Origin of the sequence: Noviherbaspirillum sp. ST9 (assembly GCF_048799745.1) — a bacterium.
Classification (GTDB): Bacteria; Pseudomonadota; Gammaproteobacteria; order Burkholderiales; family Burkholderiaceae_D; genus Noviherbaspirillum.
Genome location: NZ_JBLWFR010000011.1, coordinates 1 through 57671, shown reverse-complemented (window position 1 = coordinate 57671; position 57671 = coordinate 1). Strand labels below are relative to the sequence as shown.

At 62.5% G+C, this 57671-nt stretch carries 45 protein-coding genes (1 of these 45 running past the window's edge); 27 read left to right on the top strand and 18 right to left on the bottom strand.

What is annotated here, in order from left to right:
* The 6 genes from ACNOHI_RS22385 to ACNOHI_RS22360 form a co-directional block, all read right to left on the bottom strand.
* Positions 1 to 47, bottom strand: the start of a protein-coding gene (locus ACNOHI_RS22385) for a YciI family protein (protein WP_420476932.1). Its footprint begins 382 nt before the window's first position; the window shows 47 of its 429 coding nt (coding positions 1-47); the start codon lies at positions 45 to 47; its stop codon lies off the left edge, out of view.
* Positions 48 to 160: 113 nt separating this feature from the next.
* Entirely contained in the window at positions 161 to 517 is a 357-nt protein-coding gene (locus ACNOHI_RS22380; protein ID WP_420476931.1) for a YciI family protein, read from the bottom strand.
* A gap of 63 nt (positions 518 to 580) precedes the next feature.
* A complete protein-coding gene (locus ACNOHI_RS22375) occupies positions 581 to 889 on the bottom strand; it encodes a DUF2471 family protein (protein WP_420476930.1) in 309 nt (102 codons plus the stop codon).
* A 161-nt stretch (positions 890 to 1050) separates the two neighbouring features.
* Entirely contained in the window at positions 1051 to 4644 is a 3594-nt protein-coding gene (locus tag ACNOHI_RS22370) for an EAL domain-containing protein (protein ID WP_420476929.1), read from the bottom strand.
* A gap of 314 nt (positions 4645 to 4958) precedes the next feature.
* Positions 4959 to 6209, bottom strand: coding sequence for an Hsp70 family protein (locus tag ACNOHI_RS22365; protein ID WP_420476928.1), 1251 nt, complete (start codon positions 6207 to 6209; stop codon positions 4959 to 4961).
* A 9-nt stretch (positions 6210 to 6218) separates the two neighbouring features.
* Complete coding sequence (locus ACNOHI_RS22360) at positions 6219 to 7034, bottom strand: hypothetical protein (protein ID WP_420476927.1); 816 nt, start codon at positions 7032 to 7034, stop codon at positions 6219 to 6221.
* A 156-nt stretch (positions 7035 to 7190) separates the two neighbouring features.
* Here ACNOHI_RS22360 and ACNOHI_RS22355 point away from each other — a divergent pair, with 156 nt between their 5' ends.
* From ACNOHI_RS22355 to ACNOHI_RS22315, 9 genes are all read left to right on the top strand, one after another.
* Positions 7191 to 7568 carry an antitoxin Xre/MbcA/ParS toxin-binding domain-containing protein gene (locus ACNOHI_RS22355; RefSeq protein ID WP_420476926.1) on the top strand — a complete coding sequence of 126 codons (378 nt, stop codon included), beginning with the start codon at positions 7191 to 7193 and terminating at the stop codon, positions 7566 to 7568.
* On the top strand, positions 7546 to 8262 hold the full coding sequence (locus ACNOHI_RS22350; protein ID WP_420476925.1) for an RES family NAD+ phosphorylase: 717 nt from the start codon (positions 7546 to 7548) through the stop codon (positions 8260 to 8262). Before ACNOHI_RS22355 ends, ACNOHI_RS22350 begins: the two co-directional genes overlap by 23 nt.
* A gap of 200 nt (positions 8263 to 8462) precedes the next feature.
* Positions 8463 to 11255 carry an ATP-binding protein gene (locus tag ACNOHI_RS22345; protein ID WP_420476924.1) on the top strand — a complete coding sequence of 931 codons (2793 nt, stop codon included), beginning with the start codon at positions 8463 to 8465 and terminating at the stop codon, positions 11253 to 11255.
* Positions 11248 to 11700, top strand: a complete 453-nt coding sequence (locus ACNOHI_RS22340) for a response regulator (RefSeq protein WP_420476923.1) — start codon at positions 11248 to 11250, stop codon at positions 11698 to 11700. Before ACNOHI_RS22345 ends, ACNOHI_RS22340 begins: the two co-directional genes overlap by 8 nt.
* On the top strand, positions 11697 to 14600 hold the full coding sequence (locus tag ACNOHI_RS22335) for an EAL domain-containing protein (protein WP_420476922.1): 2904 nt from the start codon (positions 11697 to 11699) through the stop codon (positions 14598 to 14600). Before ACNOHI_RS22340 ends, ACNOHI_RS22335 begins: the two co-directional genes overlap by 4 nt.
* Before the next feature lie 479 nt (positions 14601 to 15079).
* Positions 15080 to 17611 carry a nitrite reductase large subunit NirB gene (gene nirB, locus ACNOHI_RS22330; RefSeq protein ID WP_420476921.1) on the top strand — a complete coding sequence of 844 codons (2532 nt, stop codon included), beginning with the start codon at positions 15080 to 15082 and terminating at the stop codon, positions 17609 to 17611.
* 10 nt (positions 17612 to 17621) lie between these two features.
* Positions 17622 to 17969 (top strand): nitrite reductase small subunit NirD, encoded by a 348-nt coding sequence (nirD, locus tag ACNOHI_RS22325; RefSeq protein WP_420476920.1) that lies wholly within the window; start codon positions 17622 to 17624, stop codon positions 17967 to 17969.
* A gap of 148 nt (positions 17970 to 18117) precedes the next feature.
* Positions 18118 to 18930 (top strand): formate/nitrite transporter family protein, encoded by an 813-nt coding sequence (locus ACNOHI_RS22320; protein WP_420476919.1) that lies wholly within the window; start codon positions 18118 to 18120, stop codon positions 18928 to 18930.
* 55 nt (positions 18931 to 18985) lie between these two features.
* Positions 18986 to 20728 (top strand): protein kinase domain-containing protein, encoded by a 1743-nt coding sequence (locus ACNOHI_RS22315; protein ID WP_420476918.1) that lies wholly within the window; start codon positions 18986 to 18988, stop codon positions 20726 to 20728.
* Between the two features lie 13 nt (positions 20729 to 20741).
* Here the strand turns inward: ACNOHI_RS22315 and ACNOHI_RS22310 are convergent, their stop codons facing one another.
* The 3 genes from ACNOHI_RS22310 to ACNOHI_RS22300 form a co-directional block, all read right to left on the bottom strand.
* Positions 20742 to 21176: a nuclear transport factor 2 family protein gene (locus tag ACNOHI_RS22310; RefSeq protein WP_420476917.1), complete on the bottom strand. Its 435-nt coding sequence runs from the start codon at positions 21174 to 21176 to the stop codon at positions 20742 to 20744.
* 97 nt (positions 21177 to 21273) lie between these two features.
* Positions 21274 to 21678 (bottom strand): anti-sigma regulatory factor, encoded by a 405-nt coding sequence (locus ACNOHI_RS22305; protein WP_420476916.1) that lies wholly within the window; start codon positions 21676 to 21678, stop codon positions 21274 to 21276.
* Between the two features lie 17 nt (positions 21679 to 21695).
* Positions 21696 to 21833, bottom strand: coding sequence for a hypothetical protein (locus tag ACNOHI_RS22300; protein WP_420476915.1), 138 nt, complete (start codon positions 21831 to 21833; stop codon positions 21696 to 21698).
* A gap of 111 nt (positions 21834 to 21944) precedes the next feature.
* Here ACNOHI_RS22300 and ACNOHI_RS22295 point away from each other — a divergent pair, with 111 nt between their 5' ends.
* The 5 genes from ACNOHI_RS22295 (at position 21945) to ACNOHI_RS22275 (ending at position 27908) form a co-directional block, all read left to right on the top strand.
* Complete coding sequence (locus ACNOHI_RS22295; protein WP_420476914.1) at positions 21945 to 22544, top strand: TetR/AcrR family transcriptional regulator; 600 nt, start codon at positions 21945 to 21947, stop codon at positions 22542 to 22544.
* A 91-nt stretch (positions 22545 to 22635) separates the two neighbouring features.
* Positions 22636 to 24060: an MFS transporter gene (locus ACNOHI_RS22290; RefSeq protein ID WP_420476913.1), complete on the top strand. Its 1425-nt coding sequence runs from the start codon at positions 22636 to 22638 to the stop codon at positions 24058 to 24060.
* A gap of 156 nt (positions 24061 to 24216) precedes the next feature.
* On the top strand, positions 24217 to 24924 hold the full coding sequence (locus ACNOHI_RS22285) for a hypothetical protein (protein WP_420476912.1): 708 nt from the start codon (positions 24217 to 24219) through the stop codon (positions 24922 to 24924).
* Positions 24925 to 24967: 43 nt separating this feature from the next.
* A complete protein-coding gene (locus ACNOHI_RS22280) occupies positions 24968 to 27535 on the top strand; it encodes a DNA translocase FtsK (RefSeq protein WP_420476911.1) in 2568 nt (855 codons plus the stop codon).
* 136 nt (positions 27536 to 27671) lie between these two features.
* Positions 27672 to 27908 carry a hypothetical protein gene (locus ACNOHI_RS22275; protein ID WP_420476910.1) on the top strand — a complete coding sequence of 79 codons (237 nt, stop codon included), beginning with the start codon at positions 27672 to 27674 and terminating at the stop codon, positions 27906 to 27908.
* A gap of 15 nt (positions 27909 to 27923) precedes the next feature.
* Here ACNOHI_RS22275 and ACNOHI_RS22270 read toward each other — a convergent pair whose 3' ends face one another.
* Positions 27924 to 29273: a tannase/feruloyl esterase family alpha/beta hydrolase gene (locus ACNOHI_RS22270; protein ID WP_420476909.1), complete on the bottom strand. Its 1350-nt coding sequence runs from the start codon at positions 29271 to 29273 to the stop codon at positions 27924 to 27926.
* A 189-nt stretch (positions 29274 to 29462) separates the two neighbouring features.
* Here ACNOHI_RS22270 and ACNOHI_RS22265 point away from each other — a divergent pair, with 189 nt between their 5' ends.
* Positions 29463 to 30005, top strand: coding sequence for a bacteriohemerythrin (locus ACNOHI_RS22265; RefSeq protein ID WP_420476908.1), 543 nt, complete (start codon positions 29463 to 29465; stop codon positions 30003 to 30005).
* On the opposite strand, the gene ACNOHI_RS22260 is transcribed toward ACNOHI_RS22265, so the two are convergent.
* Complete coding sequence (locus ACNOHI_RS22260) at positions 30002 to 31456, bottom strand: alpha/beta hydrolase (protein ID WP_420476907.1); 1455 nt, start codon at positions 31454 to 31456, stop codon at positions 30002 to 30004. The two genes, ACNOHI_RS22265 and ACNOHI_RS22260, sit on opposite strands and share 4 nt — an antisense overlap.
* A gap of 243 nt (positions 31457 to 31699) precedes the next feature.
* On the opposite strand from ACNOHI_RS22260, the gene ACNOHI_RS22255 reads away from it, so the two are divergent.
* Complete coding sequence (locus tag ACNOHI_RS22255; protein ID WP_420476976.1) at positions 31700 to 32728, top strand: isocitrate/isopropylmalate dehydrogenase family protein; 1029 nt, start codon at positions 31700 to 31702, stop codon at positions 32726 to 32728.
* Between the two features lie 55 nt (positions 32729 to 32783).
* On the opposite strand, the gene ACNOHI_RS22250 is transcribed toward ACNOHI_RS22255, so the two are convergent.
* On the bottom strand, positions 32784 to 32933 hold the full coding sequence (locus tag ACNOHI_RS22250) for a hypothetical protein (protein WP_420476906.1): 150 nt from the start codon (positions 32931 to 32933) through the stop codon (positions 32784 to 32786).
* Positions 32934 to 33117: 184 nt separating this feature from the next.
* Between ACNOHI_RS22250 and ACNOHI_RS22245 the strand changes: the two genes are divergently transcribed.
* The 5 genes from ACNOHI_RS22245 (at position 33118) to ACNOHI_RS22225 (ending at position 40918) form a co-directional block, all read left to right on the top strand.
* A complete protein-coding gene (locus ACNOHI_RS22245) occupies positions 33118 to 34161 on the top strand; it encodes an extracellular solute-binding protein (RefSeq protein ID WP_420476905.1) in 1044 nt (347 codons plus the stop codon).
* A 106-nt stretch (positions 34162 to 34267) separates the two neighbouring features.
* The gene (locus ACNOHI_RS22240; protein ID WP_420476904.1) at positions 34268 to 36529 is read left to right on the top strand and encodes a TonB-dependent receptor; all 2262 of its coding nucleotides are present in this window, start codon (positions 34268 to 34270) and stop codon (positions 36527 to 36529) included.
* A 22-nt stretch (positions 36530 to 36551) separates the two neighbouring features.
* On the top strand, positions 36552 to 37235 hold the full coding sequence (locus ACNOHI_RS22235; RefSeq protein ID WP_420476903.1) for a Fe2+-dependent dioxygenase: 684 nt from the start codon (positions 36552 to 36554) through the stop codon (positions 37233 to 37235).
* Complete coding sequence (locus ACNOHI_RS22230; RefSeq protein WP_420476902.1) at positions 37235 to 38344, top strand: alpha-hydroxy acid oxidase; 1110 nt, start codon at positions 37235 to 37237, stop codon at positions 38342 to 38344. Before ACNOHI_RS22235 ends, ACNOHI_RS22230 begins: the two co-directional genes overlap by 1 nt.
* A 201-nt stretch (positions 38345 to 38545) precedes the next feature.
* Positions 38546 to 40918, top strand: a complete 2373-nt coding sequence (locus ACNOHI_RS22225; RefSeq protein ID WP_420476901.1) for a response regulator — start codon at positions 38546 to 38548, stop codon at positions 40916 to 40918.
* A gap of 13 nt (positions 40919 to 40931) precedes the next feature.
* On the opposite strand, the gene ACNOHI_RS22220 is transcribed toward ACNOHI_RS22225, so the two are convergent.
* From ACNOHI_RS22220 to ACNOHI_RS22195, 6 genes are all read right to left on the bottom strand, one after another.
* Complete coding sequence (locus ACNOHI_RS22220) at positions 40932 to 42269, bottom strand: sigma-54-dependent transcriptional regulator (protein ID WP_420476900.1); 1338 nt, start codon at positions 42267 to 42269, stop codon at positions 40932 to 40934.
* On the bottom strand, positions 42266 to 44140 hold the full coding sequence (locus ACNOHI_RS22215) for a sensor histidine kinase (protein ID WP_420476899.1): 1875 nt from the start codon (positions 44138 to 44140) through the stop codon (positions 42266 to 42268). The genes ACNOHI_RS22220 and ACNOHI_RS22215 overlap by 4 nt, the downstream gene beginning before the upstream one ends.
* Positions 44141 to 44250: 110 nt before the next feature.
* The gene (locus ACNOHI_RS22210) at positions 44251 to 45555 is read right to left on the bottom strand and encodes a dicarboxylate/amino acid:cation symporter (protein ID WP_420476898.1); all 1305 of its coding nucleotides are present in this window, start codon (positions 45553 to 45555) and stop codon (positions 44251 to 44253) included.
* A 255-nt stretch (positions 45556 to 45810) separates the two neighbouring features.
* On the bottom strand, positions 45811 to 48285 hold the full coding sequence (locus ACNOHI_RS22205) for an EAL and GGDEF domain-containing protein (protein ID WP_420476897.1): 2475 nt from the start codon (positions 48283 to 48285) through the stop codon (positions 45811 to 45813).
* Between the two features lie 28 nt (positions 48286 to 48313).
* Entirely contained in the window at positions 48314 to 50590 is a 2277-nt protein-coding gene (locus ACNOHI_RS22200) for a putative bifunctional diguanylate cyclase/phosphodiesterase (protein WP_420476896.1), read from the bottom strand.
* A gap of 311 nt (positions 50591 to 50901) precedes the next feature.
* Positions 50902 to 51840, bottom strand: a complete 939-nt coding sequence (locus ACNOHI_RS22195; RefSeq protein WP_420476895.1) for a LysR family transcriptional regulator — start codon at positions 51838 to 51840, stop codon at positions 50902 to 50904.
* Positions 51841 to 51939: 99 nt separating this feature from the next.
* Between ACNOHI_RS22195 and ACNOHI_RS22190 the strand changes: the two genes are divergently transcribed.
* The 6 genes from ACNOHI_RS22190 to ACNOHI_RS22165 form a co-directional block, all read left to right on the top strand.
* On the top strand, positions 51940 to 52875 hold the full coding sequence (locus ACNOHI_RS22190; protein ID WP_420476894.1) for a 2-hydroxyacid dehydrogenase: 936 nt from the start codon (positions 51940 to 51942) through the stop codon (positions 52873 to 52875).
* 42 nt (positions 52876 to 52917) lie between these two features.
* Positions 52918 to 53901: a Bug family tripartite tricarboxylate transporter substrate binding protein gene (locus ACNOHI_RS22185; protein WP_420476893.1), complete on the top strand. Its 984-nt coding sequence runs from the start codon at positions 52918 to 52920 to the stop codon at positions 53899 to 53901.
* A 97-nt stretch (positions 53902 to 53998) separates the two neighbouring features.
* Positions 53999 to 54910, top strand: a complete 912-nt coding sequence (gene kdgD / locus ACNOHI_RS22180) for a 5-dehydro-4-deoxyglucarate dehydratase (protein ID WP_420476892.1) — start codon at positions 53999 to 54001, stop codon at positions 54908 to 54910.
* 32 nt (positions 54911 to 54942) lie between these two features.
* Complete coding sequence (locus ACNOHI_RS22175) at positions 54943 to 56520, top strand: aldehyde dehydrogenase (NADP(+)) (protein ID WP_420476891.1); 1578 nt, start codon at positions 54943 to 54945, stop codon at positions 56518 to 56520.
* Positions 56521 to 56603: 83 nt separating this feature from the next.
* Entirely contained in the window at positions 56604 to 57065 is a 462-nt protein-coding gene (locus ACNOHI_RS22170; protein ID WP_420476890.1) for a tripartite tricarboxylate transporter TctB family protein, read from the top strand.
* Between the two features lie 11 nt (positions 57066 to 57076).
* On the top strand, positions 57077 to 57671 hold a 595-nt coding region (locus ACNOHI_RS22165), incomplete at its 3' end, for a tripartite tricarboxylate transporter permease (protein ID WP_420476889.1).

Here is a 57671-nt window from a genome sequence, read left to right as displayed (position 1 = left end):
CCTGCTTCGGTATCCGCCGTTGCCTTGACGATGATCATGAATCGCATGTCGGGTATCTCCTGTTGAGAGAGCCAGCCGGAGTGCAATATGCACATTGTGCCGGCCCCTGACCAGACGACGATCGGGCGACGGCGGAATCGACAGATGTATCGAAAAAATCCTAGCTGACGTAACAGGGAGCGAGGCTGCGCACTTCGACCGTGCACCATTCGGCGGCGGGGCAGCGCGCGGCGATCGCCACCGCTTCCTCGCGCGTGGCGCAGTTGAGCAGGAAAAAGCCGCCGATCATTTCCTTGGCTTCGGCAAACGGACCGTCGAGGACAACCGCCTGGCCGCCGCGTACCTTTACGCGGGCTGCCGTCGACTGGGAGGCGAGCGATTCCACGCCCAGCAGCAGGCCTTGTTCCTTCAGTTCCCCCGCGAACCGCAGCATGCGGTCATACACGGCCCGGCCTTCAGCCTCGGTACGTTCCTGCCTCTGGCCGGTTGGCTCGACGATGAGAAGCATGTAGGTCATGGCGTTTTCCGGTTGTTAAGAAAACCTGATTGTAACCACGCTTCGGGTGGGACGAGGCCAGGATCAATGCAAGGTATGGTAGGCCTTGCGGATCAGGGTGAGGGTGACGGGGAGGGCATCGTGGCACCGCAAATCGGCCGGCTGGTTGACGCGCGGGACGTAACCCCAGCGCGACGACTTCAGCATCCGCACATACTTGCGGTCCAGATCGCCGGCCTGCTCCAGTGTCTTCAACGCTTCCTTTTCGATCTCGTGCACGAGCCGCCAGGTGAGCGGCCGGCCCTCTGTCCGGTGGCGTTCGACGATGGCATCGACAGCGAGTGCGAGTCGCGCTTCCGCGGCATGCAGTTTGTGTACTTCGAAGAATTTCATGGTGCTCACCTGCGACATTACTGTATAGGTGTACAGTATAAATCGGAAAAGCGAGCCGGATTATGAGGACGAGCAAAAAGTCCGTGCAGCGCGACAGGAACTTTGCCGAAGGGAAAGTATTTTTGTCCTTTTCGCCATCAATTACGGATGTTTTCGTTAACTCAATGCAAACTTGCAGAAGGGAAATGCTCCGGCGATGCCTGCCAGCGCCAATACCATTCTTCAAGTCCCTCGGCGGGCACGGGCGGACAGAGGAAGTAACCTTGCATCTGATGGCAGTCCTTGCTGCGCAGCGCTTCCAGCTCGTGCTCCGACTCGATGCCTTCGGCGATGACGTTCACGCCGAGCGCCTTGCCAATGGCGATGATTGCTTCGGTGATCGTCATGCTGGCGGTATCCGACACAAGGCTGCGGACAAAGGCCTGGTCGATCTTGATGGCATCGAGCGGCAACTGCAGGCAGTTGAGGTTGGAGTACCCTTTACCGAAGTCGTCGAGCGCGATTCGCACACCCAGCTCCTTGAGCGCGCGGGCGGAGGCCATTGCCTCATCCTTGTTCTTGAGCATCGCTGTTTCGGTGACTTCGAGCTGGAGTTGCGCCGGGTCGACTTCGTGCTGCGCAAGGGCGCGAACGGTCGTGTCGTAGAGGCCACCTTGCTTCAGCTGCAGGGGCGAGACGTTGATGGACAAAATCCAGGGCGGCAGCCCACGCTCCCGCCATTGGCGGATCTGGCGGCACGCCTCCTGCACGATCCATGCGCCCAGTTCGTCGATCATGCCTGCCGACTCCGCCACCGGGATGAAGCGGTTGGGGGCGAGGTCTTTCGCCGGCCAGCGCAGCAGTGCCTCGACGCCGGCAAGTGTACCGCTGGCAATGTCGATCACCGGCTGGTAGTGAAGCCGGAACTCGGATTGCGCAAGTCCCGCACGCAGCTCCGATTCGAGCAAGTGCATGCGCGCGGCCTGCTCGTTGAGCTCATTGGTGAAGTACTGGTAGTTGTTGCGGCCCTTCTCCTTCGCGTGGTACATCGCCACGTCGGCATTCAGGATCAGCTGTTCCATATCCGCGCCGTCGTCCTGGAACAGCGCGATGCCGATGCTGGGACTGGAATGCAGTTCCAGTCCGTCGACGAGGTAGGGGCGGCCCAGCGTCTCGATCACGTGACGCGCCGCCTGCGCGGCATCCTGGCTGTTATCGACGTGCGAAAGGACTGCCAGGAACTCGTCCCCGCCCAGCCTGCCGACGACGTCTTCCGCGCGCACGCAGGATTTCAGGCGCCGCGCGATCTCCTTGAGCACGGCATCGCCGACCTTGTGGCCGTAGGTGTCGTTGATGGGCTTGAACCGGTCCATGTCGATGAACAGCACGGCGACGCGCTTGCCGTGCCGCCGCGCAAAGGAAAACAGCCGATCGGCCAACTCCAGCGTGAGCTTTCGATTGGGTAAACCGGTCAGGGCATCCTGTTGGGCGGAGGTCACTGCCTCCTGCCGCAGACGGACGATGTCGAGATGGGTCTTGACCCGCGCCAGCAATTCACGCGGGCTGAATGGCTTGACAAGGTAGTCGTCGGCACCGGCACTCAGGCCCTCGATTCGCGATTCTTCACCCGCCCGGGCGGAAATCATGATCACCGGTGTCGCGTGGGTGCGCTCCTCCATCCGCAGCGCGCGCAGCAGGCCGAAGCCGTCGAGATTCGGCATCATGACGTCGGTCAGCACGAGGTCGGGCGGGTTGCGGCGTGCCGCCGCCAGTGCCTGCATACCATCCGCAGCCGCCTCGACGGTCCAATGCGGCGCAAGCAGACGACTGACATAGTCGCGCATGTCGGCATTGTCATCGGCCAGCAGGATGCGCGCGGGCAGGGCGGTGCCGGGCGGATGCCCGATCGCATCGACGCTCTCGGGAGCGTCCGTATTGGGGAGCCAACGGCGCGCTTCTTCAACGAAGGCGCGCACGTCGTTTGCCGTCGATGTTGCGGGCGGACGGGCATCGACCTGATCTGGCGGGAGGTGCGCCGTGCCGGCGGGAACAAAGATCGAGAAGGTCGTCCCTTGGTCGAGGACGCTGTCGACATCGATCTTCCCGCCGTGCAGCCTGACCAGTTCCAGGGTGAGCGCCAGGCCGATCCCGCTGCCTTCGAAGGTGCGGCTGCGGCTGTTTGGCACCCGATGGAAACGCTCGAACAGCCGGGGCAGGTGTTCCGACGGCACGCCCACGCCGGTATCCGACACCGTCAGCAGCGCGCCTTCATCCTGCCATCGCAGGCGAACCTCGATCCTGCCGGCGAAGGTGAACTTGAAGGCGTTGGAGATGAGGTTGAGGACGATTTTTTCCCACATGTCCGCATCGACATGGATAGGTTGCGGCAGCGTCTCGCAGTCCACGATGTATTCGAGACCGGCCTTTTCGACCACCGAACGAAACATGGAAGCGAGGTCGCCGGTGTACTGCGCAAGGTCGGTTGCGCGGAAGGCAGCCTGCGCGCGGCCGGCTTCTATCCGTGAAAAGTCGAGCATGGAATTGACCAGCTTCAGCAGGCGTAATGCATTGCGGTGCGCGATGTCGACGCGATGCCAGTCTGTCCTTGCCAGCACGCCGGACGGGGTATGGAGCAATTCGTCGAGCGGGGCGAGCATGAGCGTCAGGGGCGTGCGGAACTCGTGGCTGATGTTGGAGAAGAATGCCGTCTTGGCCCGGTCGATGGCGGCCAATGCCTCCGCGCGCTTGCGCTCTTCGTCGTAGGCGCGCGCATTGGCGAGCGCGGCCGAGATGGCGTCGGCAAGCATGTCGTAGAACGTGCGGTACTGTGTATCGAGCGCGCGCCGTGTGCTGATGCCGGCAACGGCAATCGCCAGCGGGATGTCGACGCCCGGAACCTTGAGGGGAAGCAGCATGGCTTCCCGGATGGGCTCGGGATAGGGGCCGCAGTAGAGCCTGCCAACGGCGGGATCTAGTGTTTCCACATGCAGGTTCTTGCTGAACCTGAGGGCTTCCGCCAGCGGCCAGGGCGCGCTGGCGTGCTCGTCGAGTGCAATGCGTTCCGGACTTGCTGCAGCCCCGCGCGGCAGTCCGATCGCTTCAGCAAGACTTGCCTCCTTGCCGTCTCCGTCAATCGTGTAGATCAGGAAAAATGGAAGATCGAGCGCATGGTTGGACAAGGCCGTGGCGAGACTTTCGATGGCCTGGTTGACGGAGTGCGCGTTCGCCGTCCTGTCGGCGACCGCGCGCAAGACGGTCAGCCGGCGTTCCGCCACGATCTGCTGCGTCAGTTCGGTCACCGGGTGGAACAGGCCGCCGACCTTGCCGCTTTCGTCTTGGATCGGGCTGAAGGAAAAAGTGAAATACGTTTCCTCGAGATAGCCGTTGCGATCGAGGAAGATGCACCAGTTTTCAACGAAGGCTGTTTGTCCGGCCGCGGCCTGGTCGAAGGCGCCGCCGATGGCAGGGCGGGACGTCGGCCAGCACTCCCAGAAATCCTGTCCCATCGACATCGGGTGCTTGCTCCCGGTGATCGGCCAGTACCCATCGTTATAGAGCTGGACACGATGCGGTCCCCAAACGATGGCAATGGGAAAATTGGATGAAAGGCAGAGGCTGACCGTGGTGCGCAGGCTTTGCGGCCAGGATTCGCGCGGGCCAAGCGGGGAGTCGGACCAGTCCATGGACCGGATCAGTTTTCCCATTTCTCCGCCGTCAACAAGCCACTCGTTATTCGTGTCCGGTTTGAAATGCGCGGGCTCGGAATGCTTGTTCATGTCTGTTCCGCTGCTCAGCTTTTGCCGGGTGAGGACGACAGTTGGAGTTGAATCCCGAGTGTTAGTTGCTTTTCAAGAGTGCTGGAAAGACAAATTGGTCGACGGCGGGCGCCGTCAATTTCCCGCGCACAAAATGGAAGCGCCCCATCCGTGATCCGGGTCCGCCGTTTGGCTGCCGACCTGATCCGCTCGATAGGGCGCTGGGCCTGCCGCCATGCCTATCAGGTGCATGTGCAGCAGATGGGAGAATCATAGCGAGCGCGTCGGCGCAAGTGGATGATCCAGATCAACCTTTTCGTTACGCATTTTTCAAGCTAGCTGAACTTGCGCGCCGCGTCGATTGCCAGACCGGCACCGATGCTGCCGAAGAGATCGCCCTCGACATGCGCTGCTGCCGGAAACATGGAGGCGATTTCCTGGCGTAACAAGGGCACGCCACTCGAGCCCCCCGTGAAGAACACGGTATCGACGCCATCGACGCCGACGCCGGCGTCCGCGAGCAGGCCGGAAACCGAGGTCCGGATGCTCTCGATGAGATGGGCGATGGCCGTGTTGAATGCGCCACGCCGCAAGGTGAACGCCAGGTCCGGCGCCAGCCGGTCGAGCAGCAGCGGCACGGCATCCGCATCGGACAAGGCAATCTTTCCTTCCTCGACCTTCTGCGCCAGCCAATGTCCGTCGCGCTGGTCGACCAGCTTGAGCAGGCGGGCGAGCTTCTCGCGCTCCTGCGCATCGCGGTAGACGTCCTGCAACTCGCGCCACACTTTCTGCGAATAGGCGAAGTTGATCGTGTGCCAGGTCGCCAGGTTGAAATAGTAGCTCGACGGCACTTCATTGTTGTTCGTCAGGCGGGTCCCGAGGCCGAGCATGGGCATGACGCCGGCCAGGCTCAGGTACTTGTCGAAATCCGTGCCGCCGATGTGCACGCCGCCGGTGGCAAGAATGTCGTCGTGCCGCTCTGCTTTGGTTGTGCCTTCGGGCGACAGCCTGACCAGCGTGAAATCGGAAGTGCCGCCGCCAATGTCGATGACGAGCACCAGTTCCTCGCGCTGGATGCCGGACTCATAGGTGAAGGCGGCCGCGATCGGCTCGAACTGGAACGCGACGTCGGCAAATCCGGCCTTGCGGGCGAGGTCGAGCAGGGTGTTTTCGGCAAGCTTGTCCGCGGTTGCGTCGTCATCGACGAAGTGGACTGGCCGGCCGAACACCGCGTGCGTGAACTGACGTTGCGCCGACTGCTCGGCGCGCAGGCGGAGTTCGCGCAGGAATTGCGCGAGCAGTTCGCGGAAAGGCACGGCCCGTCCCTGGACTTCGGTCTGCCCGTCCATCAGGCCGGTCCCAAGGAGGCTCTTCATCGAGCGCATCAGGCGTCCTTCGTAGCCGGACAGGTAATCGGCCAGCGCGGCGCGTCCGAACGTCGTGGTGTTGTCCTCGGCGTTGAAGAACACGACCGAGGGCAAGGTGGCTTTACCGTCTTCCAGCGGAAGAAGCAGGGATGCGCCCGGACGGATGCAACCGACCGTCGAGTTGGAGGTGCCGAAGTCGACGCCGCAGGAATGGGACACGTGATGCCTTTATTCGTTGTTGTTGCCGCGCCGGGCTTCGGCGAGGGCGATGGTCAATTGCTGGATCCTGGCTTTCAGGCTTGCGTTTTCCGCTTTCAGTTCCACGATACGCGCGTTGGCTTCGCCAACATCGTCGATCGTTTCGTGCGGTTCGGGAGCCGCTTCCACCTTTGGCGCCTTGGGCGGCGCTTTCGCCTCCCGCACCTGCTTGGCGACCTGCCGCAATTCCTTCTTTCCGCCGTTGACGGCGGCGACCTGTTCTTCGCTCGGCAGGGAGGCGACGGCAGCGGCTGCATTCAGCGAAATGGTGCCGGTGCGAACGGCTTCCACCAGCTCGGGCGTGGCCGTCTTCTGGATCTTTTCGATGCGGCTGACCGTGTTGCTGCTGATGCCGGCGACCTTCGCAATTTCTTCCCGGGTGGCGAGCGGCGCGCGCTCTGGCGCCGGTTCGTCCGCGGTTTCCGGTGTCGCTTCCGGCTCAGCCTCCTTTTGCGCCTTCAGGCGGTCGGCCAGGATCGCCTTCTTGCGCAGGGCCAGCATGCCGCGCTGGAAATCCGAGACGCTGCGGCGGGCAAGATGGTTGTCGATCATCCACAGCATCACATCCTCGATGCTGCCGAATTTGTCATTCTGGACCGTGTTGAAGGGAATGCTGTGTTTCTGGCAGATCGCGTAGCGGTTGTGCCCGTCGATCAGGATGTCTCCCCAGACGACCAGGGCGTCCCGGCAGCCTTCGGCAAGGATGCTGCGCTCCAGCGCTTCGTATTCATGGGAAGTCAGCGGGTCGACATAGGCCCGCAGTTCGTCGCTAATCCTGATATTCATGCTTTCCTGAAAGATTGAGAGTCGGCACCTTCGCAAGTGACGGCGCGATCGAGGGGGACGTATTCTAAGGGAAAGGGGCAGGAGGGCGCCACTCTCGCGCGAATATTGCTGTGGCATGAATTATGTTATATGCTTTCTGTAGAAAGGAGTGAGGCCATGACGACTGCCCTGTATGCCCCGCAAGCAGATGCTGCGGCCACCCTGACCAAGGCTGTAGTACGCGCGGCCGGCCTGGTCGGCGTCACGCAGCAATCCCTGTCCCGTATCCTCGGCGTCAGCGCCGCGACGGTGTCCCGCATGTTTTCCGGGCAGTACCGGCTTGCGCCCGAGCGCGGCAAGGAATGGGAACTGGCGGTGCTGTTCGTGCGGATGTACCGTTCGCTGGATGCCATCTTCGGTCATGCCGACGCGGCGCAGCAGTGGCTGAACGGCGACAACCTTGGCCTGATGGGCAAACCCATCGAACTGATCCAGAGCACCGAAGGCCTGGTTCGGGTCCTGCACTACCTGGATGCGCACCGTGGCCGTGTTTGAGCCGCGGGACACGGCACTCGACTTGTGGCGGGCGGTCGAGGCGCAGCACCGGGTTTCCACCATGGTGCTGGTCGACACGCTTGATGAACAGGCGCTGCTGGAAAGCATACTCGACGCTTCCAAGCCGCCGCTGGCGTCATCGCAGCGCAGCCTGCACTATCTGCTGTTTACTCCGTTCCGCTATCCGCCTCATCCCAATGGGTCCCGGTTTCGCGGACCGTTCGATCCCGGCGTGTTCTACGGCGCCGAGGCCATCCGCACTGCTTGCGCGGAACTGGGCTACTGGCGCTGGCGGCTCCTCAATGACAGTCCGCAACTGCAATCGATTCCCCCCGTCCCGCAGACCTTGTTCCGCACGGCAGTCGCTGGCCCGACAATCGACCTGCGCGAGCCGCCATGGTCCGAACGTCGCCGCCACTGGACCGATCCGCATGACTACGGTTCTTGCCAGCAGCTCGCGCGCGAAGCACGCGTGGAGGGCGTGCAGGTAATCCGCTACGAGTCCGTACGCGATCCGCAGCCGGGTGCTTGTGCCGCCGTACTCAGCCATGCGGCCTTCGTGAAGCCGGTTCCTGAAGAAAGCCAGACGTGGACGCTGGCGGTGTTCCGCCAGCGGGTGTTCTGGCGCCGCGATTCGATTTTTGACGAGGAAAGCTTCGACTTCGACGCAACCCGCTGGACCTTGCCGGACTAGCAGAGGCAGGGTTCATCGCTGCCTCTTTTCAGCGTTGTGCGCTCTCTTTCCGCACAGAAGATACCGCGAAGCGGAAATTTCATTCATAGTGGAGCGGCTGCAATCGCCGCTGCCATTGCGCGGAATGAACGGCAAGACAATGCGCTGACGCAGCAAGGTTCTGCAATCAATGCGTCCGGCAACGAACACGGAGACCGCTCATGGACGGTGCAATCAGATCGATCGAGGCGATCTTCGACGCCATGCCTCTCGCACTTCTGGAGGTATGGGGAAGATTCGGCTATCTGCTCGGCTTTTTCTTGATGGTCTGCGCTTTCGGCGGGTTCACCTTTCGACCGGGAAATCAATGGGGCCTTGGCCGCCAACGGCAGACATGGGACGCCAAGGCCCTGCGCAGCCTTGTGCTGACGTTCGTGCTTGTCCTTGGTTCAGGCTATCTCGGTTCGTTCATCGTCCTGGTCCCCGGCGCTCAGACCTTTGAATCGCTGAAAGACCTGTCGGTTTTCCTCTGCATTGTCCTGTTTGGTTATCCTGCGCTAATCATCGTCCCGTTCGCCTACGGCTTGTCGGACCTGATCGAAGGCGTTCCGCCGGCATTCCTGCTCGACTGGTTTTTCGGATACTTCATCAACCCCGCCTGCTTCTGGATTGCGTACCAACTGATCGGCAAGAATCCCGATTTCAGGCAGGTTCGGACCTGGGGCATGTACCTTCTCTTTGTTTTGGGTTTCATGGGCATCGAGCCGCAGCTCTGGGGGTACATCTGTTCCGGGAAATTCACGCCGGACATTTCGTATCGGACCATTACGCCGGCACTGTTTTTTACCACCGGAATTACCTGGATCATTGCGCCGTTCGCGATGCTGGTTGCATTGCCGCTGGCGCGCAGGGCCGGCATGTTCTGGGCGGAGATCCCCGGACATGTGCGCGAGCGGCTTCTGAGACGAAAAGAATGGCTTTGGGAATCCGGCAAAGCGGATACGTCGACTGTCGGTGACACGGTGCATCACGGGGTGCCGATCCGGATGTTTCTCGTCGCGCCCTTCATCGTGCTGGTGCTCGTCATGGTGGCATCCACGGCCTACTTTTCCTTGCGCAGTTCGGAACAGTCCGCGACCAAGCTGGCTGCTCGCATTCACGAGGACAACCTCTCCATTATCCGCCTCTACCTGAACGACCATATGGAAATGACGCAGGGAGCGGATGACCCGGCGCAGTTGGAGGCAATCAGCCAGTTTTTGCAGAGGCTGTCATTTGCCCAGCATGGCCGCATCTTCATTCTTGACCGCACCGGAAGGCAATTGGCCTCGTCGGTCAATTCCGTCCAGCCTGTGGGCTTGGAAAACGGGGGAGCGCTCGTGGAGCGGCAGGCTGCGGCCATGCTGACGCAGATATCCGGCTCGCTGGAGCAGTTGCAATCCGAAGTGCAGTTCAGGTTTGATGTCGTCACCGCCAAGCCCTTATCGCGCGAAACCTGGCTGTCGCATGCCGCGCCTTACCGGAGCGGCGCCGCAGACTGGATCATGGTGACTGCCATGCCGTCCGCTTACTACCTGGAAGGAGTGAGGACAGGAAACAGCCGGTCTGCAATGGTCTTCGCGGTGGCGCTGACGCTGTCGCTCTTGGTTGCGGCGTATCTCGCAACGGTCGTCACCGCACCGATTTGCCGTATCTCGCAGGCATCGGAGCAACTGATGAAAGGTGATCTGGCACAACGGGTTCCCCACAGCAGGCTGGGAGAATTGGGCATGCTTGCCCGCTCGTTCAACGGGATGGCCGAGGCGCTGCAGAAATCCTTCAGCGACCTCTTGAGCGAAGTGGAAATGCGGAAGCGCCGTGAACGGGAGTTGGAAGAAAGCCAGTTGCGTGTCCGGCTCAATGAAGACCGGCTTCAACTGGCCACGAGGGCTGCCGGCCTCGGTATCTGGGACTGGGATGTGGAGCGGAACGAGCTTGTTTGGGACGATGCGATGTATCAGCAATACGGCATCGACAAGACGGCGTTCAACGGCGCCTACGAAGCATGGTCGAAGTGTCTTGCCGCGGATGATTTCGAAAGAGCATCCGCCGATGTTGCCGCGGCCTTGCGGGGAGAGCGTGATTTTGACTCGGAATTCCGGGTCTGCTGGCCTGACGGCTCGATCCATACCATCAAAGGGATTGCACAGACGATCAGGAGCGAGGACGGACGTCCGGTACGCATGGTGGGCGTGAATTATGACATTACCCAGCAAAAGCACGCGGCGGAGGAAATCATGAAACTCAACGCGGATCTGGAAGCCCGGGTGATTGAGCGGACTGCGCAGCTGGAAGCCGCCAACAAGGAACTCGAGGCCTTTTCCTATTCGGTGTCGCATGACCTGAAGGCGCCACTGCGCGGGATCGACGGTTACAGCCAGCTGCTGGAAGAGAGCGTTTCGCCGCATCTCGACGAAGAGGCAAGGGAATTCCTGCGGAATATTCGCAAGGGCGCGGCACAGATGCATGCGCTCATTGAGGATCTCCTGGACTATGCACGCATGGAACGGCGGGCCCTCGGCGACGACGAGGTGAACCTGGCGGCCTGGGTCAACACCATCGTCCAGGAATTCCGCCATGACGTTACCGAGCGCAATTTTGAGCTCCGCTGCAATGTCCCTCCGCTTGCTGCGCGTGCGGATCGTGAAGGATTGGCGATTGTCCTGCGCAATCTGATCGACAATGCGCTCAAGTTCAGCCACAACGCGAAGCCGCCGATCATTGACATCGGCGCGCGCGATTCGGGCGGCAACGTCATCCTGTGGGTGCGCGACAACGGCATCGGCTTCGATATGAAGTTCCATGAACGCATTTTCGACATCTTCACTCGCCTGCACCGTACCGAGGAGTACGTCGGGACCGGGGTGGGCCTGGCCCTGGTGCGTAAGGCCATGCAGCGCATGGGCGGTCGGGTCTGGGCGGAAAGTGCATTGGGCCGGGGCGCTACCTTCTTTCTGGAGTTAAGGCATGGTTGACACTGCATCGCCTTCCCGGCCAGTCCTGCTGGTCGAAGACAATCCGGTCGATGTCGATCTGACAAAACGCGCCTTCGCCCGCCGCAAGATGGCCAACCCGATCGAGGTCGCGAGGGACGGGGAGGAGGCTGTTGCCTATATCGCGCGCTGGGAGGCCGGCGAACCGACGCCCTTGCTGATCCTGCTTGACCTCAAGCTGCCGCGGGTCGGTGGGCTGGAGGTGCTTGCGCAATGGCGGGCCCATGACGTCAGCCGGGCGATCCCTGTCGTCGTGCTCACGACCTCGAAGGAAGACAGTGATATCGAGGCCGCATACCGGCTCGGCGCCAATTCCTACATCGTCAAGCCGGTTGAGTTCAGCCGCTTCCTCGAAGTGGCGGCGCAGATCGAAGGGTATTGGTGCGCGCTGAACGAGCCGCCCCGGCCTGCGAGGAGTGGCGAATGAATACAGCCTTGCCTGACAGGGTTCTCTACCTGGAGGACAATCCCATGGATGCCGACCTGGTGCGCCGCGCGCTGGCCAGACAGGCACCGCACATGTCGCTGGATATCGCGCCTTCCCTGGTCGAGGCGATGCGTCTCGTGGCACCGGACATGCCTCCGTATGACTTGATCCTGTCCGATCTGCGGCTCCCGGATGGCAGCGGCATGGAATTGCTGGCCCATGTGCGGGAGCGGCGGCTGCCGATCGCAGTGGTGATCCTTACCGGCTCCGGGGACCAGGCGTCGGCCATTGCCGCGCTGAAGGCAGGGGCAGACGATTATGTCGTCAAGCGCGCCGAGTACCATGTCCGCCTGCTTCCCACCATGAAGGCCGCGCTCGCCCGATTCCGGTCCGAATTCAATCGCAAGGCGCGCATCCTGCGGGTTCTCTATGCGGAGCACAATACCTTCGACATCGACCTGACGCGGCGCCATCTGGCTCGGTACGCGCCCCACATCCGGCTCAATGTGGTCAAGAGCGGCGAGGATGTGCTGATGGCACTGCCGCGCGCCACTGCGCGGGCGCTACCGTTCGACGTGCTGCTCCTCGATTATCAGCTGCCCGAGGTCAATGCCCTCGAGGTGGTGAAAATCCTGCGCGATGAGCGCGGGCTCGATCTACCTGTCGTCATGGTCACCGGCCAGGGCAGCGAAGATGTGGTTGCCGAGGCGCTGCGTATCGGTGTGGCGGATTACCTGGTCAAGCACGCCGGATATCTCTCGGAAATGCCCGCAGTGCTGGAGCATGCGCACCGACAGGCCCAGCTGGAGCGCGAACAGGAAAAGCTTCGCACGACAGCGGACCGCCTTCGGCAAATGCTGGAAGCCAACCCGACCATCCTGTATGTGCTGCATCTGGATGGAGAGCGCATGGCGCCGCAATGGATCAGCGAAAACGTCACGCGGGTTTACGGCTATACGGTGGAAGAATCGCTGCAGCCCGGCTGGTGGTGGTCGGGAGTGCATGCGGACGACCGCGAGTGGGTCATGGCGGAACGCCAGCGCCTGTTTAACGAGCACCGACTGACCCAGGAGTACCGGTTCCACGACAAATCGGGCGCGGTATGCTGGGTGCGCGACGAGATGCGGCTGTTGTCCGACGCAACAGGCAAGCCGGTTTCCGTGGTCGGCAGCTGGAGCGACGTGACGGAGGACCATCGGGCCAGCGAGCGCCAGCAATTGCAGGCGGCGGCTCTGGCCAGTACCCGCGACGCGGTCATGATTACCGACCTCGAGTCACGCATCATTTATGTGAATCCGGCTTTCACGGAAATCACCGGCTACACGGAAGCTGAAATCGTCGGCCGCAATCCACGCATCTTGCATTCCGGACAACACGAGCCGGAATTTTACGAAGCGATGTGGGAGCGCCTGCGCGAACGCGGCCAATGGCAGGGGGAGGTGTGGAATCGCCGCAAGAACGCCGATGTCTATCCTGAATGGCTGACCATCAGCGCGGTACGCGATGCGAGTGGAAAACCCACGCATTTCGTGGCCGTCATGACCGATCTGACCGTGATCAAGCGCAGCGAGGAGCAACTCGATCACCTCGCGCATTACGATCCGCTCACCAACCTGCCCAACCGGGCGTTGCTGAGGTCGCTGCTGCAGCACGCGGTGGAAAAGGCGCAGCGGCGGAGAGAGCAGGTCGGCGTTCTTTTTCTGAATCTGGACAAGTTCAAAACCATCAATGACAGCCTCGGCCATGTCGCCGGCGACCAGTTGTTGATGAGTGTTACGGCCAGGCTCACCGAACGCCTCGCCGGGCGGCAATTGCTCGGCCGGCTGAGTGCCGACGAATTTGTCGTCGTTGTGGAGTCGCTGCTTGGCGCGGAGGATGCCGAGTCAATTGCCTTCGATCTGCGCAACGCCATCGAGGCGCCGTTCCTGGTGGACGGCAATCAGGAGGTTTACGTGCGGACCAGTATCGGCGTCAGCCTGTTTCCCCAGGACGGACTCAGTGCGCACGCCCTCCTGCAGCACGCCGACGCGGCGGTGCACCGGGCCAAGGAACGCGGCGGGAACCAGATCGCTTTCTATACCGCCGAACTGAGCATGCGCGCGCTTGCGCAACTCCAGATGGAGGCAGGCCTGCGACGGGCACTAAGGCACCACAAGTTCGTCCTTTATTTCCAGCCCAAGGTGGATCTGGCGAGCGGCCGGATCACTGGCGCCGAAGCCTTGCTGCGCTTGCCGCGTTCGAACCAGGAAATCGTGTATCCATCGGAGTTCATCCCGCTCGCCGAGAAAAGCGGGCAAATCGTGGCCATCGGCGCCTGGATCATCGATGAAGCCTGCCGCCACCTCCGCACGTGGAACGACGCCGGTTATACCGATATCACCGTGGCGGTTAACGTGTCGGCCCGCCAGTTCCGCAGTGAAGACCTCGAGGCGGTCGTCGAAAGTGCCCTGGCGCGGCACGGTGTCCCGGCTCATCAACTGACGCTGGAACTGACCGAAAGCATGCTGGTGGATTCGCCCGAGCAGACGATCGATCGCCTGCGCAGGATGAAGCGTAGCGGGCTGCAATTGGCGCTGGACGATTTTGGTACCGGCTACTCCAGCCTGGGGTATCTGAGCCGCCTGCCGATGGACCAGCTCAAGATCGACAAATCGTTCGTGGTGGATATCGTGAACGACCGCAATGCGGCCAATATCGCCAGCTCGGTCATCGACCTGGCCCATCGCATGCAGCTGCGAGTGGTCGCCGAGGGCGTCGAAACCGAAGAACAGCTGGCCTACCTCGACCAGAACCACTGCGATGAAATCCAGGGCTACTACTTCAGCCGGCCGGTGCCCGCCGAGGAGTTCACTCGCCAACTGCAAAACAATAAAACGCTCAAGACCATGCGCCGGCACTGAAGGTCTGCACCGTTGCGGTGCGTGCGCGCGATGCGATGCGCCTCCGTAACGCAAAACTTCCCACTTTGATGCGCGTCCTTGCGCAGATCGCCGGAAAAACGCCTTGAGCGGCTTGGCATGCCGATTGCTCAATAGGGTTCGCAGGGCAATGGTGCCTTGCGTTAAGAGTCCGCCGTTGGGCTCCCGTGCACTAAGACGATGACTGCCTCCGCAGCTCGCGTGCGCGCACCCGGATCGATACAACGATGCCAACGAATATCCGCAGCTTCGGCCTCCCGCGTGAGGAGACCCCATCAAACAGCAACAGCCGCTCCCGGCTGGCCGCGCTCCTGACTTTTTCCTCAGCCTGGTTGACAGGCACACCGTTCCGTACAGCGTATGCAATCGCGCGCCAGGCGCGCAGTGCGCAATCCGATTTTTGATTAAAGGACTGGGCGCACTACCAGGTGCGTCATCAACATAGCAAAGAAGGAAGACAAATGAAGATCCTTGTAATTGGCCACGGCATGGTAGGACACAAATTTCTCGAGAGCCTTGACGGGTCCGGACTGCGGGACGCCGAGGTAACGGTCCTGTGCGAGGAGCCGCGTCCCGCATACGACCGCGTCCATCTCTCGGAATTCTTCTCCGGCAAATCGGCGGACGACCTTTCGCTCGTATCGCCGGGCTTCTTCGACCGGAACAACCTGCTGCTGAAGCTGAACAGCCGCGCCGCATCGATCGACCGTGCAAACAAGACGGTCACGACCGCCGGCGGCGATGTACTTCAGTATGACAAGCTGGTCATGGCAACCGGTTCCTATCCCTTCGTTCCCGCCGTGCCCGGGAAGGATCGCAAGGACTGCTTCGTTTATCGCACCATCGAAGACCTGGAAGCGATGCTGGAATGCGGCAGCCGTTCCAGGAGCGGCGTGGTCATCGGCGGCGGCCTGCTCGGCCTCGAATGCGCCAAGGCCTTGCGGGACATGAAGCTGGAGACGCACGTTGTCGAATTTGCGCCGCGCCTGATGGCCGTGCAGGTCGATGACGGCGGCGGACGTGTCCTGCGCAGGAAGATCGAGGAGCTGGGCGTCAGCGTGCATACCCAGAAGAACACGGTCGAGATCGTCGACGGCGAGCAGGCGCGCCACCGCCTGGTGTTCGCCGATGGCACCCAACTCGAGACGGACATGATCGTGTTCTCCGCAGGCATCCGCCCGCGCGACGAACTGGCGCGCCAGAGCGCACTCGCACTTGGTCCGCGCGGCGGCATCGCCATCGACGGCAACTGCCTCAGCTCCGATCCGGACATCTATGCCATCGGCGAATGCGCCGCATGGAATGGACAGGTCTTCGGCCTGGTCGCGCCGGGTTACGACATGGCGCGCACCGCCGCGAAGCACATCGCGGGCGAGGCTGTCCTGTTCGCCGGCGCCGACATGAGCACCAAGCTCAAGCTGATGGGCGTCGATGTGGCCAGCATCGGCGACGCGCTCGGCACGACGGCCGGCAGCCGCGCCTATCAGTTCACCGATGAACGCAAGCAGGTCTACAAGAAGATAGTCGTCTCCGAAGACGGCAAGCATCTTCTTGGCGCCGTGCTGGTGGGGGACGCTGCCGAATACGGGAGCCTTTTGCAAATGATGCTCAACAAGATCGAGCTGCCGGAAGCGCCTGAATTCCTGATCCTGCCGCAAAGCGACGGCAAGGCGAAACCGGGCCTCGGCGTCGAGGCGCTTCCTGCGTCGGCGCAGATCTGCTCCTGCAACAACGTCTCGAAAGGCCAGTTGTGCGACGCGGTAGCTGGCGGTGCGACAAACGTTGTCGAGCTGAAGTCCTGCACCAAGGCCGGTACGGCTTGCGGCGGCTGCGTGCCGCTGGTGACGCAGGTGATGAAGGCCGAGATGAAGAAGCAGGGGCTCGCCGTCAACAATCACCTCTGTGAACACTTTGCGTATTCGCGCCAGGAACTGTTCCACCTGATCCGCGTCGGCAAGATCAAGACCTTCGACGCCTTGCTCGAAGCGCATGGCAAGGGCCTGGGCTGCGACATCTGCAAGCCGGTTGCCGCGAGCATTTTCGCCTCCTGCTGGAATGACTTCGTGCTGAACAAGGACCACGCCAGCCTCCAGGATTCGAACGATTATTTCCTTGGCAATATCCAGAAGGACGGTACGTACTCGGTCGTGCCGCGCATGCCGGGCGGCGAGGTGACGCCCGACGGATTGATGGCGGTGGCGCAGGTTGCCAAGAAGTACGGCCTGTACACCAAGATCACCGGCGGCCAGCGCGTCGACCTGTTCGGTGCCCGCGTCGAACAACTGCCCGCGATTTGGGAAGAGCTGATCGCTGCCGGATTCGAATCCGGCCACGCCTACGGCAAGTCCCTGCGGACCGTGAAATCCTGCGTCGGCTCGACTTGGTGCCGCTACGGCGTCGACGACAGCGTCGGCCTGGCGATCGAGCTGGAAAACCGTTACAAGGGCCTGCGCGCCCCGCACAAGATCAAGTTCGGCGTCTCGGGCTGCACCCGGGAGTGCGCCGAGGCGCAGGGCAAGGATGTGGGCGTGATCGCTACCGAGAAGGGCTGGAACCTGTATGTCTGCGGCAACGGCGGTATGAAGCCGCGCCACGCCGAGCTGCTGGCCTCCGACCTGTCGAAAGAGGAGCTGGTGCGCTACATCGACCGCTTCCTGATGTTCTACATCCGTACCGCTGACCGCTTGCAACGGACCAGCGTGTGGCGCGACAACCTTGAAGGCGGTCTCGACTACCTGAAGGATGTCGTCATCAAGGACAAGCTCGGGCTGGCGGCTGAACTGGAAGCCGACATGCAGCACGTGGTCGATACCTACGAATGCGAATGGAAGAATGCCGTTACCAATCCCGAGACGCGCAAACGCTTCCGCCAATTCGTCAACAGCGACGAGCAGGACCAGACCGTCGTCTTTGTCGAGGAGCGCGGGCAGATCCGTCCCGCCTCTCCGGAAGAACGCGGCGCCACCATTCCCATCATTGCTAAAGCAGCCTGAGGTCGAAACCATGAGCCACGAAAACAAAGCAACTACCTGGAGCGCGGTGTGTTCCGTCGATGACCTCGTTCCCAACACGGGTGTCTGTGCGCTGGTGCAGGATCGCCATGTCGCGGTCTTCCACGTCAAGGGCGGCGCGGACCAGCTTTTCGCCATCGACAATTACGATCCCAACGCACAAGCGAGCGTGCTGTCGCGCGGCCTGGTCGGCAACCTTGGCGAGCGTATTGTCGTCGCGTCGCCGATCTACAAGCACCATTTCGACCTGAAAAACGGTCAATGCCTCGAAGCCCCGGAGAACTCGGTCAACGCTTATCCGGTTCGCGTCGAGAAAAGGACGGTCTGGGTCGGCATCTGACCTGACGCAGGTGGCGCGATGAACGCCGTGCCACCGATCCCGCAATACAAGAGAAGTATCGGGCGCAGTCCCCGAGGGACGCGCGTTGCCCGTGCAACGGTTTCATTCATTGATTAACTCGGTTAATCGCACATTTTCAGGAGACATCATGGCCTATCTGGCACCTTCGGAGTTCGTCACCAAGATGGTGGACGCCGGCGAATCGAAAATCTACATGGCGACAAGGGATGCGCTCATCCGCGCCTACATGGCGGGTGCGATCCTGGCGCTGGCTGCCGTGTTTGCCGTGACCATCTCCGTGCAGACCGGACAGCCGCTCGTCGGCGCGATGCTGTTCCCGGTGGGTTTCTGCATCCTCTACCTGCTCGGATTCGACCTCCTGACCGGCGTGTTCGTGCTGACCCCGCTGGCCTATCTGGACAAGCGACCGGGTGTGACGATCAAGGCCATCCTGAAGAACTGGGGCATCGTTTTCCTCGGCAATTTCGCCGGCGCGTTCACGGTCGCCGTCCTGATGGCCATCGTCTTCACCTACGGTTTCTCGGTCGAGCCGAACAAGGTCGGACACGCCATCGGCGTGATCGGCGAATCCCGCACCCTCGGCTACAAGGAATACGGCGCGGCAGGGATGCTGACCCTGTTCATCCGCGGCATGCTGTGCAACTGGATGGTCTCCACGGGTGTCGTCGGCGCCATGATTTCCACCACGGTGAGCGGGAAGGTGATCGCGATGTGGATGCCGATCATGGTTTTCTTCTACATGACCTTCGAGCATTCCGTGGTCAACATGTTCCTGTTTCCGTCCGGCCTGCTGCTCGGCGCGAAGTTCTCGCTCATGGACTACCTGATCTGGAATGAAATTCCGACCGTGCTGGGCAACCTGATCGGCGGCCTGATGTTCACCGGCCTGACGCTGTACACGACGCACGTGAAAACCGCGCCGAAGCGTACGTTCAACTGATCCGTTGCATAATGGTAAAGCCCCGGCGCCCATCCGGCCCCGGGGCTTTTTGTCGATGAACAATCAACTCGTCCTCACCATCGGCCAGCATTCTGACAAGGGCTGCAAGCCTGCGAACCAGGATTTTCATGGCACTTATGTCCCGCGCGAACCGCAGCTCGGTTCCAAGGGCGTGGCCGTCGCCGTTGCAGATGGCATCAGCAGCAGCGATGTCAGCCATATCGCCAGCCAGACCGCGGTGACCAGCTTCCTCGAGGATTACTACTGCACCTCCGACGCATGGTCGGTGAAGACCTCCGGAGAACGGGTCCTCGTTGCCGCCAATGCGTGGCTCTACTCGCAGACCCAGGCAAGCCAGGGGCGCTACGACAAGGATCGCGGTTATGTCTGCACCCTGAGTGCGCTGGTCGTCAAATCGACGACGGCGCACCTTTTCCACGTTGGCGATACACGCATTTATCAGGTGCATGGCAACACCCTGGAGCAATTGACCACCGATCACCGCGTGCAGGTGGCGCCAGGCCAGAGCTACCTGGGCCGTGCGCTGGGTATCGACAGCCACCTGGAGATCGACTACCGGACGCTGCAGGTCGAGCAGGGCGATTGTTTCGTGCTCGCCACAGACGGTGTGTATGAGTTCGCCGATGCGGCATTCATCGTCACCGTCCTCCGGGAACATGCCGCTGATCTTGACCGTGCAGCCCGTCTCATCGTGGAAGAAGCGTTGCGCCGGGGCAGCCAGGACAATCTCACCGTCCAACTGGTGCGGGTCGATGCATTGCCGGCGCCCGACGCCAATGAGGTCTACCGGCAGATGGCTGGATTGCCGTTTCCACCTTTGCTGGAGTCGCGCGCGGCGTTTGACGGATACAAGATCATCCGCGAACTGCATGGAAGCAGCCGCAGCCACATTTACCTCGCAGTGGATTTCGCGTCGGAGGAAGTGGTCGTCATCAAGACACCCTCGGTGGACATGCAGGGCGACCCGGCCTATCTGGAACGATTCCTGATGGAGGAGTGGGTGGCGCGACGGATCAGTAATGCGCATGTCCTCCAGCCGTGTGCGCAGGTTCGCAAGCGGGGATACCTCTACGTCGTCATGGAGTACATCGAGGGCAGGACGCTGACGCAATGGATGATCGACAACCCGAAGCCGGATCTCGATACTGTGCGCGGCATCGTGGAGCAGCTGGCGAAGGGGCTGCGAGCCTTCCATCGGCTCGAAATGCTGCACCAGGACCTGCGGCCGGACAACATCATGATCGATGCGACGGGGACGGTGAAAATCATTGACTTCGGCTCCACCAAGGTCGCGGGCCTGATGGAGATCCGCACCGCGGTAGAGCGCCAGCACATGCTCGGCACGCCGCAATTCACCGCGCCGGAATATTTTCTGGGGGATGCGGGATCAGTGCGTTCCGACCTGTATTCGCTCGGGGTGATTGCCTACCGCATGTTGACGGGCAAACTGCCTTACGGGATCGAGATCGCGCGGGCGACATCGCGGGCGGCGCAACGCAAGTTGCACTATGATCCGGTGCGAACCACGGCACGGCAGATTCCACAGTGGGTGGACGATGCAATCGCGAAAGCGGTGCATCCTGATCCGGCCAAACGTTATGAGGACCTGTCGGAGTTCATCTATGACCTGCATCACCCGAACAAGGCGTTCCTGAACCGGACGCGCCTTCCGCTGATCGAGCGTGACCCTGTCCATTTCTGGAAGGTCGTGTCCCTGGTGCTCCTGGTACTGGTTGTTGTGCTGCTGGGGATGCTTACAAACGGGGCGGGAAGATAAGCCTTCCGCCTGTTCAGGCGGCGAGCCGGAACTGCTCCTGCCTGCGGTCCATGGCCATGCGCATCTCCGCCGACGCTCCCTTGAGATTCCGGCGGAATTCCGTGGGGTCGTAGATGATGGTCAGACGGCCGAATTTCTTCCGCGTCTCGTCGAGTTCGAATACGCTCATTCCTTCCACCGACACTTGACGGCCGCCGGGGAAAGTCCAGGTGTACACAAACTGGAGAGCAACCGAGCGTGCGTGGTGAAGACCATCAAAGACATTCGTGAGTTTCGTCACCGCATAACCGCAGGATTCGAAGACACGCTGATGAAACGTCATCACATCCAGTTCGCCCAGCAAGGGCGCTTTGACCGATGCGTCGTTGGTAAAGAGGTCGAGGATGGCTTCCTGATCCTTGCGGTTGAGGGCTTCCTGGTATTTGCGGCACAGTTCGTAGGCGTACATAGTGGAAGTAAATAACCTTGATTAACTAGAGGTTATTGTTTCCCAACGGGAAGCTGTCATATTGATCGGGCGCAAATGTATGGTTTGGCGGGGGCGTTCAATCCTTCCATTTCGCCATCGTTACGGTCGTTCCCCTTCCGATCTCGGTGTTCACCTCAAAGTCGTCCATCATTCGCCGCGCAGCGCCGAGGCCGATCCCGAGGCTGTTCCGTGTTGAAAAGCCGTCGCGCATTGCTTGTTCCAGATCCGCGATGCCGGGCCCCCTGTCGGCCACGGTAACCGATAAACCTCGTCGGTTTCCCGAGCAGAGCATGCGCAGGTTCACTGACCCCTCACGCGCGTGGAAAAGGGCGTTGGAGGCGATCTCCGATACGGCAGTAGCGACTTTTACTGAGTCGATGGCGGTCATGCCGAGTTCACGCGCCAGTCGCTGGCCTTCCTTCCTGGCACGCAGGACGTCGACCTCGGACTTGAGCAGCAGTGTGACATCGTCCTCATCCATGGGAACGGCGCGACACGCTACTTGAGGTAGTGCAACGGAAAGTAAAGCAGTGCGGCCATGCCGAGGGCGCCGAGACAGGTCACGACGGCCACGATGAATCGCGAGAGCCGGTCGGCCTTCGTTTCCTTGGGAGCAGGGGGAATACGGTCTTTCATTTGAGCCTCCATTCCCCACAGTTTAGCCAAATGCGCGGGGTACGAATCTCCTTGACCGATCGAGAAGCGGGGAATAATATGATGAGCATCATATGAAATTGGGCAGGTGCCATGACTTCGCCAACCCGGTCCGGCCGGAAACAGGACTCCTACGAACGCATCCTCGAGGCAGCGGCGCGCGCCGTGCGCCAGGACGGATTCTCGCGTGTCGGCGTCGCCGATGTCATGCGCGAGGCAGGTTTGACGCATGGCGGGTTTTACGCCCATTTCAAATCGCGGGACGCCATGCTGGCCAAGGCGCTGGAGCATGCGGGCCGAGCCAGCGCCGAGAAATTGTCGCGACGGATCGCGGCGCAGCGGGAACAGGGCGGTAGTGCGTTCCGCGCCCTCGTCGAACGCTATCTGTCCGAAGCGCATCTGTCGTCCCCGGAATCCGGTTGCCCGGTGGCCGCCCTCGGCTCCGAAATGCCGCGACAGCAGGATGAATTACGGGCCGCGTCCTGCGATCGCGTGCGGGGATTGGTGGATATCGTTCGATCGGCCTTGCCGCCGGGACTACCGGAGGACGCCGCCTTGGTTGCAGCCAGTACGATGGTCGGCGCACTTCAGCTTGCCCGCACCTTGGGCAACAACACCCAGGGCAAAGCCTTGCTTGCCGCCAACCGGAATAGCTTGCTCCGCATGTACGACGTGCAGCCCGAAACAAAATAGGTTTTCAACACGCCGCCGGGATCCGGCGGTTTTTATTTCGCCGGAAATATGACGGTCATCATATGACGGCGGTTTGATAGAAGGAGTGAGCATGGAAAAGCCAATTGCCGTCGCCCTCAACCCCGGGGCGGCCCTGCATGACGAGGAGGCGCGCAGCTCGCCATGGCCGACGTTCTGGATTGCCAGCATCGCGGTTTTCCTCGTATCGCTGGACACCACGGTGCTGTACGCCGCATTCAATGCGCTGCGCGCGGGATTCCCGGGCGCGACGGCGGCAGGACTGTCGTGGGTGCTGAATGCCTACACCGTCGTCTTCGCCGCACTCCTTGTCCCCGCCGGCGGCCTCGCCGATACGTACGGACGAAAACGAGTTTTCCTCACGGGCGTAGCGGTGTTCCTGCTGGCATCGGCGGCCTGCGGAGCGGCGACGAGCGTCGAATTCATGGTGGCGGCCCGCGTGGTCCAGGCGATTGGCGCCGCGCTGCTGACGCCGTCCTCGCTGTCGCTCGTTCTCGACGCCTTTCCAAAGGAAAAGCGCGCGGTGGTCGTCAGTATCTGGGGCGCGGTCGGCGGTGTTGCCGCCGCATTCGGCCCCGGCGCCGGGAGCTTCATCGTCGATGCTTTGGGCTGGCCGTGGGCGTTCTTCATCAACCTGCCGCTGGGCGCCGTTTCCCTGTTCGCCGGCATGCGTCGGCTTCCGGAAGTCAACGGTGAAGGCAAGGGAAGAAGGGCGGACTGGCCCGGCGTACTGCTGCTGATCGCTGGCGTTGGCGCGATCGCGCTGGCCATCACGCAGTCGGAATCTCCGCACTGGAGTGCCATGCAAGTGGCGGCAGCGGCATTGTCCGGATTTGCCATCCTCGCGGCATTCATTGCCTGGCAGCGAAAGGCGCCTTCGCCGGTGGTGGATCTTGCCCTGTTTCGCAACCGCACGTACAGCGCGGTGAATCTTGCCACGCTTGCGTTCGGCACCGCGTTCGCCATGATGTTCTTTGGCTACTTCGCCTTCATGACCGGGGTCTGGCATTACAGCCTGCCCGTCGCCGGGATTGCCGTGACGCCCGGTCCGTTGACGGTCGTACCCGTCGCCATCATGACCGGACGTCTCGCGGCGCGTTACGGCCACCGGCCCTTCCTGGTCACCGGCGCGGTCATCTATGCCATGGCCGGCCTCTGGCAACTCACGATTCCAGGGACCGAACCCGCCTACCTGACGCAATGGCTGCCCGGGCTGCTGCTGAGTGGAACCGGTGTCGGCATGGTGCTGCCCAGCCTGTCCGGCGCGGCGGTCGCCAACCTCCCGCCGATGCATTACGCCGTCGGAAGCGCGGTCAACCAGGCGGTGAGGCAGATCGGCACCGTTCTCGGTGTCGCATTCACTGTCGTGTTTGTCGGACACGCCGGCTTGAGCCGGTCCGACTTCGTGCCGTTGTTCGGTTTGCACGTTGCGCTTGCGCTGACGACCGCGCTGCTTTGCCTTGCGGTTAATACCCGCCCGGCTGCAAGGAGGGCATAAGGGGCAAGCCAGGCATCAGGTGTTGCACAAAATAGAGGTGCTGCACGGAAATCCTCAATATACTGTCGCCTTTGGGAGCCCCGCCGCCGGGGGGCTCAATTTCTTTCTGATGCAGATTCAAAAGTGACAACGTTCCGATTTCGGGCTGCAGCTTGCGTGCTGGCGGCCGCAATTTTCATTCTTTCGCCAGGCGTATCCGCAGCGGCTCCAACGGTCGAGCAGACACTCGATGTCTTGAAGGCCAATCCCGAGGCCATGAGTGCCGTGCGCCTGTTCGTCGGCAATGGGGCGCCGTTCTGCACGATCGGCGCCGAAGCCGACAAGACCACGTTCGCTGATAACGATCGCATTGCCGTCCTTTACTCGCCCGCATTCCGGGCCTGGCACGGCCGAGGCGCGGTGACGCGCTATACCGAGGTCAAGGCCAGTGTCCCGGCGCTGTTCCAGGCGATGAAAACCGTCCGGTGCCAGATCGTCGTCGAAAAAGCAAAAAACATCGTCGCACTCGTCAACTTGCTCGACCAGGACGAGATGCGCTACTCCATTCTGCCGGCACCCCTGGGCCCCGAGGAACTCGCGGAGGCCTTTGCCGCATCACTGGGTTTTGCGAGCCACGCAGACCTTGTTCTTGCAGGGCATATGATGGCCAGCAACGAGGAACTGCGCGTCTATGCCCGGTTCGGCATCAAGACCGCGGCCGCGTACGATGAGGCGCTCGCACGCATGCAGTCGCAGGGATACAGCCAGGACAAGTTGGACATGCTTGCCTTCCTGGCCGACGAAGCCGAAGGAAACCGGCGCAACCTCACTCCCGCGGCAATCAGGGAAGAGCGCCTGGCACGGACTGCGGCAACCGCGAAGTAGCGCGGATCTGCCGGTATCGATTGACATAGAGTAAAGAATTCACATGGCGGTTACGGAATGGTTCGGGTGGTCGGCGCTGTGGCTCTTGCCATTGCTCTGGCGGCTGTCGAAGGCGTTTCTGTTCAAGGGAACGCAGTTGCAGGGGCAGGGCAGCATCCGGTTGTGGCTGGGGAGTGCCGCGGTTTTCAGCGCGAGCAGTGCGCTGGAAGCCTTCGTGCGCAATAGTAGCGATGGCGCGGGCAGCAGCGTCCTGTTCGGGCAGGCAATAGGCACGGCGGTCGTGGATGTCTTTGGCATGGCATTCGGCATCGTGCTTCTCCTCGCGACCCTGGTCGTGACCTTGCCGTGGGTGTTCGGTGGCGGTGCATCCGGCATCATGCTGCGCTTCTTCCGGGCCCGTGGCGACTCGCCGGAGCGGGGCAGCCGGGTTCCCGCGCGATACGTGTCCGAAAAGCCGGCAGCTGCCGCGCCGATTCGCGTCAGTCCGCGGCCGGCGACTGCGCCGATCGCGCAGGGGAACGCCTCCTGGAAACTGCCGGCGACGTTCTTTGGCAGGGACGCGGTGGGCAAGCGGACTGAATCGGTATCTGCGCCCGTCGAGAAGGGGGCGCCGGCCGCGCGCTCGACCGAAGAATGGGCGCCCTTCGAAAGCATTCGTCCTACATCCGCCATGCTTGCGCGTGCCAAGGCTGTGGAATCGGCCAAGGTGCGACAGGCGCAGCGGGAAACGGTACGTATCGTCGTGAAGCCGCCCACGCCCATCCGGCCGGTTGCGCGACCGCCGGAACGCCTGCGTGAAGTGCGGGTGGAGAGGGCGCCGATACCGCAAGTGGAAGCTCAGTCTTCGGTGCCGGTCCACATTCCTGTTGAAGAAATCCTGCCAGCGGTCGTGCCGTTAGCAATGGAAACCGAGGTACGCCGGGAGCCTGCGATGGCGATAGTCGAAGCGCCGATTGTCGCCGAGGAGCAGGTGCCCGAAGTCCTCGAATACATGACCGCGCCGCAGGAAGCGATCCAGGATGCCCCCGCTGTCGTCATCCAGCCGCCCGTATCCATTGTGGCGCAACCCGCGGTTGTCGCGCCGCGCCCGCCCGCCGGCGAACCCTTCGCATTCCAGCCGCCTGCCGAAGTCGACGTCGACCTCCCCGGCCTCGATCTGCTGGACAAGCATCCCGACGACACGATCGAAATCTCGGCAACCGAACTCGCCGAGACCGGCCGCCTGATCGAACAGCGCCTCAAGGAATTCAAGGTGCCGGCAAACGTGCTGGGCGCATCCGCCGGACCGGTGATTACGCGCTTCGAAATCGAACCCGCTGTCGGCGTCCGCGGTGCGCAGATCGTCGGCCTGATGAAAGACCTCTCGCGTGCGCTCGGCCTGACCTCGATCCGCGTGGTCGAAACCATTCCCGGCAAGACCTGCATGGGTCTCGAACTGCCCAACACGCGGCGGCAAATGATCCAGCTGTCCGAAATACTTGCTTCCGATGCCTATCGCCACTCGCGTTCGCACCTGACGCTCGCGATGGGCAAGGACATCACCGGTACACCCGTGGTCACCGACCTGGCGCGTGCTCCACACATGCTGGTCGCGGGCACGACCGGTTCCGGCAAGTCGGTGGCAATCAACGCAATGATCCTGTCCTTGCTGTACAAGGCGACACCGGAAGATGTGCGCCTGATCATGATTGACCCGAAGATGCTGGAGCTGTCGGTGTACGACGGCATTCCGCACCTGCTGGCGCCGGTCGTGACCGACATGAAGCTCGCGGCCAATGCACTGACCTGGTGTGTTGCTGAAATGGAAAAGCGTTACCGCCTCATGTCGGCGCTCGGCGTGCGCAACCTCGCCGGATTCAACCAGAAGATCCGCGACGGCCGGGCACAGGAAAAGTTCGTGACGAATCCTTTCTCTCTGACGCCCGATGCGCCCGAGCCGCTGTCAACGCTGCCAATGATCGTCGTGGTCATTGACGAGTTGGCGGACTTGATGATGGTCGCCGGCAAGAAGATCGAGGAACTGATCGCACGCCTGGCCCAGAAGGCACGCGCCGCGGGCATCCACCTGATCCTGGCCACGCAGCGTCCGTCCGTGGACGTGATCACCGGCCTGATCAAGGCCAATATTCCGACGCGCGTCGCGTTCCAGGTGTCGTCGAAGATCGATTCGCGCACCGTGCTCGACCAGATGGGTGCGGAGACGCTGCTGGGGCATGGCGACATGCTGTTCCTGCCGCCCGGCAGCGGCTATCCGCAACGCGTGCACGGCGCCTTCGTGTCCGACGAGGAAGTGCATCGCGTCGTCGAATTCCTCAAGCAGTTCGGCGAGCCGGAGTACGAGGAGGCGATCCTCGCCGGGGCGCCGAGCGAAGAAGCCACCGGCGATCTTTTCGGGGACACGGGTGGCGCGGAGTCCGACCCGCTCTACGACGAAGCCGTGGCGTTTGTCGTCCGCAGCCGTCGCGCATCGATCTCCGCTGTGCAGCGGCAACTCCGAATCGGGTACAACCGCGCGGCGCGGCTCGTGGAGCAGATGGAGACGGCAGGCGTCGTATCCGCCATGTCCACCAACGGCAGCCGCGATGTCCTGGTTCCCCCATCCTCCAGTTGAATCGATGTGGTTTCCGGGCTGCGGCCTTGTCAGGCTTTTTTGACCCGCAGCAAGGAAATTCATAATAGTCAGCCCGGTCTGCGCCGTTTCATTTCTCCAACAGTAGACTGCTGACGGAATACCTAGGAATCCTCATATGAAAACAGTGCTCAACTGCTTCGTTCTGTCGTTGTGTGCCGTCGCGTCGACCGCCTTTGCGGCAGAGCCCCAGCCGGCCAAGCAAGTGGCGGAGGTGCAGAAGGACATCAACTCCATCGTCGCCAACTGCGAGAAGAAAAAACTGCCTGCCGAGCAGGAAATCGAATGCATCGAGCAGGGCTTCCTCGAATTCATGGAAGAGATGGCCGAGCAGCGCGCCGCGTCGCTGCGCTGATTTCTGCGCGATGCCTTACAGGCTGCATTCATTTGCCAGGTCCCCGGTTGTTGGCCGGGCGATCGTCTTGCTGGCGGGCGGCTTCGCATTCCCCTTGTTTTCCACCCAGTTTTCCAGGGCGATAAACGCTGCCCGGTAGCAGGGGGCGATTGGCCGCAGGCGGTCGGGGAAAACGTCGTACAGCTGGTCGACATGGTTGCCGTCTTCCACCACGTAGTAACGATGCAGATGGCCGCGTCCTGACGCCTTCACCAGCTCTGCGTACGGATCGGAGTTGGTGCGGATGGGAAGCAGCGAGTCCAGCATTCCATGCAGCGTGATCATCGGTTTGCCGATGCGTCCGGTCAGCGATACACGGGCGACGGCATCCTTGACCTGCTGCGGCCGCAAGGCGTAGTCGTAGTCGGCGTCGCAGTACAGGGTGCCCGACAGGCAGAAGGGTACGCCTGCTTCGAGTGGCCCGTCATAGCCGGGATCGATCTCTTCCCGATACGTGCGCTGCGTCAGGTCCCAGTACACCGCGTAGTGGTGCTCCCAGAGGAATTCGGATCCGGGCGCAAAGCCTGCGGCAATAATCCGGTCGTGGGCGTCCCGGCTCAGCGTGGCCCGATAGGCCGGGTAATACTTCAGCGCGGCCGGCAGGAAGGTGAACAGGTTCGGTCCTTGCGGGCGCCAGTGCGGTCCTTCCCAGTCGACGCCACCGTCGTAGAGGTCGGGACGGTTTTCAAGCGCGTACCGGGTCAGGTAGCCGCCGTTGGAAATGCCCGTCATGTAGGTATGTGTCGGAGAGCGGCCGTAGCGCTGGGCTGCGACCTGTTTCGCCGCGATTGTCAGTTCAGTGACGCGCCGGTGCCATTCAGCGATGGCTTCCCCCGGCGTCGCGCCATCCTTGTAGAAACTGGTTCCGCTATTCCCCTTGTCCGTTGCCGCAAAGGCGTAGCCGCGCGCGAGCACCCAGTCGCTGATCAGGTAATCCGTTGCGTATTGCCGGCGCACACCGGGTGCGCCGGTGATGACCAGCTTGCCGTTCCAGTTGTCAGGGAGGCGGATCACGAACTGCGCGTCGTGATTCCAGCCGTGATAGGTGTTGGCGGCGGACGTGTCCGGGAAATAGCCGTCAATCTGGATGCCGGGTACGGCACCGGGTGGATTCCGCGTGGCTTGCGAATGGAGGGGCAACCAGTCGCTTGCATCCGTTCGTCCGGCGGCGGTGAGGTAAGGCGTCGTCAGGTCGTCGAGGCACGTGGTTTCCTGCCGTTCCGCTCCGGGCACCTGCAGCGTATTCAGGGTTGAACAGTCGGCGGAATAGGCGGGAAGGGCGATGAGGGCGGTTGCTGCAAGGGCGCCGAGGCAGAGGAGTTTCATTGTTTGTGTCTCCGGATGAATGTCCTATGCACTCTGACAACATGCAAAAACGACAGTTCTCGTGAACACTTTGCTGCGCCTCACCTCCGAAAATCCCTCAATCTCATATGGGTATTTGACTCAGATCAATGTTGCCAAAAATCACCTAACCGTACACTGGCCGCATCGACATGCATCAGGAGAACGGACATGACGCAGGAAGATCCGCATAAACCATTCGTCATCGAGTGGCGCCAGGGATTCAAGGTGAATATCGAGCAGGTGGACGACGAGCATCAGCACCTCTTCACGCTGGTGAAGGCGCTGAACCTGGAGTCCGTGCAGCAGACGGTGGAAGAACTCCTGGATTACGTCGTCGTCCATTTTTCCAACGAGCAGGCGCTGATGGAGAAGAGCGGCTATCCGGCCTTCGAGCAGCACTTGAAACTGCACGAGGACTTCGCCAGCCATGTCGCGGACTTCCTTGGCAATGGCGACGCCTGGACAGAGGATCGCGTGCAGGAATTGCGCCGCTTCCTCAACAAATGGCTGGTCGGCCACATCATGACGCACGATCTGCGCTTCGGAAAATGGTACGCCGAGCACGTCGCGCCTGAGAAGGCGGCGGAGCAACGGCAGGTCTCACTCGCAGAAAAGGCCGCCGCCATCAGTGCACAGTTGCACCCGCAGGAGCGCAGCGCACCGGAAGCGAAGCATCGCGGATTCTTCGCGACGCTCTTCGGACTGCGCTAGGAGCAGGACGGCAACAGCCTTCGCACCGCATCCAGCGCGCCCGGATCATCTTCACCCGCGGCGTTCCGCGTGAACGCGCATCCGTAATTCGCGCTGCCGACCGCCGCCGGGTCCAGCACATCATCGCCGCCCGGTTTCGCGCCAGTCAGGTCCCAGTTCACCAGCGCCTGGAAGGCTTCGACCAGTTCCGCAATCGTAAAGTCGCAATGTCCGGGAGTGCGGATGGCGCGTTGCACCAGCCAGCGATCGCTGCCGTTTGCGATCGCGCGCCGCTTGTAGATCTGTTGCATGCTGAACGGGACGAACAGGTCCCCGAGTCCTGCCAGGGTGACGACCGGGACATCGAACTGTCCGTTGACCTTGGGCACCCAGCGCAATCCGACGCTGCGGCGCGGATTGGCATCGGGCGCCGCCGCCACGCGCAGGATAGTTGCATTCATCGTCTGCTCCTCCGCCGAGAGCGCGGGGTCACCATCAAGCTGATAAACCACGCCCGTGGTGTCGGCAATGTTCTTGTTCAGGACCCCGTCGATGGTCCCGTCGTCACCAAAGCGCCGCCAGACCGGGTCCTGCATCGGCTTGAGGCGGAAACTGTCCTCGGCAATCGGGCGCGGACCGCCAGTCAGGCTGACGAAGGCCGCCATCAGCTTGCGCCCCTGGTCCGTCGGGATGGCCGGGAAGATGCGCCACAGCTCGCGCTTGATGCGGTCCTCCTTGCTGGCGAAATCGGTAACCGGGAACGTTGTTGCAGGTACCCCCGCAAGATATTGCGCCGCGAGCTGATAAGCAGTGGCATAACCGAACAGGTCGGTATCGCCCACGTTGGCGCACATCGGCAGCGCGCCGTTGTATTTCACCTTGCTGATCGCCGTTTCCAGAGACTCTCGCTCGACCGCGGCGGCGGCGACATGGCCGCCCATCGAAGCGCCAACGATATAGAGCTTGGACGGCGCTGCCAGCGGCCGGTTGTTCTGCGCGGCGATGGACGTGAAGGCGAGTGCGAGCGCGTTTGTATCCTCAAGGCCCGCCTGGACGTCGTAGCCGTTCTTGCTGAACGTGGAAGCGGCCCAGGCGTAGCCGTTCTCCACCAGGTAGCGGCGGATCGGGATGTCCTGCACCTTCAGCACCGGGTCGATTCCGTCGTAACCATGGGCGTACAGGACCAGCCTGCCGTTCCAGTTCTTCGGCACCTCGACGCGATACCCGGCGCCGTTCAGGACCCCATGCCAGCGGTCGGTTTCCGCTGTCACGCCACCCATGGGACCGAATGGCAGGTGCGCGGGATCGAGGGTAAACGTCCGCGATTCCTGCAGCCTGACCGGCGGCGTCGCGCCCGCGGCCGGAGCGGCGGGCGCTGGCGCCGGCTCCGCGGCGGCAGGTTCATCGTCGTCTTTTCCGCCGCATCCCGCGAGCAGCAGGAGCGCCATGCACAAGGCCGTTGTTCTTTTCATTGTCCACCTCAGAAATTGTCCGGCGCGTCACGGCCGCTATTGAAAGGTATTGAGGGACGGAACCACGGATTTATCCGGCGAGTCGGACAAGGGATGACAATTGTCAAAGAGTTGCCCCGACAGCTGGCATAACGCTGTCGGAAAGCGAAGATGACTGTAAGCAAGATGACAGGAAAGCGGTGCTATTCTCGACATGATTTGCTTGTGGACAACGAAGAACAGGACAAGGACAAGGAGAAGGCGATGGCGAGCGCATCAGGAGAACGTATTCCGGCAACCCTGATTCCCGGTGACGGGATCGGGCCGGAGGTGACCAAGGCAACAGTGGACGTCCTCGACGCGCTGGGTTCGCCTTTTGTCTGGGAGACGCAAACGGCGGGCATGGCCGCGATTGATGCCGGCGGCGATCCCTTGCCTGCTGCCACGCTGGACAGCGTCCGCCGTACGAAGCTGGCGCTCAAGGGGCCCCTGACAACACCCGTGGGCGGGGGCTTCCGTTCAGTCAACGTACGTCTGCGCGAAGAGTTCAAGCTCTACGCCAACCTGCGTCCGGCCAAGACGATCATTCCCGGCCGGTACGAGGACATCGACATCGTCCTCGTGCGGGAAAACATCGAAGGTCTCTACGTAGCGCATGAATACTTCGTGCCGGTCGGCTCGGACCCGCGTGCCGTAGCGGTATCCACCGGCGTGAACACGCGCGAAGGCTGCCGCCGCATTGCACGTTTCGCCTTTGAGTACGCGGTGAAGAACGGCCGCAAGAAAATCACCATCGTGCACAAGGCCAATGTGCTGAAGGCGCTGACCGGCATTTTCCTCGAGGCGGCGCGTGATGTAGCGAAGGAATACGAGGGGCGCGTCGCCGTCGACGACCGCATTGTCGATGCCTGCGCCATGCAGCTTGTCCTCAACCCATGGCAGTTCGACATGCTGCTATGTACGAACCTGTTCGGTGACATTCTTTCCGACCAGCTCGCCGGTCTGATTGGTGGCCTCGGCATGGCCCCTGGCGCGAACATTGGCGAACAGGCGGCAATCTTCGAAGCGGTACACGGCTCGGCGCCAGACATTGCGGGCAAGGGCGTCGCCAACCCCGTGTCGCTGCTGCTGGCCGCCGCAATGATGCTGGATCACGTCAGCAAGCCGGATCTCGCCGGACGCATTCGCGACGGTATCCGGAAGACGCTGCTCGAGGACAACGTGAGGACGCGTGACCTTGGTGGTACGGCGTCAACATCAGAATTTACCGCGGCGCTGATCAAGCGCCTCTAAAGCTTATGCATGCAGCTCGGCGGCCGTCACCATGGCCGCACGAGTTGCATGCCCATCACGACGTTTTTCCTCCTTCCTGTCCCGTACTGCCGGTATTGCGCTCGGTGCGCGCCTTGCCGGGCGGTGTCCGTTTTGTGTTCCTGAACTCGCTGTACTTGGTCCCGGTCTTGTCGGCGGGATACTTGTTTTTCGTATTGATGGCCATGGAATTCCTCCTGTGAAAAGGCTATTGCACGAACATCATTAGGGCAGCGTTCGACGAGAAGGTTTCGTCATGCGTTGGCAATGAAAGACACATCCTTGCAACGCGAGTGGATGTAAACATAGAAAAACCTTTCAGTCTATAATGAGAATCGTTATCATTCGTATTCTCCAGATCAAGGATTTTCATGAAAATTGCGCTTCGTTCTGCCGTCGCAGCCGCTGTTGCCACCCTTGCTGCCGCCGTTCCCGCCCATGCGGAAGACAACGTGCTCAACCTCTATTCGGCACGGCATTACCAGACCGACCAAATGCTGTACGACCAGTTCACGAAGCAGACCGGCATCAAGATCAACCGCATCGAAGCCGACGACAACGCATTGCTGGAGCGGCTGCGTACCGAAGGCCGCAACAGTCCTGCCGACGTCATCCTGATGGTCGACGCCGCGCGACTATGGCGAGCCCAGGCTGAGGGCCTGTTCCAGGCGGTGCGTTCGAAAGTGCTTGACGAGCGCATTCCGCAGAACCTGCGCGGCGGCGATGAAGGGCAGGGCGCACAGTGGTACGGTTTCTCGACGCGCGCGCGCATGATCGTCTACAACAAGGTCAACGTGAAGAAGGACGACGTCCTGACCTACGAATCCCTTGCCGATCCCAAAAACAAGGGCAAGGTCTGCACGCGTTCCGGTTCGCATCCGTACATGCTTTCCCTGATCGGCGCGCTGATCGAGCGTAACGGCGAACAGGCGACGGAAAAATGGGCGCAGGGCATGGTCAGCAATTTCGCCCGTCCCCCGCGCGGCGGCGACACGGACCAGATCAACGGCGTGGCCACCGGCGAGTGCGGTGTTGCGCTGGTCAACTCCTACTACTACGCCCGCATGCTGCGTTCCACCAGGGCGGAAGACCGCGATGCCATCAACAAGGTGGGATTCGTCTGGCCAAACCAGGACACGTCCGGCACGCACATCAATGTCGCGGGCGGCGCTGTCGCGCGCAATGCGCCGCACCGCGAGGCGGCCGTCAAATTCCTTGAATACCTGACCACCGATGAGGCCCAGGCGTATTTCGCCAACGGCAATAACGAATGGCCTGCCGTCGCCACGACCGTGGTGAAAAATCCGGCGTTGCAGGGACTGGGCAAGTTCAAGGCGGAGAACGTCCCGGTCACTGCCATCGGCAAGAACCAGATCGCCGCGCAAAAAATTCTCGACCGCGCCGGCTACAAATAACCAGATTTCCAAATAGGGCACGCGTTGGCGCGCCCTTCATTATCAACTGTCGTCGCCAGCCATTCTTTCGATAGCCAGCCAGACGAATAAAAATCGAGGTATGGCAATGAAAGAAAAGTCCGGGAAACGCCCCGTTTCCGTAATTCCGCAACTCGCGGATCCATCGCATCGTCCTGCCGGCGAACGCCGTCTGGCCGGCCTCCCGCTCGGCGCGGTGATGCTGGCCGTTTCCGTTTCCAGCATGGCGCAGACCAACGCGCCGGAGCAGGTGATGTCCACGGTGAACGTCAAGGGCGTCAAGGAAACCCAAAGCAAGGAATCCGTGCGCACTACCACGACCAGCATCGGAAAGGGCCAGCAGGACATCAAGGACATTCCGCAGTCGGTGACCGTGATGACGGAAAAGCTGATGGACGACGCCAAGCTGTCGACGCTGCGCGAAGCGCTGCACTACACCGCCGGCATTACCTTTGCCGCAACCGAGAACGGCACCGACCAGGACATCCGCATGCGCGGCTTCCCGGTGGCGACGACCGGCGACCTGCTGATCGACGGCATGCGTGATCCGTCGCAGTACGACCGCGACACCTTTAACTACGACCGCGTCGAAGTGATGCGTGGATCGGCTTCCATGCTGTTCGGCCGCGGCTCTACCGGCGGCGTGATCAACCAGGTCACCAAGCGCCCCTTCCTCGCCGATCAGCATGAAGTGTCGACAACTGTCGGCACACACGGCAACAAGCGCGTGACCGGTGACTTCGACTTCAAGACCGGCGACGATGCGGCCGTGCGCCTGAACGTCATGCGTAACGTCGCCGACAACAAGGGGGCCGAAATCGACAAGTACGGCGTGGCGCCGAGCTTCAGCTGGGGTATCGGCACGCGGGACGAGTTCAATGTCGGCCTGTTCCATCTCAACACCGACAATATTCCGCCGGCGGGCATTGCCTATCTTGGCGGCGCGGTACCGGATATCGAGGCGGGCAATTTCTATGGGACGCGCAGCGATTACGCGCTGGGCAAGGCCACTTATGCGAACTTCGCGCATATCCACCGCTTCGGCGATGGTGCCGAGCTGCGCAGCCAGGTACGGAGCGGCAAGTTCGACCGCTCGCAATGGAGCTCACGTGCAGCGTTCGCCGCCGGCACGACCTCGGCCAACCTGAACGCGAATACGGTCCTGCAGCGCAATGGCCTCGCACCGCGCAAGGACGAGTACCGCGGCACCTATGCGCAGAGCGATTACAGCGACAAGTTCAACTGGTTCGGCGTGCAGCACGCACTCCTTGCCGGCGTCGACGCTGCCGTGGAAGAGGCTGACCGCTTCGGCGCTTTCGGCGCCGTCGTCACCGGCTTCAACAAGGGAACGACCCTGGTCGGTACGCCCAATGACGGCACCACCTTTGGCGTGACGCCGGCATACCGTTCGACCAGCGCCTACGAGGCGAAGTCCTTCGGTGCCTACGTGCAGGACGTGGTGCAGGTTGCCCCGGCGTGGAAGGTGCTGGGCGGTATCCGCTTCGACAAGTTCAGCGGTGATTTCGACCAGATCAGCTATTCCGCCGCCGGAGTGCCGACGCGCGTCACTTCCAGCCTGTCCGAATCGCCGGTCAGCTACCGGACCGGGGTGCTGTTCCAGCCGACGAATGCCGCGTCCTTCCACCTGTCCTACGGCACGTCGTTCAATACCGCAGCGGACACCTACCAGTACGTGACGCCGCAGAATGCGAACACGCCGCCGGAGAAGAGCCGCAACATCGAGCTCGGCGCCAAGCTGGACTGGCTCGACGGCAAGCTGTCCACGCGCGGCGCGCTGTTCCGTACGGAGAAGTACAACGAGCGCACGACGGATTCCGACTTTGCCGGCTCGGCCTACCTGTTGTCCGGACGCCGCCATTCAACGGGTGTGGAATTCGACGTGATCGGACGCCTGGCGCCGCAGTGGGAGGTGTACATGTCGTATTCGTACATCCACAAGGCAACCATTGATGCAGTCGGCAGCTCGACCGCCGTGCCCGCTGGCCTGACGTCGCTCGTTGGCGCACCGGTCGGCCTCACGCCAAAGCATACCGGCGCGTTGTGGTTGAGCTACCAGGCGACGCCGGAATTGCGCATTGCCGGCGGCATCCATGGCGCTTCCGTGAATCGTCCGTTGCTGGGGACGTCGGGCGCAGCCAGCCAGACTGCGAAAGCTCCGGGCTACGTGGTCGGCGACCTGATGGCAGAGTACGTCATCGACGACACCTGGACGGCACAGCTCAACATCAACAACGTCACCAACAAGACTTACGGCGACCAGCTCTATCCGGGCTTCTCCATCAGCGGTCCGGCACGCACGGCGCTGCTGACGCTCGTGGCGCGCTTCTAAGTCTTTCATTGAGTCACACAACATGCTTCTTCATCTGAAAAACGTCTTGTCGAAAGATGAAGTCCGCAGGGCGAGGGAAGTCCTCGCCCGCGCCTCCTGGGCAGACGGACGGACAACCTCGGGCCCGCAGGCGGTGCAGGCCAAGAACAACCTGCAGTTGCCCGAACAGTGCGAGGAAGCGCAAGTGGTGCGCGATCTGGTGCTGTATGCGCTGGACCGCCACCCGACATTCTTTCCGGCGGCCTTGCCGAAACGCATCGCGCCGCCGATGTTCAACCGGTATGGCGGCGAGGCCAATACCTATGGCAATCACGTGGACACCTCGGTGCGCTACCTGGCCGACGGCAGCAAGGTGCGGACCGACGTGTCGTGCACGGTGTTTCTCAGCGAACCCGATGAGTACGACGGCGGCGAACTCGTGATCGAAGACAATTATCTCGACCGTCGCATCAAATTCCCTGCCGGTGACATGGTCCTGTATCCCGCATCCACGGTGCATCGCGTCGAACCGGTGACCCGTGGCGAACGAATCGCCAGCTTCTTGTGGGTGGAGAGCATGGTGCGCTCCACCGAGCAGCGCGAACTGCTGTTCAACATGGATTCCGCGCTGATACGCCTGCGCACGATGGTCGGAGAGTCGGATCCCGCAGTCGTCGGCCTGACCAGCACGTACCACAACCTGCTCAGGATGTGGGGGGACACTTGATGCACGTTCCCGCCGTCGAACCGATTCCGCCCGAACTCGTGACGCTGGATGACCACGAGCGGCATGCGCGCGAAAAGCTCGATGACAATGCCTGGGCCTATTTCGCCGGCGGCGCGGGAGATGAAATCACGGCGCGCGCGAACCGCAGTGCGTGGGACGCCATGCCCTTGCAGACGCGCGTGCTGCGCGACCTGAGAGGCGGCCATACACGTGTGCGACTGCTGGGACGCACGCTCGCGCATCCCATCCTGCTTGCGCCGGTAGCCTTCCAGCGCATGGCCCATCGCGACGGTGAAATCGCTTCCGCAATTGCGGCAGGAATGCAGGGGGCCGGCATGGTCCTGAGCAGTCAGGCGAGCGTTTCGCTGGAACATGTTGCACAAGCCTACCTCGGCGAACCATCGCATGGACCGCTCTGGTTCCAGCTGTATTTCCAGCACGACCGCGCATTCACGCTTGAGCTCGTTCAGCGCGCAGAACAGGCCGGTTACGAAGCCCTGGTTATCACTGTGGACGCGCCATGCAGCGGCGCCCGTGACCGCGAACGGCGGGCGGCATTCACGCTGCCGCCGGGGATCTCCGCCGTCAACCTGTCCACAATGCCGCCGCCTGCGACCATTACGCTGGGCCCCGGCCAAAGCCGCATGTTCGACGGCCTGCTGCGCCATGCCCCGACCTGGGAGGATATCGAATGGCTGCGCGGCCAAACCCGCTTGCCCTTGCTGCTCAAAGGTGTTACCCATCCGCAAGACGCGCTCCTCGCCAAGGAATCGGGTGCGGCAGGGTTAATCGTCAGCAATCACGGCGGCCGCACGCTAGATACGATGCCCGCGACCGCGGCCCTTCTTCCGGCGATCCGCAATGCGGTCGGCGCCGGGTACCCGCTTCTTGTCGATGGCGGGATACGCCGCGGCACCGATGTGCTGAAGGCCGTTGCGCTTGGCGCAGACGCCGTCCTGATCGGCCGGCCCTATGTCTTCGGCCTCGCCAATGCGGGCGCGATGGGGGTGTCCCACGTACTGCGCCTGCTTCGCGACGAGCTTGAAATTGCCATGGCGCTATGCGGTTGCAGGACGCTCGATGGGGCCGGCGAGACCATCGCAACGTAGATGATCGGCTTCGGCAGCCTTCCTGTTGGCTCGCGGCATTCCTTGTTTCCAGCACGCGCATTAGCGTCTTCGCAAACCCTGCCTTCTTCGCGCAGGTAATATTTCCGACACAATGCATTCTTCCCTGCGCATGCAGGATCAACGCTCCAGTTGCTTTCCGGAATGGTATTGGGCTGGCGGAGCGTGAAGAACAGGATAACGATGGATACGAACGACGCGATCAACATCCTGCTGGTGGATGACGATCCGGCACAGCTTTTGGCGCTGAACGCGGTGCTCGAAACACTCGGGCAGACCTGCGTGCGGGCTAATTCGGGCAGCGAGGCGTTGAAACACGTGCTGCGGACCGATTTCGCCGTCATCCTGCTGGACGTGCGCATGCCCGACATCAGCGGATTCGACACGGCGCGCCTCATCCGCGACCATCCCCGGGCCAGTCACGTCCCGATCATTTTCGTGACGGCGGCGGACGACGACGCCTTTCCCGTGGAAAAGGCCTACTCGCTCGGCGCGGTCGACTATCTGACCAAACCCGTGATTCCTGCCGTGCTGCGGGCCAAGGTCGCGTTCTTTGTCGACTTGCACCGCAAGACACGCGAGCTGGCCCGCATCGAGCGCGAACGTCATGCCGCGGCCTTGAGCGCCAAGGACGAACGCATACGCCTCATCCTCGGCAATACCAAGGAGTACGCCTTCATCGTGACTGACGCGCACGGGCGGATCACGGAATGGGAAGGTGGCGCCGAGCGCATCACCGGCTGGTCGCCGGAGCAGGCCGTGGGCCGCTCGACTGAACTGATCTATACGGCCGACGACCGTGCAGTCGGCTGTCCGCAGGATGAGATGGAGCAGGCGATGCACGCCGGCCGCGCCGAAGGCAAGCGCTGGTATGTGCGCAAGGACGGCTCGCGGTTTTTCGCCGACGGCGTCACGATTGCCCTTAAGGATCCGGCCGGGGAATTGCGCGGTTACGCGATGATCTTCCACGATGCGACGAACGAGCGGCTGGCTGCCGACGCCTTGATGGCGAGCGAGCGACGCTTGCGCCTGTCGACGGAAGCTGCCGAACTGGGCTTGTGGGTCTGGGATTCGGCGTCGGACCGGGTGACGTGGGAGAACGCGCGGCTGATTGAAATCTTCGGATTTTCCAAAGAGGATGCGCCTGCGGACATGGCCGGTTTCATGTCGGGATTCCTCCATCCCGAGGACGCGCCGGCACTGCAACAGGCGATTGCGCACACGATGGATGGCGGCGACCGGCTGCGCTTCCAGGGACGCTTTTTCCGCAGGCCGGGGCACGAGCTGCGCTGGATCGACATGACGGGTTTGCTTCAGCTCTCGACGGACGGGGAGTCGCCTCGGATCCTGGGGACGGCCGCCGATATCACCGATCGCAAGCGCGCCGAAGAAGCGCTGAGACGCCTGGCTGAGGATCTTTCGACGGCCGATCGGCGCAAGACGGAATTCCTGGCGATCCTTGCGCACGAATTGCGCAATCCCCTGGCGCCCATCCGGTCCGGACTCGAACTGATCCGCCTCGCCGGAGACAATGCCGAAACCGTTTCCCGGGTACGCGAAATGATGGACCGCCAGCTCGGCCATCTTGTCCACCTGGTCGACGACTTGCTGGACATCGCTCGCATTGCCGGAAACAAGCTTGAGCTCAAGATACAGCGCGTCGAGCTCAAGAGCATGGTGAACAGCGCGGTGGAAACCAGCCAGCCGCTGATCGAGGGCGGCGGACATGCATTTTCGATCGACCTGCCGGATGAGGACCTGTATCTCGATGTCGACCCGATCCGCATCGCGCAGGTGATCGGCAATCTCTTGAACAACGCCGCCAAATATACGCCGCCCGGCGGTTCGATCGGCCTGGCGGCCACACGCGCAGGCGATGAAGCGGTCATTGATGTGTTCGACACGGGAATCGGCATTCCCGCGGACGCGATTGCGGAAGTGTTTGACATGTTTACGCAGGTCGAACGCTCGACACACGCTGTCCACGGCGGTCTAGGGATCGGCCTCAGCCTGGTTCGCCGCCTGGTGGAGCAGCACGGCGGCAGCGTATCGGCAGCCAGTCCGGGCCCGGGACGAGGCAGCACGTTTACGGTTCGCCTGCCCCTTGCCGTGGACGGTTCGGGACATGATGCCGCGCCCGCCGGCGACGCCCTGAGTGGCACGTCGCCGCAGTCAAGATCGCTCCGCGTGCTGGTCGCGGACGACAACTTGGACGCGGCTGACACGTTGGCGGCGTTGCTTGAACAGAGCGGCCATAGCGTTCGTCTCGCCGGAGATGGCGCCCAGGCGCTGGAGCTGGCCCGCGAATTCCACCCGGATATCGCATTCCTCGACATTGGCATGCCAGGCATGAGCGGATATGAAGTCGCGCGGGCCTTCCGTCACCTGCCGGGGGGCGCCGCCGTGGTACTGGTCGCGGTGACGGGTTGGGGGACGGAAGAGGACCGCGCGCGGTCAAGGGCGGCGGGTTTCAATCTTCATTTGACCAAGCCCGTTTCCATGACGGAGATCGATCGCTTGCTGGCGTCGACGATGACCGCGCTGGCAACCACGTAAGCGTTCGTCTTCTTCACGCTTGCTCGCCGAGCTGGTACTTCCGGATCTTGTCGTGGAGCGTGGTCTTGGCGACGCCCAGTGCTTCCGCCGTGCGGGCGAGGCTTCCGCCATTCCTTGCCAGGGCGTCCGAGATCAGCGCGCGTTCGAAGGCGGCAACCGATTCCGCCAGCGGCTGGGGACCGGACGGCACCTCTGTGCCGAAGGGCGGAAAGCCGGCTTCGATGCCAAGTACACACCGGTCCGCCACGTTGCGCAATTCCCTGACGTTACCGGGCCAGTCATAGGAAACAAGCCGGCGCAACCGCGCGGGATCGGCTTCGGGGACGGGACGCTCGTGACGAGCCGCGCCCTGGAGGACGAAATGCTCGAAGAGCAGCGGAATGTCTTCCCGACGCTCACGCAAAGGAGGAAGCGGCAGCGTGGCAACGTTCAGGCGGTAATAGAGATCAGCCCGGAAACGGCCCTGGTCCGACAATTCCTTGAGGTCGCACTTGGTCGCCGCAATGACCCGGCAGTTCACGGGGATCGGCGTGTTGGAGCCGAGTCGTTCCAGGCTGCGTTCCTGCAGCACGCGCAGCAGTTTCGTCTGCATCGCGAGCGGCATGGATTCGATCTCGTCCAGGAAAAGGGTGCCGCCGCTGGCGTGTTCGATCTTGCCGATGCGGCGTTTCCCAGCGCCCGTATAGGCGCCGGCCTCGTGGCCAAAGATTTCACTTTCAAACAGGGTTTCCGGTAGGCCGCCGCAGTTGATGGCGACGAAATTGCCGCCGGCGCGCGGTCCCGCATCGTGCAGGCAGCGCGCCACCAGTTCCTTGCCGGTGCCGGTTTCGCCTGCGATCAGGATGTCGGCGGCGCTGTTGCCGAGATCGGTCACCAGTTGCCGCACGCGAACCATGGCCGGGGCCCGGCCGATGAGGCGGCCTTCCAGTTTTTCGCGGCCTTCGAGGCGCGAGCGGAGGTGGCGCACTTCCAGCGTCAGGCGGCGTTTGTCCAGCGCGCGGCGCACCACTTCGACGAGGTAATCCGGGGAAAACGGCTTTTCGATGAAATCGTGCGCGCCGTCCTTCATCGCCTGCACGGCGAGCGACACGTCGCCGTGCCCGGTGATCAGCACTACCGGCAAGTCCGGATCGATGCTGCGTACTTCCTTGAGCAGGGCCATGCCATCCATCCCCGGCAGGCGGATATCGCTCACCACCACGCCGGCAAAGTCGCGCGTGATCTGGCGCCGCGCCTTTTCCGCGCTGTCGACGCCGCTCACGGGAATGTCTTCCAGCTGCAGCGCCTGCTCGCAACCGAGCCGGACGTCCGGGTCGTCTTCGACCACCAGTACTTGCAATGCTTGCGTCATGTTCCTTGCCCTCCCGGGGCGGCGGGGATATCGAGGGTGAAGACGGCGCCGCCATCCGGGTGATTGTTCCCCGTCAGGGTGCCGCCAAAGTCGGCGACGATGCCGGCGGAAATGGCGAGGCCGAGTCCGAGGCCGCTGCCGGTTTCCTTGGTCGTGAAAAACGGTTCGAACAGGTGCGCGAGTGCATTGTCGCTGAGTCCTGGCCCGCGATCCTTTACCTGCAGCAGGACGTGCGCACCGTCGCGGCGGGCCGAGATCGACAGCGCGCCGTCGTTCACGCCTTCCATCGCATCCAGTGCATTGCCGATGAGGTTGACCAGCACCTGTTCCAGCCGGTTGGCATCGCACCAGGCGTGGATGTCCTCCTCCGGCAAGTCGATGCAGGCGACAACCTGCGCCTGCCGGAAGCGCTGTTCGAGCAGGAAAAGGGCGTTATCGATTGCGCGGCGCAGGCTGACTGCCTGCGGCTGGCCCGAGGACTTGCGCGCGAAGGATTTCAGCTGCGCGGTGAGGCTGCCCATGCGGTCGACCAGTTCATCGATGCGCTCGAGGTTGCTGCTCGCCGTCTCCTGGTTGCCGCGCGCAAGGAATTTGCGCGCGTTGCCGGACAGCGTGCGCAACGCGGCGAGCGGCTGGTTCAACTCATGCGCGACGCCGGCGGCGAGCTGGCCGATGACCGCCAGCTTGCCGGCCTGCACCAGCTCGTCCTGGGCGGCACGCAGGGTACGTTCGGCCTGGGTCCGTTCCGCCACTTCCTGCTGCAGCCGCGTGTTGGCCGAAGACAGGTCGCGCGTGCGTTCGGTGACCTTGCGTTCCAGTTCGTCATGCGCTTTCTGCAATGCCGCCTGTGCGGCCAGTCTGTCTTTCAGATGACGCCGCCGGTCGTTCAGCATCAGCGCCAGGATGAACAGGAAGGCGGCGCCGACCGCGGCAAGCGCGGCGCGGTTGATCGCCGTGCCGCGAACCTGTTCCTGCGGGGAGAACACGGTGATATTCCACGGTGTGCCGGGCAGGGCCTGCGTCTGGGCGAGGAAGGTGCCCGCAATGGGGAACATGGATACGGTCACCGGTTCCACCTTCGGCAGCCGCACCAGCCGGGCACCGTGGTCCAGTTCAGCCATCTCCACCACGCCGAGGGGATTGAGGGCGCGGCGGTTGTATTGCTGGGTACGGTCGAAGGCGCTCCGGGTGGCGTCGTCCAGCGGCTTCAAGGTGGTGAATTTCCATTCCGGCACCGATGCCAGGATGACGACGCCGTTTTCATCGGAAACCAGCGCCGGGGCTTCGACCGTTGCCCAGGATTTTTCGAGCTGTTTCAGCCCGACCTTGACCACGGCGACGCCGAGGGTGCCGTGATCGTCAGTGAGGGCGGAGGACAGGTAGTAGCCCGGCTCGCCGCGCGTGGTGCCGATGCCGAAGAAACGGCCGTTCCCGGAATCCATCGCCTGGCGGAAATAGGGGCGGAAGGAGAGGTCTTCGCCGAGGAAGCTGTCCGCGCGCCGCCAATTGCTGGACGCCAGCACCTTGCCCTTGCTGTCCAGAATGTAGATGGAAAGGGTGCCGGCCCGCTCATTGAGCTGTTCCAGGTAATGGTTGACCTGCACGGCCTGTTCCGGCGCTGCATCCGGTGTCTTTAACAACTGCAGGACGTCGCGCTCCAACCCCAAGGTCGTGGGGAAGTAGGCGTACTTGTCAATTTCCCGTTCCAGGCTGGCGGCATACAAGTCCAGCCGGTGACGTCCCGTCGCCTGCAGTTCGGCCAGGCCGAGCGTCAGGCTGGTGCGGTAGGCGAACAGTCCGACGCCAATGATGATTGCCGCCACGCCAAGAATCAGGGCGGCAAAGCGGGGAAAGCGTTGTCTTGGGGGCATGAAAGAAAGGCGCGTTCGGATTTCCGAATTATGCCTTGAATGGCGGTCCGCCCGGTTGCGTCTGCAATCCGGGCGGAGTAGGAAAACCGGCCCGTGCGGGCCGGCCGGGTTCAGGCTGCCTTGGCGATGGCGATCGGCTCGGGTTGCGGGAGGGTTTCGTCCGCTTCCGCGACTTCCTCGCTAACCGGATCAATGGCGTTTTCCCACTTGGCGACGACGGCGGTGGCGATGGCATTGCCCAGCACGTTGGTCACCGTGCGGCCCATGTCCAGGAAGTGGTCGACGCCCAGCACCAGCAGCAGGCCGGCTTCCGGCAGGCCGAACATCGGCAGCACGGCGGCTACCACCACCAGCGATGCCCGCGGCACGCCGGCAATGCCCTTGGAGGACACCATCAGCACCAGCAGCATGGTGATCTGCTGGCCCAGCGTCAGCGGCAGGTCATAGGCTTGCGAGATGAACAGCGCGGCGAACGCGGTGTACATCATCGAGCCGTCCAGATTGAAGGAATAACCCAGCGGCAGGACAAAGCCAGTGACCTTGTCCTTGATGCCGAACTTTTCCAGCTGTTCCATCAGCTTCGGATAGACGGATTCGCTGGACGCGGTCGAGAAACCGACCAGCATCGGGCCGCGGATCAGCTTCAGGAGGCGGAACACGTCCTTGCCAAGCACGCAATAGCCTGCGGTGATGAGCAGCACCCACAGCGTGGCAAGCGCGAGGAAGAAGCTGGCCATGTAGCGGCCGTAGACGACGAGGATGCCGAGGCCCTGGGTGGTGATGACGGCGGCCACGGCGGCGAATACGCCGATCGGTGCAAAACGCATCACATAGTCGGTCACTTTCAGCATGACGTGGACCAGGTCTTCCGTGGTCTTCACCAGGCTGTTCGTGGTGTGGTTGTTGATCTGGCCCAGCGCGATGCCGAAGAACAGCGAGAAGATGAGGATCTGCAGGATCTCGTTATGCGCCATCGCCTCGAAGATGCTCTTCGGGAAAACGTGGGTGATGAAATCCTTCAGGTTGAGCGAAGCGGTTTTCAGGTTGGTTGCCGTACCCACATCCGGCAGCGGCACGCCGACGGAGTCGCCCGGACGGAGTACATTGGCCATGACCAGGCCGATCATCAGGGAGCAGAACGATGCGGCGATGAACCAGCCCAGTGCCTTGCCGCCGATGCGGCCCACGGCCTTGGCGTCGCCCATGCTTGCCAGGCCGGCCACGAGGGTGCCGAGGACCAGCGGAGCGATGATCATCTTGATCAGGCGAAGGAAGATGTCGGTGACGATGGAAAAGTAGCTGGCGATGTTCTTCGCCGCGGCCGCATCCGGCGCCAGCGCGTTGCACGTATAGCCGACGGCGATGCCGGCAACCATGGCAATGCCGATCCACGTGGTGAGTTTGATCCTTTTCATCTTCAGAAGTCCTTTGCCGTCTCCGGGCGGTAGAAAGTCATACAGGAAATCCGTGACAGCTTCTCGGGACCTGCCGTCACGGGCTCAGGTGACTTTCTATTCAGCATGCTTCATGCCAGTACCGGATGCCCGAAGAGGAAAGGGCAACTAACTGATTTTTATGGAAAAAGCTTCTCGGGCCTCGGGCGCGGGCGACGGATTTCCGAATGCGCGCGGCGCAGTGCGTTCGGATATCCGAACGGGGTGGCGCTGCCGCTATCGTTCTTCCTTGCAGACGCAATCCGGAAGTTCGCAGGCGATCCCGTCGAACAAGCGGCCGAATTCGTCCGCGGGAACGGGTTTGCTGATGACGTAGCCCTGGATCTCGTCGCATGAGGTCGTCGTGAGGAAACGCAGATGGTCGACCGTTTCCACGCCTTCGGCAACGACATTCAGGCCGAGGGCGTGGGCGAGCTTGATGATGGACTCGGCGAGGATCAGCGGATTCACGTTTTGCAAGTGCTCCTGGGCCAGGAAGGACCGATCCAGCTTCAGGCAATCGACCGGAAACTTGCGCAGGTAGGACAGCGAAGAATAGCCGGTGCCGAAGTCGTCGATGCTCAGCCGCACCCCCATGTCGCGGAACGTCTTCATGGCTTCGATGCTGGCTTCCATATCGGTCATCAAGGCGCTTTCGGTGATCTCGAACTCGAGGATCGAACCGTCCAGTCCATGCAGTTCGAGGGCTTCCTTCACCTGCGCAACAATGTCGCGGGAGTGAAGCTGGCGCGGCGAAATGTTGACCGACACGCGGAAAGGTATCGCGCCTTGTCCAATCCACAGCCGCGCCTGCTTCAACGCTTCCCGCACGACCCAGGCGCCGATTTCATTGATGAAGCCGGTTTCCTCGGCCAGGGGGATGAATTCGAGCGGAGGAATCCGTCCCAGCGTCGGATGGTTCCAGCGCACCAGGGCTTCCATCCCGGTCAGGGTGAACGACTGGAGGCCGACGCGAGGCTGGAAATGCAGGACCAGCTCGTTGCGCTCGATCGCGTGCCGCATGTCGTTCATCAGGGCGAGGCGGCGGCGGCTCTCGTCCTGCATGCGCTGGGTGAAGAAGCAGTATTGCGCGCCGCCTTCCGCCTTGGCGCGATACAGGGCGGTGTCCGCGCAGGACAAGAGCTCGCCGCTGGACCTGGCGTCGTCGGGGAACATGCTGATGCCGATCGACGCCGAGGCCGCGATTTCCCGGCCTTCCACGGTGATCGGTGTGGACAATGCGCCAATGATCTTTTCGGCAATGCGGTGCGCGGAGGCGCGGCCGCGCCGGCAGTTGGCAAGCAGGATGAACTCGTCGCCGCCCAGCCGCGCCAGCATATCTTCCGGCCGCAGCGTCATGCGTATGCGGGTGGCGATTTCCTGTAGCAACGCGTCGCCGCACTGGTGCCCGAAGGAGTCGTTGACTTCCTTGAAACGATCGAGGTCGATGAAGAAGATGCCTTGCGGCGGCGCGCCGCGACGGTCGTGGATGCGTTCATTGAGCTTCGCCGCCATTTCGCCGCGGTTCGGCAGGTCCGTCAGTGAATCGCGTGTCGCCAGGCGGTGCAGCTCGTGCGCGGTCCGGACCTCGCGCGTGACGTCGCACGTCGTTCCCCGATAGCCCTTGTACACGCCATCCTCATAGAAGGGCTCTCCGGAGATGCGAATGTGCCGCACGATACCGGGATAGCCGATCAGGGACACGGCGACGACGAGGTCGCGAAAGGGTTCGCGGGCCGCAAACCGTGCGGAGAATTCGCGCACGCCGGGCTGGGTCCGGTCATGGACGGTTTGCGTGATATGGGTGCCGAGGATTTCGCCGGGCTGTACGCCGATACGCTCGGAAATGCCTTCCGACACATACGTGAAACGCCCGGCGGCGTCCAGCTCCCAGTACCAGTCGGCCGACAGTTTCGTCAGGCTGCGGAAGCGCTCCTCGCTGCGCGCCAGTTCGCGCTCGGCTTCAAGCTGACGCGTAATATCCCGCGCGATGGCGACCATGCCGCGGTACTCGCCGCTTTGCGGATCGCGCACCGCGCGGGTGCTGGTGCTGATCCAGAACCAGGAGCCATCCTTGCGCTTGGCGCGGATCGTGATCAGGCCACCGGGCTGGCTTGCCGAGCTGATCGCCGCCTTTGCCAGGTCATCCGGATGCAGGAAACGGGACAGGGGCTGGCCGATGAGTTCTTCCGGCTTGTACCCGGTGAATTCCTCGTGTGAAGGGGAGACATAGACATACCGGTTCTGAGCGTCAGTGTAGGACACCATGTCCCCCGCGTTTTCCGTCAGGAGCCGATGCTCGGCCTGGCTGCGCAGCAGCATTTCGCGCATCGCGTGGTGGGCGGTGATATCAACGATCGTGCCGGTGAAACTCAGCAGCTTGCCGTCCGCCGCCACACGTGGCGCGGCCGTGCTGGACACCCAGCGGACGCTGCCGTCGGAAGCAACGAGCCGGTACTCCAGGCTGTATTTCTCGACATGTTCACGTGCATGGATGGTTGCCGCCCGCGCCTGGGCCTGATCGTCCGGGTGAATGAACTTCAACCAGTCGGCAATGCGGAAGGAGCCGGGATCCACGACCGCCGCCGATTCCGGGTCGAGGTAGAGAAAACGTCCGGACACGTCCATCTCCCAGACGATGGTGCTGGCGCTATCGGCAAGACGGCGCAGGGCGGTATGTTCTTGTTCGTTCGACGGGGTGGATGTGGTCATGGAGGCCAGCCGAAGTTGTCGACGGATACTATAAGGCAAATACCTTAATCTTGCTCGATTGCATCTTTTCCGTTTCGGGCGCGGCGAGTTCCGCGATCTGCCGGGCCTCCACGGGACGTCCGAGCAGGAAGCCCTGGACCCGGTCACACTGCATCTCCCGGAGAACGCGCAGTTGCGCCGCGTCCTCCACGCCTTCCGCGACAACCTCCAGCCGAAGCGTCTTCGCCAGCGAGACGATCGCGTGGACGATTTCGCGGGCGTCGCTGTCCTGCTGCATGTCGTGCACGAAGGACCGGTCGATCTTCAGGATCTCGATCGGGAAGCGCTTGAGGAAGGCAAGGCTGGAATAACCGGTTCCAAAATCGTCGATCGACAGATGGACACCGAGCGCACGCAACTGGCGCAGCTGGCGTACCGCATGGTCGACGTCGCCCATCAGCGTGCTTTCGGTGATCTCGAATTCGAGCAGTTGCGGCACGGCGTTCGTCTCTTGCAGGATGCGGGCGATGGTGTCGACGAGATCCGATTGCGTAAACTGGCGCTGCGAGAGGTTGACGGAAATGCGCAGCGGAGGCAGCCCGGCCTGCGCCCAGGCCCGTTGCTGTTCGCAGGCGGCGCGGATCACCCACTCGCCGATGGGCACGATCAGTCCCGTTTCCTCGGCGATGGGGATGAATTCGGCGGGAGACGTGATGCCGTCGCGCGGGTGGTGCCAGCGGAGCAGGGCTTCGACGCCGGACAGCGCGCCGCTGCCGACGTCGAACTGCGGCTGGTAATGGAGCAGGAATTCGCCGGCCGCCAGCGCATTGCGCAGGTCGTTTTCCATTTGCAGGCGCGAGAGCGCGACGTCGTTCATGGACGTCGTGTAAAAGCAGAAATTATTGCGACCGGACTGCTTGGCCCGGTACATGGCGGCATCGGCGCGCTCCACCAGCTGGTCGGGCGTGTCCCCGTCCTGCGGATAGACGGCGATCCCGATGCTGGGCGTGAGCGCCAGTTCGTGACCATCCACGAACATCGGGCGCGCCAGCGCATCCATGATCCTTTCCACCGCAACGACGGACAGTTCGGCGCTCGGTGTGCCTTCCAGCAGGACGACGAACTCGTCGCCGCCAAGGCGCGCCACCGTATCCGTATCCCGGCAGCACTCCATGAGACGCGCCGCGATCGTGGTCAGGACGAGGTCGCCGCAGCGGTGGCCGAGGCTGTCGTTGATGAGCTTGAAACGATCGACGTCCAGGAAGAGCACCCACAGGTCCTGCGGCTTGCGCCGTGCGTGCGCGATCGCGTGCTCCAGGCGTTCCTGCAGCGTCATGCGATTGGGCAGCCCGGTCAGGGGATCGTGGTGGGCGAGATGGCGAATCTGGTTTTCTGCCGCCTTGCGCTCGGTAATGTCGGAAAGGAAGGCGACGCGGATGTCGCGGCCGTTCATCCTGGCGTGACCGAGCGTGATTTCGACCGGGAAGTGAGCGCCGCCGGCATGCAGCGCCTCGATCTCGCGAATGACCTTGTCGTTGCCGGGGCCGAGCGCGTTCATCGCATGTGCGAGCGAGGCGTCCGGTCCGATGCCGTTCGGTTGAAGCCGGCTAACATGGCTGCCGACGAGGTGTTGAGGGTTGTAACCGAACACGGTCCACAGGGACGGATTGGCATAGATGACGCGGCCGTCCGCGTCCGTGACGACGACGGCGTCGGTGCAGGTGTCCCAGATGGTTTCGAAAAAGACCTTGCTGTCATGGAGCCGCGACCGCAAAAGGCTGATATGGCCGCCGACGAAGGCGATCAGGATGAGCACGGTCGCCACTACGGAGAGCCTGCCGATTTCGACCGCGAGTCCTGTGCCGTCCAGGCCGTCCAGCCAGAGGAAGAGCACCATCATCGCGTACAGCGCGATGACGGCGATCGCCATTTTCATCAGCTTGCGCGTCGAAAATCGGTAAATTCCGAACAGCAGCGGCACGGTGAGGTAGGCCGAGATCGCCGAGCGCGCGCCTTCGGAGCCGTGCAGCAGGAGCAGGATGACCATCTCCGCCATCAGGATCTGCGCGGCGGTCAGGCTGGGGTCTTTCGCCTTGAGGTTGATGCCGGTATGGAAGGCGATGAAGAAGCCCGTCATCACCAGCGCGGTAAATACCGCACTGCGCGTCAGGGCCGTGCTATCGACCAATCCGTGAAATTGCAGGATCGACAAGGTGGCATAGGTGACGAACGCCGATAGCACAGCCATGCCGAAGCGGCGCATGCGGAGCTGCTGCCGCTTCTGCTGAAGCGCTTCCTGCACGGTCTGCTTTGCATCGTCGGGCATGGGGTACCTTTGACGGATTGTCGGAAAGAGGGAACTGGCGCCGGGCAAGCGGAGCGCGGTCGCGTCGACGGTATGGGGGCAGTGTTCTAAAGGGGATGCAAATGCGCGTCGGCGTCAGTGCAGGCGGCAGGCGGCGGAAAGAAATCTTGTGCAACAGCGTGGTTCATGTCATCTCCTCGTCGGGTTCACGTTGTTGGCCCCATTGTTTATACGTATTTGGGTGAATACCCAAATTTTATTGTCCGCCAACTATATCATTTCCATATGGCAACGCAACCATCTGGCGATCAAGGAGATGACTCTCAGTTGCGTTATATCAACTGATGTAGCTGCGGATTATCGTTTTTGTGCCGGTCCAAAGCATGGTTCTGGAAGCGGGACAGGACGAACGCCGTCATCGTGTCGACCGCAGGGTTGTTATGTTCCGCCCGCCAGGCGAGGTTGAGTTCGGCAAAGATATCGGACTGCCACACGGGTTTGAACACGACATCCCGGAAAGGCAGGTTCATTGCCGACGCGGGGACGATCGCCAGTCCGACGCCGCCGCGTACCAGGCCCAGGATGGTATGCGTCTGGCCGATATGCTGGACGTGGCGCGTCTGAATCCGGGACGCGGCAAACAGGCCGACAACGAGGTCGTAGAAATATTTGCCCTCATGCGGCGCATACATGATGAAGGGTTCGTCCTGCAGGTCTTCCGGCCGGACCGCCTTTTTCCGCGCCATCCTGTGGCCTGCATGCAGGGCGAGCACGAGCGGGTCGCGCATCAGGAGGCGTTGCTCGATGGCCTTGTCATTGACCAGGGGGCGGACGAAGCCGATATCGATTGCACCCGAACTTAATCCATCCAGTTGCTCCCTGGACACCTGTTCCTTGAGCACGATGTCGATATGCGGCAACGCCTGTTGCGCGGCTGAAATGACGCGCGGGAGAAGATCGTAGCCCGCGACCGCCGTAAAGCCGACCGTGACCCTTCCTGCTTCGCCTTTTTCAATCCGGCTGGCCAGCACGGCGGCCTGTTCCGCGTGGCGGAGGATGGATTGCGCGTCCCGGTAGAACACCTGCCCGGCGGCCGTCAGGCGAACCGAGCGGCTGGTGCGTTCGAGCAGCTTGACCGAGAGTGCATGTTCCAGCAGCTGGATCTGGCGACTCAGCGGCGGCTGCGTCATGAAGAGGCGTGCGGCGGCACGGCCGAAATGCAGTTCTTCGGCGAGCGTGACGAAGCAGCGCAACTGGAACAGTTCGAACATCGATTCAATTCCTGTATTAATCAATTCAGGATCTAGCTTAGACGAATATCGTTCCGTTCACTACACTTTCATCACTTGCAATAAGCACCAGGCGTCCCGATGAAGAAAACGATCCTGCAGAACGGAAGATTGCTGCCCGCGCTCGAGTCCATGCTTGCTGAGGAATTCGACGTGCACGGACTGTGGGCCGAGCCGGAGCCGCAGGCATTCCTTGCGCGGCACGGCGCGCGCTTCTCGGGGCTTGTGACCTCGGCGCCGGTCGGCGCAAGCGCGGAGTTGATGGCCGCGTTGCCGAATCTCGAAGTCATCTCGAGTTTCGGCGTGGGTTTCGACAAGCTCGACCTGGAGGCTGCGAAAGAGAGGGGGGTGCGCGTGGCGTACACGCCCGACGTGCTGAACGATTGCGTGGCCGACCTCGCATTCGGCCTGCTGATCGACGTTGCACGCGGCATTTCGGCTGCAGACCGCTTCGTGCGCAGGGGTGAGTGGGCGAAAGGGCGCTACCCCGTGACCTCGCGCGTCAGCGGAAAGCGGCTGGGTATCGTCGGCCTCGGCCGGATCGGACAAACCATCGCGAAGCGGGCAGCCGGATTCGACATGGAAGTCGCCTACACGAACCGCGGGCCGGCGCAGGTGCCGTACCGCTACGAACCGTCGCTGGCGGCGCTAGCGGAATGGGCCGATTTCCTGGTCGTCGCGGTGGCCGGCGGCAACGGCACAAAGGGATTGATTTCACGCGACATCCTGCAGGCGCTCGGACCGAAAGGTTTCCTGGTCAATGTCTCGCGCGGCACGGTCGTCGACGAGCGCGCCCTGGTCGAAGCGCTGGTGGCCGGTTCGATTGCCGGCGCCGGAGTCGATGTGTTCGAGAACGAACCGCACGTGCCGGCCGAGCTGCTCGGACTGGACAACGTGGTCGTCCTGCCGCACGTCGCGAGCGGCACCGAAGAAACACGTCGCGCGATGGGAGACCTGGTGCTTGCCAATCTCCGCGCGTATTTCGCGACAAGGGAACTGGTCACGCCACTGATTTAATAACGACAAACATCCGCAATCCAACCAATCGAGGAGACTTCGATGAAGAGATTCACCCTGGCCGCAATCGCCGCCGTCTGCGCTTTCACGGCAACTTCCGCCACCTTCGCGCAAGGCGCGCCCGCCAACTATCCCAGCAAACCGATCAAGATCGTCGTGCCATTCCCGGCCGGCGGCACGTCCGACGTACTGGCCCGCATGGTCGGCCAGAAGCTGACCGAGGCTTGGGGACAGCCGGTCATCGTCGACAACCGCCCCGGCGCCAACGGCAATATCGGCGCTGACCTCGTCGCCAAGGCCGAGCCGGATGGCTACACGCTGCTCCTGATGGACATGGGCAACCTGACCATCAGCCCGAGCCTGTATCCGAAGCTGCCCTTCAACCCGATGGTGAACCTGACACCCGTGGGGATGCTCGCCTATTCGCCGCACCTGCTCGTGACTAGTTCCTCGCTACCGGTGAAAACCACCGCCGAGCTGATCGCCCACTCGAAAGCGACCAAGGGCAAGCTGAATTTCGCCGCCGCGGCCGGTAACGGCAGCGCCGCGCATCTTGCCGGTGTGCTGTTCGCCCAGCGCACCGGCGCAGACTGGGGCTACATTCCTTACAAGGGCGGCGCGCAGGCCATGACCGACCTCATCAGCGGCCAGATCGACGCGACCATGAACGGCATGGTTGCCACGTATCCGCATGTGAAGACCGGCAAGATCCGCCTGCTCGCCGTCTCTAGCAAGAAGCGTTTGCCGCAGTTGCCGGACGTGCCAACCGTTGCCGAGACCGTGCCGGGCTTCGTTTCCGGCAGCTGGCAAGGCGTGATGGCGCCAGCCGGCGTGCCGAAGCCGATCATCGCCAAGCTGAATGCCGAGATGGCGAAGATCGTGAAGATGCCTGAGATCGTCGAAAAGATGGCGGCGCAAGGCGCCGAGCCCCATGTCACCTCGCCGGAAGAGTTCTCCGCCTGGATGAAATCGGAGATTCCCCACTGGGGCAAGGTGATCGCCGACGCCAAGATCACGCTGGACTGATCCCCACAGACAGCCTTCCACCCCTGTTCAACTGAAACATGGCGCGAGCGGCCAGGGAGCCGTTCGCCCTGAACCAACTCACCTTAAAAGGCAAGCAATGAATCCTCAAGAACTGAAACGCATCCTCGAAAGCGGCCTGCTGTCCTTCCCGCTAACCGACTTCAACAGCGATCTCTCCTTCAACCCGGGCCGTTACACCGAGCGTCTTGAATGGCTGATGCCGTATGGCGCGTCCGCGCTGTTCGCCGCCGGCGGCACCGGCGAGTTCTTCTCGCTGGAACCCGGCGAATATTCCGCCGTGGTCAAGACGGCCATCGACACCTGCCGGGACCGCATGCCCATCATCGCCGGCGCGGGCGGCGGCACCACGCTCGCCATCAAGTACGCGCAGGAAGCCGAGCGCCTCGGCGCGCAGGGTATCCTGCTGCTGCCGCATTACCTGACCGAAGCGAGCCAGGAAGGCCTGGTCGCCCATGTGGAAGCCGTCTGCCGCAGCGTCAAGTTCGGCGTCACCGTTTACAACCGCGCCGGATGCCGCCTCACGCCGGAGTCCCTGAAGAAGCTCGCCGATCGCTGCCCGAACCTGGTCGGCTTCAAGGACGGCATCGGCGATATCGAAGCCATGGTCGCGATCCGCCAGCAACTGGGCGACCGCTTCGCCTATCTCGGCGGCCTGCCGACCGCGGAAGTATTCGCGGGTGCTTACAAGGCGATGGGCGTGCCGGTGTACTCGTCGGCCGTGTTCAACTTCATTCCGCGCACGGCGATCGAGTTCTACAACGCGCACGCTGCAAACGATACCGAGACCACCAACCGCATCATCCGGGACTTCTTCCTGCCTTACCTGGAGATCCGCAACCGCACGCAGGGCTATGCGGTGAGCATCGTCAAGGCAGGCGCGACCATCGTTGGCCATTCCGCCGGCCCGGTGCGCCCGCCGCTTTCCGACCTGAAGGCAGCGGAAATGGAAGAGCTGCGCGCGCTGATCCAGAAGCTTGGCCCGCAATAAGCGCGAATCTCTCTCATCAATCGGAAACCATCATGGCAATACTAGGTGAACTATTAATCGGTGGTACGGCAGTGCGCGGCACCAACGGCGCCGTCGTCGCGCGTGACGCGCAGACCGGGGAGCCGATCTCGCCGGACTTCGGCGGAGCAGGGGAAGAGCAGATCGCGCTAGCCTGCGCGCTCGCCGCCGAGGCCTTCGATACGTATCGGGAAACGACGCCCGCGGCGCGTGCGGCCTTCCTGGAGCAGATCGCACAGAACATCCTCGACATCGGCGACGAACTGGTCACGCGCTGCATGACCGAAACCGGGCTTCCGCGCCCGCGCATCGAAGGCGAACGGATGCGTACGGTCAATCAGCTGCGCCTGTTTGCCGGGGTGGTCCGCGACGGTGCTTATCTCGATGCGCGCATCGACCCGGCACAGCCCGCACGCCAGCCGCTGCCGCGCGCCGACCTGCGCCTGCGCCAGATCGCGCTTGGCCCGATCGTGGTGTTCGGCGCAAGCAATTTCCCGCTCGCGTTCTCCGTTGCCGGCGGCGATACCGCTTCGGCGCTGGCGGCCGGCTGCCCGGTGATCGTCAAGGCGCATTCCGCGCATCCGGGCACCTCGGAGCTGGTCGGGCGCGCAATCCAGGCCGCGGTCAGGAGTTGCGGCATGCCGGAGGGGACGTTCTCGCTGCTGTTCGTCAGCGGCTACGACCTCGGCCAGAAACTGGTGGCCGACCCGCGCATCAAGGCGGTTGGGTTTACCGGATCGCGCCGCGGCGGCGTGGCCCTGATGAACGTGGCGGCGGCGCGGCCCGAGCCGATTCCCGTATATGCGGAAATGAGCAGCATCAATCCCGTCCTGCTTTTTCCAAATGCGCTCGCGAAGCGCGGGCAGGAGATTGCGAAGGGCTTTGTGGCTTCCCTGACGCTCGGCGCGGGGCAGTTCTGCACCAACCCGGGACTCGTGCTTGGCATCGACGGCCCCGCGCTGGACGACTTCATCGCGGCCGCCGGGAAGGCAGCGTCGGAGTCGGCTGCCGCAACCATGTTGACGCCGGGAATCCATGACGCCTACGCCTCCGGTGTCGCGAAGATGGAACAGCATCCGAAGGTCGACACAGTCGCGCGCGGCCAGGCCGGCGGACGCTACCAGTGCCAGGCGGCAGTCTTCTCGACGTCCTCGCAGGATTTCCTCCGCAATCACGACCTGCAGGAAGAAATGTTCGGTGCCGCTTCACTCATCGTGCGCTGCCCGGATGAGGCCGCCATGCGCGAGGTGGTGGAAGCGCTCGACGGGCAATTGACCGCGGCGCTGCACATCGACGAGGAAGACCACGCGGCAGCGCGACGCTTCCTTCCGGTACTGGAACGCAAGGTCGGCCGCATCCTCGTCAACGGGTTCGGTACGGGGGTGGAGGTCTGTCATGCCATGGTGCACGGCGGTCCGTTTCCGTCGACAGCGGATGGACGGTCGACCTCGGTGGGCAGTCTTGCGATTGCGCGTTTCCTGCGCCCGGTCTGCTACCAGGACTTGCCGCAAGCCTTGTTGCCGGCGGCGCTCCAGGACGGCAACGTGCTGGACATCCCGCGGCGCGTGGATGGAAAGCCGGAAGTTAAATAAGTTCAACCGGACGGCCTGCCACCTGCAGGCCGTCTGGCCATGATGAAAATGGTCCACAGAACCATTCAACAAGAGGAACCAACATGTCTTCTGTCATTCGAGCCCCGAAGGATTTCTTCTCCGGGGTCATCTTCGTTGTGGCCGGGCTTGCGGCAATGATCATTGCCCGCGACTACTCCATGGGTTCGGCAGGCCGGATGGGACCAGCCTACTTTCCCACCGTCCTCGGCGCATTGCTCGCCCTGATCGGGCTGGTGGCCGTGATCCGGTCCTTGCTTAAAGCCGGCAGCCCGGTCGGCCATTTGGCCGTGCGTGAAATTGCCCTGGTCACGCTTTCGGTCGTCGTGTTCGGCCTTCTCATGCGCGGTGCAGGCATGGCGGTCAGCGTCATGCTGGTGATCCTGGTCGGCGGCTATGCCAGCATCAAGTTCAAGCTTGGCCCTTACCTCTTGCTGGCGGTGGGGATGGCGGTGTTCTGCGTGCTGGTCTTCGTCAAGGCGCTTGGCCTGCCGATGCCGATGTTCGGGCCCTGGCTCGGTTTCTAAGGGAAGACGTCATGGAAATTATCAGCAACCTGGGTCTTGGTTTCGAAACCGCCCTTACGCTTTCCAACCTGCTGTACTGCCTGATCGGTGTGTTCCTTGGCACCGCCATCGGCGTTCTGCCCGGCCTCGGTCCCGTCGCCACAATCGCGATGCTGCTGCCGGCCACCTTCTCTCTGCCGCCGATCTCCTCGCTGATCATGTTGGCCGGAATCTATTACGGCGCACAGTACGGCGGTTCCACTACCGCTATTCTCGTCAACCTGCCGGGTGAATCGTCATCGGTGGTCACCGCGATCGACGGCTACCAGATGGCGCGTAACGGCCACGCCGGCAAGGCACTGGCCACAGCCGCTATCGGTTCTTTCTTCGCCGGTACTGTCGCGACTGTCCTGCTGGCCTTGTTCGCGCCGCCGCTGGCAGATCTGGCGCTGACCTTTGGTCCGGCTGAATACTTCTCGCTGATGGTCCTTGGTCTGGTCGCCTCGGTCGTTCTGGCGCATGGATCGCTGCTGCGCGCCATCGGCATGATCGTGCTCGGCCTGCTGCTGGGCCTGGTCGGCACCGACGTGAACTCCGGCACGCCGCGCTACACCTTCGACCTGCCGC

What these genes read in the sequence shown, in the direction of transcription:
- ACNOHI_RS22380 (WP_420476931.1), bottom strand. Translation starts at nt 517, where the DNA reads ATGACCTACATGCTTCTCATCGTCGAGCCAACCGGCCAGAGGCAGGAA.
- ACNOHI_RS22375 (WP_420476930.1), bottom strand. Translation starts at nt 889, where the DNA reads ATGAAATTCTTCGAAGTACACAAACTGCATGCCGCGGAAGCGCGACTC.
- ACNOHI_RS22370 (WP_420476929.1), bottom strand. Translation starts at nt 4,644, where the DNA reads ATGAACAAGCATTCCGAGCCCGCGCATTTCAAACCGGACACGAATAAC.
- ACNOHI_RS22360 (WP_420476927.1), bottom strand. Translation starts at nt 7,034, where the DNA reads ATGAATATCAGGATTAGCGACGAACTGCGGGCCTATGTCGACCCGCTG.
- ACNOHI_RS22355 (WP_420476926.1), top strand. Translation starts at nt 7,191, where the DNA reads ATGACGACTGCCCTGTATGCCCCGCAAGCAGATGCTGCGGCCACCCTG.
- ACNOHI_RS22350 (WP_420476925.1), top strand. Translation starts at nt 7,546, where the DNA reads ATGCGCACCGTGGCCGTGTTTGAGCCGCGGGACACGGCACTCGACTTG.
- ACNOHI_RS22345 (WP_420476924.1), top strand. Translation starts at nt 8,463, where the DNA reads ATGGACGGTGCAATCAGATCGATCGAGGCGATCTTCGACGCCATGCCT.
- ACNOHI_RS22340 (WP_420476923.1), top strand. Translation starts at nt 11,248, where the DNA reads ATGGTTGACACTGCATCGCCTTCCCGGCCAGTCCTGCTGGTCGAAGAC.
- ACNOHI_RS22335 (WP_420476922.1), top strand. Translation starts at nt 11,697, where the DNA reads ATGAATACAGCCTTGCCTGACAGGGTTCTCTACCTGGAGGACAATCCC.
- nirB (WP_420476921.1), top strand. Translation starts at nt 15,080, where the DNA reads ATGAAGATCCTTGTAATTGGCCACGGCATGGTAGGACACAAATTTCTC.
- nirD (WP_420476920.1), top strand. Translation starts at nt 17,622, where the DNA reads ATGAGCCACGAAAACAAAGCAACTACCTGGAGCGCGGTGTGTTCCGTC.
- ACNOHI_RS22320 (WP_420476919.1), top strand. Translation starts at nt 18,118, where the DNA reads ATGGCCTATCTGGCACCTTCGGAGTTCGTCACCAAGATGGTGGACGCC.
- ACNOHI_RS22315 (WP_420476918.1), top strand. Translation starts at nt 18,986, where the DNA reads ATGAACAATCAACTCGTCCTCACCATCGGCCAGCATTCTGACAAGGGC.
- ACNOHI_RS22310 (WP_420476917.1), bottom strand. Translation starts at nt 21,176, where the DNA reads ATGTACGCCTACGAACTGTGCCGCAAATACCAGGAAGCCCTCAACCGC.
- ACNOHI_RS22305 (WP_420476916.1), bottom strand. Translation starts at nt 21,678, where the DNA reads ATGGATGAGGACGATGTCACACTGCTGCTCAAGTCCGAGGTCGACGTC.
- ACNOHI_RS22300 (WP_420476915.1), bottom strand. Translation starts at nt 21,833, where the DNA reads ATGAAAGACCGTATTCCCCCTGCTCCCAAGGAAACGAAGGCCGACCGG.
- ACNOHI_RS22295 (WP_420476914.1), top strand. Translation starts at nt 21,945, where the DNA reads ATGACTTCGCCAACCCGGTCCGGCCGGAAACAGGACTCCTACGAACGC.
- ACNOHI_RS22290 (WP_420476913.1), top strand. Translation starts at nt 22,636, where the DNA reads ATGGAAAAGCCAATTGCCGTCGCCCTCAACCCCGGGGCGGCCCTGCAT.
- ACNOHI_RS22280 (WP_420476911.1), top strand. Translation starts at nt 24,968, where the DNA reads ATGGCGGTTACGGAATGGTTCGGGTGGTCGGCGCTGTGGCTCTTGCCA.
- ACNOHI_RS22275 (WP_420476910.1), top strand. Translation starts at nt 27,672, where the DNA reads ATGAAAACAGTGCTCAACTGCTTCGTTCTGTCGTTGTGTGCCGTCGCG.
- ACNOHI_RS22270 (WP_420476909.1), bottom strand. Translation starts at nt 29,273, where the DNA reads ATGAAACTCCTCTGCCTCGGCGCCCTTGCAGCAACCGCCCTCATCGCC.
- ACNOHI_RS22265 (WP_420476908.1), top strand. Translation starts at nt 29,463, where the DNA reads ATGACGCAGGAAGATCCGCATAAACCATTCGTCATCGAGTGGCGCCAG.
- ACNOHI_RS22260 (WP_420476907.1), bottom strand. Translation starts at nt 31,456, where the DNA reads ATGAAAAGAACAACGGCCTTGTGCATGGCGCTCCTGCTGCTCGCGGGA.
- ACNOHI_RS22255 (WP_420476976.1), top strand. Translation starts at nt 31,700, where the DNA reads ATGGCGAGCGCATCAGGAGAACGTATTCCGGCAACCCTGATTCCCGGT.
- ACNOHI_RS22250 (WP_420476906.1), bottom strand. Translation starts at nt 32,933, where the DNA reads ATGGCCATCAATACGAAAAACAAGTATCCCGCCGACAAGACCGGGACC.
- ACNOHI_RS22245 (WP_420476905.1), top strand. Translation starts at nt 33,118, where the DNA reads ATGAAAATTGCGCTTCGTTCTGCCGTCGCAGCCGCTGTTGCCACCCTT.
- ACNOHI_RS22240 (WP_420476904.1), top strand. Translation starts at nt 34,268, where the DNA reads ATGAAAGAAAAGTCCGGGAAACGCCCCGTTTCCGTAATTCCGCAACTC.
- ACNOHI_RS22235 (WP_420476903.1), top strand. Translation starts at nt 36,552, where the DNA reads ATGCTTCTTCATCTGAAAAACGTCTTGTCGAAAGATGAAGTCCGCAGG.
- ACNOHI_RS22230 (WP_420476902.1), top strand. Translation starts at nt 37,235, where the DNA reads ATGCACGTTCCCGCCGTCGAACCGATTCCGCCCGAACTCGTGACGCTG.
- ACNOHI_RS22225 (WP_420476901.1), top strand. Translation starts at nt 38,546, where the DNA reads ATGGATACGAACGACGCGATCAACATCCTGCTGGTGGATGACGATCCG.
- ACNOHI_RS22220 (WP_420476900.1), bottom strand. Translation starts at nt 42,269, where the DNA reads ATGACGCAAGCATTGCAAGTACTGGTGGTCGAAGACGACCCGGACGTC.
- ACNOHI_RS22215 (WP_420476899.1), bottom strand. Translation starts at nt 44,140, where the DNA reads ATGCCCCCAAGACAACGCTTTCCCCGCTTTGCCGCCCTGATTCTTGGC.
- ACNOHI_RS22210 (WP_420476898.1), bottom strand. Translation starts at nt 45,555, where the DNA reads ATGAAAAGGATCAAACTCACCACGTGGATCGGCATTGCCATGGTTGCC.
- ACNOHI_RS22205 (WP_420476897.1), bottom strand. Translation starts at nt 48,285, where the DNA reads ATGACCACATCCACCCCGTCGAACGAACAAGAACATACCGCCCTGCGC.
- ACNOHI_RS22200 (WP_420476896.1), bottom strand. Translation starts at nt 50,590, where the DNA reads ATGCCCGACGATGCAAAGCAGACCGTGCAGGAAGCGCTTCAGCAGAAG.
- ACNOHI_RS22195 (WP_420476895.1), bottom strand. Translation starts at nt 51,840, where the DNA reads ATGTTCGAACTGTTCCAGTTGCGCTGCTTCGTCACGCTCGCCGAAGAA.
- ACNOHI_RS22190 (WP_420476894.1), top strand. Translation starts at nt 51,940, where the DNA reads ATGAAGAAAACGATCCTGCAGAACGGAAGATTGCTGCCCGCGCTCGAG.
- ACNOHI_RS22185 (WP_420476893.1), top strand. Translation starts at nt 52,918, where the DNA reads ATGAAGAGATTCACCCTGGCCGCAATCGCCGCCGTCTGCGCTTTCACG.
- kdgD (WP_420476892.1), top strand. Translation starts at nt 53,999, where the DNA reads ATGAATCCTCAAGAACTGAAACGCATCCTCGAAAGCGGCCTGCTGTCC.
- ACNOHI_RS22175 (WP_420476891.1), top strand. Translation starts at nt 54,943, where the DNA reads ATGGCAATACTAGGTGAACTATTAATCGGTGGTACGGCAGTGCGCGGC.
- ACNOHI_RS22170 (WP_420476890.1), top strand. Translation starts at nt 56,604, where the DNA reads ATGTCTTCTGTCATTCGAGCCCCGAAGGATTTCTTCTCCGGGGTCATC.